Raw genomic sequence first — 54201 nt, 5'->3', positions numbered from 1 at the left:
CGAGCGCATCGCCGGCCAGATCGGGACGCCCGCCGCGGGAGACGATTGCGTCCACACGCTGCGGGCGCTCGGCCGCGGTGATCAGGGCCGCCGCCGCCCCGGTACTGGCGCCGAACAGGCCGATGTGCAGCGCGCGGGTCGCCGCCTCCTGGCCCAGCCAGTCGACCGTATCGGTCAGGCGCCGCGCAAGCAGCGCAATGTCGAAGCGATGCTCGGCCGTCATCCTGTCGCGCGCGTTTTCCTCGGCGCTGAGCAGATCGAACAACAGGGTGGCCAGACCTGCCGCCTGGAGCGCCTCGGCGACATCCCGGTTGCGCCGGCTGAACCGGCTGCTGCCGCTGCCGTGGGCGAAGACGACGATGCCGCGTGCTCCGCCGACAAGCGTGAGGATGCCATCCAGCACGACGTCGTGCGTGGGGATCTGGACATCGATCGTGGCGGGTCGCTGCATGATGTTGGCTCTGCATGCGGCCTAGACGCCCGGCAGCACGGCCTCGGGCCGGTGCCAGTGATGCGGCGCATCCAGCGGTTCGAGCGCGGCGGTTTCGTCCAGATGGAACACGGCGTCGAACTGCCGCGCCAGCGCGGCATCGAAATAATGGCTCGCGCGTTCCGTCTGCGGCACGTAGATCACGCCGATGGCGCGCTCCAGCATGGGCTCACGCAGGGGTTCGGCCGCAGCGTCGGTCAAGGGCAGGAAGAACCGATCCAGCCCCGTGCTGTGGAACAGGTGCTCGTAGCTGCCGCGCAGCGCCGGCCTCACCCACTTGTGCTCGACATCGCCGTCCCACTGCGAAGCCGCGGAGACGTGGCCTGTATAGGTTGTGAAACCCACCAGCAGGGCCTGGTCGCCCACATCCTGCCGGATCAACTGGCCGAGGTTCCATTCGCCCCGCGCATGCGACTCGGTGGCGCGCGCGTCGCCGAGGTGCGAGTTGTGAGCCCAGACCACCACCCGTCCCGTGCCGCCCCGCCGGACCCGGTAATCGGCCAGTGCGAGCAGGGTGTCGCGCATATGGGCGTCGCGCAGGTTCCAGGTGTTGACGCGCCGGCCGAACATGGCGCGGTAGTAGGCCTCGGCATGCACCACCACCGTGGCGTTGCGCTCGGCAAAGAAATGCGCATCCAACGCCGCGAGACCATTGCGCTCGATATGAGCCTGCGCATCGGCACGCAACTGCAGCAATTGCGCAATGACGCCTTCGCGGGCGTCGGGGCGCTGGCCGAAGGCGGCCTGGTAGCCGTAGACCTGGGGCTCGCGCACATGGTCGAGCGCCGCATAGCGCTTGCGGCCGAGTTCCGCCTGCTCCGGGTCGATCCGGTCGAGATAGCGGATCACCGCATCGGCCGAACGGTAGAGGCTGTAGAGGTCGAGGCCATAAAATCCCACGCGCTCCGCCTGGGGTTTGGCGGCGTTGTGCGCGCGCAGCCAGCCGACGAAATCGAGGACTTCCCGGTTGCGCCACATCCAGGCGGGAAAACGTTCGAAATCGTCCAGCGCGGCGGTGGCGTCGTCGTGGCCTTCGCCATGCACGTAATGGTTGACGCGCCAGGCATCCGGCCAATCGCCTTCAATGGCCACGGCATCGAACCCTTGTTCCGCAATGAGCCTGCGGGTGATGTCGGCGCGCATGCGGTAAAAATCCTGCGTCCCGTGGGTGGCCTCGCCGAGCAGCACGAAGCGCCGACCCGCGGCCATCGCCAGCAGCGCGTCGTCATCGGTGGCGTTGCCGGCGAGCCGCTGGGCAAGATGCCGCACGGCGAGAAAGGGGGTCAGCGCCGGGTGCGTCATGCTGCTTCCCCGCGCGACCGTGCCAGCAGTCTGCGCACTTCCGCGTCGCTGGTCTGGTCGAAGGTCTCGTAGAACTGGCCGACGGCATAGAACGGATGCGGGCTGAGCACGCAGACGAAATCGTCGGTGATGTCCTCCAGGCGCTGCTTTGCGCCGGGCGGAGCGACCGGCACGGCGACCACGATGCGGGCCGGATGCCGGGAACGCAGCGCCATGACGGCCGCGCGCATGGAGGCGCCCGTGGCGATGCCATCGTCGACGACGATGACGGTGCGGCCTTCGACGCTGGCTGTCGGGCGCGTCCCACGGTAGAGCGTTTCGCGGCGTTGCAGTTCGCGGCGCTCATCGGCGAGCACGGCTTCGATGTCATGCCGGGAGACCGCGGCCATGTCGACGACCTCGGGATTGAGGTACAAGGCTCCGCCCGATGCGATGGCCCCCATGGCGAGTTCCGGATGCCCCGGCAAGCCGAGCTTGCGCGCGATGAGCACATCAAGCTCGGCGCCGAGGGATTTGGCCACCTCGTATCCCACCGGAACGCCGCCGCGCGGCACCGCCAGGACAAGCACATCATGACGGCCTGCATAGACTTGCAGGGACCGGGCCAGCCTGCGCCCTGCGGCGAAACGGTCCTGGAAGCGATCATCCATGACGCGACCTCACACTGACAAGTGCTGTCAGGTTAGGCGGGTTCGCGTGGCGCGCGGTTGATCGGGATCAAGCTGCCGAATGGTGGAGCCGGGAAGTCCCGCGCCGAAGTCCTCGGGCGCCGTCGTGCTCAGACACCCTGCCAGCGACGCACCCGGCCGATATCGACATGGACGAAATCCGAGCGGGGATACAAGCCGACGCCGCCGGACTGCAACGAGAGCGCGACCCTGTGCAACTGCGTCAGGTCATGCCCAGGCGCACGGATGTCCGCGGCCATGCCGTCCATGTGCAGGCTGTGCTTGGCCACACCCGAACTGCGAGCGTGCAGCATGGCGTTCGTGCTCGGCGAACGGTATCCGGAAACGAGCTGGATGGGTTGGGCCGCGCCGAGCCGTTCCGCGATGGCGTGCAGCAGGTCGAGCAGAGACGGAGCGATGGCCTTGGTCTCGTTGTTGCGGAAGTCACGCAGCAGGTGGTCGACCTCGGCGAGCGATTCGGGAAGGTACACACCTTGCGCCCAATAGACGGTACGCAGGGTTTCGCCGGTGTGCAGGTTGTAGACGGAGAGTGAGCGCTCCGCGCTGGAGGCGCTTGTCTGGGCGAAGGCCGGTCGGGCGGCGAGGCCGGTTCCCGCAGCCAGAATGCCCGCTGCGGCCGAGAGGAAACGGCGGCGCTCGCGGCTGGCCACTGCGTGTGGGCGAGAGGACGTGTGCAGGCGTGAACGCGACATGATGGCTTCCTTGCTTACGGTGCCGGGGCCTGGACTTCGGCCTGGCGGTCGATCCGCCTCGCCAGCCCCTCCTGCTGCTTGGCGACTTGCCGGGCTTTCTGCCAGTCGATGCGGTCGGTCAGGCCGTTTTGCGCCGCCAGCCTGACCAGTGCGTCCCAGGGGGCGGGCTGCTTGTGGTAGATGTCCGGGTTGGCCTCGAGTTCGATATGCCCATCGGGCAGTTCGGCCAGCAGCAGCGGCGTGTAGATGATCTTGCCTGGGGTGCCGATCTGCATGTTGGCGAACAGTGTATCCACGTCGTCGGGGTGAAGCCGGATGCAGCCATGGCTCTGGAAATGATAGACACTGGGCGGCGCGCTGGTGCCGTGGATGCCGTAGCCGGTCATGCTCAGCCCGATCCAGTACTTGCCCAAAGGATTGTCCGGCCCCGGCGCCACACGGGTCAGTACGGCCTTGCCTTCGCGCCGCATTTCCTCCTGGATCGAAAGCGGGACATCCCAGGTCGGATCCTTGCGCAACGCCACGACCTTGAAATTCCCGGCGGGTGTCGGCCAGCTCGGTTTGCCCAGACCCACGGGGTAGGCACCGGAGAGTTTGCCGTCACGGAAGAAGAACAGCATGCGCTGCGGCAGGTTGATCAGCACGCCGTCGTCCAGTGTTTCGGGGACGATGTGGCGATTGTCGATCTGGATGCGCTGCCCAGGTTGGAGGGCATGCCGGGGTTCGAGCCCATTGAGCCGCGCGATATCGGCGACCGACTCGCCGAAGCGCGCCCCGATCGCGGTCAGCGAGTCGCCCTTGCGGACGACATATTCCGAGCTTCCGCCGACCACCTCGTGCGCCAGGCCGGGCTCGGCATGCGCGGGGGAATGGCTCGCGGCAGCCCATGCCAGAAACGGAGCGAGCAGCAAGCGGGCGGCCTTGCTCGCTGCCCATGCCGGCATGGGCAGGCGGCGGCTCCTTGTGCGGAGGCGGTGGCAAACGGGCTGGCTGCTGGGCACTGCGGGCTCCAAGGGGCGGATCGGCACGTCACGCTTGGCCGAGCCGACCTTGGTCATCAGGTTGGGGAAACCGGCACCGCCAGCATACCGCTGCGTCCGGGCACGGTACCCATGCCCACGCCCTTCAGCGGCAATGCGTCCAGATTCAGCGTCGCGGCGTAGCCGGTCATGCTGCCGAGACGCAGACCCGCATGGCTCCAGTCGGCCAGCAGCGCCTCGAACACCGGTGCGAGCTGGCCGCCTTCGAGTTCGGCATGCAGGGTATAGACATGGTCGCGACCATCGAGCGACAGCTTGAGCAGATGCTCGGCCACGTTCTCGGGCGTGATGCCGTCCACGCCGATGAGCTCGTCCAGCGTCGGCAGGGTGGTCGGCAGCTGCGGCACGCCGAGCGCGCGGCCGCCCACCACCGGGCGGAACGGCGCATCGCCGCGGACGTCCGAGGCAAGGGTGAATCCGAGTTCTTCTTCCAGCGCGTAGGCGGCGTCGTTCATCTGCCAGCCCGCGGCGCCATGCACCTTGGGGGCGCGGCCGAAGATCTCGCCAAAGCGGTCCACGGCCAGCCGCATCTGGCGCCTCGTCCACGTGGGGTCCTTGCCCGCGACATGGTCTTGCCAGAGGATGTGGTCCCAGGTGTGGACGCCGATCTCATGCCCGGCGCGATCGACACTGCGCATGGTTTCGGCCGCCAGGCGGCCGATGTCCGGCCCGGGCAGCAGGGTGCCATAGAGCAGGGTCCTGATGCCGTAGTGGCTGGTGACGGACGTGCGCCGCACCTTGGCCAGGAAGCCGGGCCGGAACACGCGCTTGAGGGCGCGGCCGGTGTGGTCGGGCCCGAGGCTGAAGAGAAAGGTGGCGGATACTTGGCGGCGATCGAGCAGGCGCAGCAAGGTGGGTATGCCTTCGCGCGTGCCGCGCAGGGTATCGACATCGATCTTGAGGGCGAGAAAAGGCATGGCGCGGGCGTCGTGCGGGCTGCGGCGGCGATCAGTTCCCGGCCTCGTCCATCAGCGCGCGGGCCTGGGCGATGTGGCCGCGGTAGGCGTCGAAAATCTTGCGCAGCGCGGTATCCATATCGGCCTTTGGCGCCCAGTTCAGGTCGTGCATGGTGTTGGTGATCTTGGGCACGCGGTTCTGCACGTCCTGGTAGCCCTTGCCGTAATACGCGCCCGAGCTGGTTTCCACCAGCTTCACCTGCTTGGCCGCTTCGGCGTACTCCGGCGTTTCGGCGGCGATACGCAGCATGTGGTCGGCCAACTCGCGGATGGAGTGGTTGTTGGCCGGATTGCCGATGTTGTAGATCTCGCCGCTGGCCACGCCGTCCTTGTTGTCGATGATCTTCATCAGCGCGTCGATGCCGTCGTCGATGTCGGTGAAGGCGCGTTTTTGCTGGCCGCCGTCGACCAGGCTGATGTTCTCGCCGCGCACGATGTGGCCGAGGAATTGCGTCACCACGCGCGAGCTGCCTTCCTTGGCGGAGAAGATGGTGTCCAGCCCCGCGCCAATCCAGTTGAACGGACGGAACAGGGTGTAGTTCAGCCCTTCCTGCTGGCCGTAGCCGGCAATCACCCGGTCCATCAGCTGCTTGGAGCAGGCGTAGATCCAGCGCGGCTTGTTGATCGGGCCGTAGGTGAGGGGCGAGTTCTCGGGGTCGAACTCGGCATCGGCGCTCATGCCGTAGACCTCGGAGGTGGAGGGGAACACCAGATGTTTTTTGTGCTTGACCGCGGCGCGCACGATGGGCAGGTTGGCTTCGAAGTCGAGCTCGAACACGCGCAGCGGCGCTTTCACATAGGTGGCGGGCGTGGCGATGGCCACCAACGGCAGGATGACGTCGCACTTGCGCACGTGGTACTCGATCCACTCCTTGTTGATGGTGATGTCGCCCTCGAAGAACTTGAATCGCGGACTCCCCAGCAGGTCGTCGATGCGGTCGGTGTTCATGTCCATGCCGTACACCTGCCAGTCGGTGGTGGCCAGGATGCGCTTGGACAGGTGGTGGCCGATGAAGCCATTGACGCCGAGAATGAGGATTTTTTTCATGGTTGATGCCCTGCGAGTTCCGAAAGGTGTCGTGCGCTCAAGGGCTGGCCGGGGTGATCTGCCGCCCACAATTCGAGGATGTGAATCACCCCGCCGTCGCTGCCTTTGGCAAGGATCTGCTCCCGTGCGAGATGCAATCCGGCGCTGGCCGAAGCCGGGAGCAGCGCCGCCACTTCAGGGCGTGCCAAGCGCGCGCGGGCGACGATGAGGCGCCGACCGTTCAGGTCAAAAAAAGCACCGGGGTAGGGTGGAGCGACGGCGCGAATGAGGTTGTAGATGGCCTGCGCGGGTTGCCGCCAGTCGATGCGGCCATCTTCCGGCTTGCGCCCGCCGAAGTAGCTGCCTTGCGCCAGATCATTGGCGCGGCGCGGCACTTCGCCCCGCTGCAATCGCGGCAGCACGCCCCATAAAGCGATTTCGGCGGCCACGGTGACTTTGTCGAACACGTCTTTGGCCGTATCGTCCGGCAGGATGGGCACGGCCTGCTGGGCGACGATGTCGCCCGCATCGGGCTTGGCTTCCATGACGTGCAGGGTTGCGCCTGTTTCAGATTCGCCGTGAAGCACCGCCCAGTTCACCGGCACGCGGCCCCGGTATTTGGGCAGCAGCGAGCCGTGCATATTCAGCGCGGCGATGCGCGCCGCAGCCAGCAGTGACGCAGGCAGCATGCGGCGAAAGTAGAAGGAGAAGATGTAGTCCGGCGCCAGTCTCGCGATGCGTTCCAGCAAGGCATCGTCCACGGCCTGATCGACCAGCGCCACCGGGATGCCATGCTCGGCCGCAACCGCAGCCACGCTGTCGAACCAGATGGTCTCGCCGGGGTCGTCCGGGTGCGTGACCACGAGTTCCACCCGCATGCCGCCAGCCAGCAGCGTGCGCAGGCCGCGCGCGCCAACGTTGTGATAAGCGAAAACAACGGCGCGCATGCGGTGTTTAGCGGCTGGAGGCGGCCAGGCTGGGGGCCTTGGCTTCAGCCCCCGCTTCATGCAGGCCATGAGCTGGTTGGACGTCCGCAGTATCGTCCAGCACGGCCTGCACCACATAGCGCGGCCGGCCGCGCACCTGTTCGTAGATGCGGCCGATGTACTCGCCCAGCAGGCCCATGCTGAACAGCAGCACGCCGAGCAGGCAGAAGGTGATGGCGAACAGCGTGAACACGCCCTGCACCTGCGAGCCGAACAGCAGGCGCTGCAGCATCAGGTAGACGAACAGCGCCCCCGAGGCCAGCGCCAGGGCGATGCCGAGGAAGGACATGATCTGCAGCGGCATGAGCGAGAAGCCGGTGACCAGATCGAAATTCAGCCGGACGAGTTTGAACAGCGAGTACTTCGACTCGCCCGCGGCGCGCTCCTCGTGCGCCACTTCGATTTCGGTCGGGCGCAGCGAGAAGGTGTAGGCCAGCGCGGGCACGAAGGTGTTGACCTCGCTGCAGCGGTTGATGGTGTCGACGACGTCGCGGCCATAGGCGCGCAGCATGCAGCCCTGGTCGGTCATGCGGACATGGGTGATTTTTTCCCGCAGATTGTTCATCGCCAGGCTGGCGTTGCGGCGGAACCAGCTGTCTTGCCGCTGGCGGCGTATGGTGCCGACGTAATCGAAGCCCTCGCGCATCTTGACCACCAGCTTGCCGATTTCCTCGGGCGGGTTCTGCAGGTCGGCGTCCAGCGTCACCACGATATCGCCGCGGCTGTGCTCGAAACCCGCAAGGATGGCCATGTGCTGGCCGTAATTGCCGTTGAACAAAATGGCGCGGGTGACGTCGGGGCGCAGGCGCTGCTGCGCTGCCAGCAGGGCTGCCGAGCGGTCCTTGCTGCCATCGTTGACGAAGATGATTTCATAGCGCTCGCCCAGGGCGTCGAGCGCGGGGTAAAGCCGGGCGAACAGCGCGGCCAGACCGGCTTCCTCGTTGTAGACGGGAACGACGACCGAGACGGCGGGTGGAAGAACGAAGGTGCTCATACGCCGAATTCTCGCAGCACCGCGTCGAGCGCGCCGCAGACGCGACCGATGTCGCCGTCGCGCATGGCGGGAAACAGCGGCAGGGTGAGAATGCCCGCACCCACGCGCTCGGCATGGGGAAAGTCGCCAGGCTTGAAGCCCAGCTTGCGGTAGAGCGTGAACAAGTGGATGGGCGGGTGATGCACGCCGGTGCCGATGCCGCGGTCTTTCAACGCCTGCATCACGGCGGCACGCGAGACACCCGATGGCAGCACGATCTGGAACATATGCCAGTTGCTGTCGGTGAAGTCGCGCACCGGCAGTTGCACGCCACGCTCGGCCAGTTTCATGGCGTCGAGCACCGCGAAATACGCCTTCGCCAACTCGGTGCGGCGGCGATTGAAACCGTCCAGCCGCTGCATCTGCCCCCAGCCCACGCGCGCGGCCACGTCGGTGAGGTTGGCCTTGCCACCCACCACGTCGACGTCCATGCCATCCAGCCCGGTGCGGCGCACGCCTTGCAGGCGCAGGCGCTCGGCCAGTTGCGGGTCGGCATCGGCGGGAAGGACCAGGCAGCCTCCTTCAAGGCTGGTGACGTTCTTGTTGGGGTGGAAGCTGAAAGAGGCGAAGTCGCCGAAGCTGCCGACGCGCCGGCCCCGCCAGGTGCTGCCGATGGCCTGGGCCGCATCTTCCAGCACCCGCAGTTTGTAGCGTGTGGCCAGGGCGCCAATGGCGTCCAGATCGCAGGGCAGGCCGGCCAGATGCACCGGCAGGATGACCTTCGTGCGGGGGGTGATGGCGGCCTCGATGGCGCTGGTGTCGAAGTTGCGCGTGACCGGGTCGATGTCGACGAACACCGGCCGCGCGCCCACCGCCAGCACCACATTGGCCGTGGCCACCCAGGACAGCGGCGTGGTGATGACTTCGTCGCCCGGGCCCACGCCCAGCATGCGCAGCGCCACTTCCATGGTGACCGTGCCGGAGTTGAAGGCGCGCACCGTGCGGCCGCCGAAAAATTCCGACAGCACCTGCTCGAACTTCGCATTCCACGGCCCGGTGGTGAGCCAGCCCGAGCGCAGCACCTCGACCACACCGGCGATGGTGGCCTCGTCGAGGTCGGGGCGGGTGAAAGGCAGGACATCAGCTTCGGTCATGACGGGCTCCCTCAGGAACGTGCAACCACAATCACACCGACGATGATGATGGCGATGCCGATGAGTTTCTGCGCCGTCAGCGCCTCGCCGAACAGCCACCAGGCGGCGAAGGCCGTGACCACATAGGCCAACGAGAGCATGGGGTAGGCGATGGACACCTGTACCCGGGTCATCGCCAAAGTCCACACGCCGACCGACAGCGCGTAGAACATTAGCGCCAGCAGGATTTGCCATTGCAGTGCGAAATGCAAGCCTGCCCGCCAGATGTTGTCCAGGCTGAAGGAAAAGCGGCCGACGGTCTCAGCTCCGGCCTTGAGCAGCAACTGTGCGGCGGCATTCAGCAGCACGCCGGTGAGAACCAGGGCGAACGTGACGGCGCTCATGGCTTGGCTCCGGTGGGTGGGGTCGTGGGTGGGGCATTCCAGGCGGCGGGCAAGCGTGGGATAGCAGCTTGCGCGGCTGTCCCATAGTCCTGCCCCGGCTTGGCGATGACCACGTAGCGCGGCGTCTGCTCGATCACTTGCAGCGGCAGGTGCATGGCCCGCAGCGCGCCGAGCTGCCCGGCTGGCATGAAGGCCAGCGGCAGGCGGTCCTGCTGCCATCGCTGGGCGAAGTCGGCCAGGGTGGGGACCCACAATTGCGGTTGCTGCGTGATGCCGAAGTGCAGCTCGCCCTGGTACTCCACCACCGTCACGGTACGGCGCAAGTAGAACGGCAGCGTCTGGTCATAAGTACCCACGACGTAGAACGGCTGGCCGGCATGAAGCCACGGCCGGATGGCGGCGACCACGTCCTTGGTCGATGCCGTGCGCCCAAGAATCTGAAACCCCTGCGACGCCACCGTGAAGCCGAGAAACATGCTGATGGCCAGAGCCAGCACGGCAGCGCTGCGGCGCCCGTCCGTCTCCCAGCGCCAGGCCAGTGCGCTGCCGACGATGCCCAGTAGCGCTGTGATTTCCAGCCACCAGCCAAATTGTTGATACAGCGTGCCTGGCGTCACCGCGTTGCCCGCGCGCCAAAGCTGGGTCAAGCCCGCGGCGGCGGCCAGCGAGATGAAACCGTAGAGCGCGAACTGCCAGCGCAAGACTCCGCGCTGGGCATGGGCGAAATGGTTGCCGATCATCAGCGCCAGCGCCGGAAACACGGGCAGGATGTAGGACGGCAGCTTGGAATGCGAAGCGCTGAAAAAAGCGAAGATGAACACCGTCCAGATCAGCAGCGCCCAGTTGGGTTTGAAGCCGGGCCTGCCGGCAACGACCGCGCTCGATGCTTCCATGCCGCTCGGCTGCTTCCACGCATGCCGCAGCCCGCCGAACAAGCCACCAACCCAGGGCAGCACGGCGAGCAACAGTATGGGGAAGAAATACCACCACGGCCCCGGCCGCGCCAACTCAGGCGTGAGAAAGCGGGTGAACTGCTGGTAGATGAAGTAGTAGTCGAAAAACTCGGGGTTGCGCAGTTGCACCAGCACATGCCAGGGCAGGCCGATGGCCAGAAAAATCAGCAGGCCGGTGACGATGTGCAGCCGCTTCCACAGGCCCCAGTCGCGCGTGAGCAGGGTGTAGAGCACCAGCGTCATGCCAGGAAAGGCAGGGCCGATGAGCCCTTTGGACAGCAGCGCCAGCGCCATGAAGGCCCAGCAGGCCCACATCCAGTTGCGGCTCTGCGCAGGCGTTGCGCCGTCACGCTGCGCCAGCAAAAAACTCAGCAGGCTGCCGGCCAACATCGCCGACACGCCCATGTCCAGGGTGTTGATATGGCCCATCGCCACCCAGTACAGGCTGCTGGCCAGAATGGCCGCCGCGTACAGCCCGGTGCGCGCACCGAATACGCGCCAACCGGCATAGCCGGTGAGCAGGATGGTGAAGAAGCCCGTGAGCCCGGTCCACAGCCGTGCTTGCCATTGGCCGAGGCCGAACACCTCGTAAGCCACGGCCGTGGCCCAATATTGCAGCGGTGGTTTCTCGAAATATTTCAGGCCGTCCAGGCGCGGCGTGACCCAGTTGCCGCTGGCCACCATCTCACGTGGAATTTCGGCGTAGCGGCCCTCGTCCGTGGGCACCAGATCGCGGTAGCCCAACACCCCGAACCACAGGGCAGCCAGCACGATGGCCAGCACCCACAGCATGCTGCGTGAGGGGAGACGGTCTTGGGGCGGGGATGGAGTCACGGAACAGGTGCTAGAGATACAAGTGCCCCCAGCAGTCCGCGAGCGGACTCCCCCCGGAGGGGGCAAGGAAACTCGGGAGCGGCCCTTCGTTTCCAGCAGAGCCGTTTGTGGTGCCGGTGAAAGGAATCGAACCCTCGACCTTCTCATTACGAAAGCTGAAATTGATGGCTTATTCTCGTTTGTTATCAAGCACTTACGCGAAATTGCCTGATTTTTTGCTGCACCGATGCTGCAATTTCCTGCCACCCGTACTACTCGGACAAAAGGGGAAATTCTATGGCAACGATCACGAAGCGCGGCGAGTTCAGCCATCAGGTCATCATCAGGCGGCGTGGCCAGCCGACGATCACCAAGACATTTTCGACGAGGACAAATGCTAGCGCCTGGGCGCGCAAAGTCGAATCAGAGCTTGAGCGCGGGCTTTGGCGCGACACCAGCGCAGCGGACGCGCTGTTGCTCAAGGATGCCCTGGCCCGATACCTGATCGAGGTCGTGCCAAGGTTGAGCGGGAGCGGTAATAAATCGATCATCAAGGCTTTCACAGATTCGCCCCTGGCCCGGCTGTCACTCTCGGCCATCGACAGCACGCAGATCGAGGCGCTGCAAGCAGCCTGGCTCCGTGCGGGCCTTGCCGCCAGCACGGTTGTCCGACGGCTGGCCGTGCTTTCGCACCTCTACACGACGGCCAGGAAGTCCTGGAAGATCGGCGGCATTGCCAACCCGGTCGCCGATGTCAACAAGCCGAAAATCCGCGATGCCCGCAAGCGTCGCGCGAGTGATGATGAACTCGCACGCATTTGTGCCGTGAGCGAGTCTGCGGAGTTGCCCGCAATCGTGCAACTGCTCAAGCTCACCGCGATGCGCCGCGGCGAGGTGGTTGCGCTGCGCTGGGAATTCGTCGACCTCGATGCGCAGTTTGTGCATCTGCCCCACACAAAAAACGGCACCGCACGCGATGTGCCGCTGTCCACTGCCGCAGTGGCGTTGCTCCGGTCGCTGCCGCGCGAGGGTGAGCGCGTCTTCAACGTGCGTGCCGACGCAGTCACGAAAGCCTGGGCACGTGCCCGCGAGCGGGCGGGGATCAAGGATTTGCGACTGCATGACATTCGCCATGAAGCTACGACCCGGCTTTCAAAAAAGCTTTCAAACGTGCTCGAACTCGCTGCAGTCACTGGGCACAAAGACTTGAAGATGCTGCAGCGGTATTTCAACCCAAGCGCCAGCGAGCTTGCCGCGAAGCTGGGTTAACCCGTCTTGCGGGGCCGTCCCCGGCGCCGGGGCTGGGGCGCCGCCTCGATCTGCAGCGCCAGGGCTGGCGTTGGCACGATGGCCCTGGCCTTGGCCCACTCGAGGATTTGCTCCGGGCTGTACAGGGCCCTCCCGCCAATTCTTATGCAGGGCACGCCGCCTGCGCACCCGGTGGCGCGGTCGCGGTCCAGGGTGGCCTTGCTGACGCCCAGGATTTGTGCCGCTTCCTTGGTGTTCACCAGGCGTGGGATTTCGTTGTTGGTGCTCATGGGTTTCTCCTGTCCATGAGCAACTACGCGCCAGCGGAAAAGTGATGACCCCTGATAATCCGATCATGCAAAACGCAATCCAATCCATCCTCGCGGCCGAAGCCGCGGCCATTCAAAGCATCCCTCTGGACAATCCTTTCGAGCCTGCTGTTCAGCGCTTCTTGGAGTCCGCCCGCGCCGGCGGCAAGGTGGTCGTCTCCGGCGTCGGCAAAGCGGGCGGCATCGGGGCGAAGATCGCGACCACGCTGTGCTCGGTCGGCGTGCCATCGATCTTCCTACACCCGCTTGAGGCCCAGCACGGCGACCTTGGCGTGTTGGGTGTCCATGATTGCCTGTTGCTCATCTCGAATTCGGGCAAGACACGGGAAGTCGTCGAGCTGGTGCATCTGGCCAGGAGTTTGCACCCAGATGTGCGGATCATCACGATCACGGGCAAGCGCGATTCAGCCCTTGCCACGTCTTCCGACCTGGTGCTGTGGACGGGAGATCCCGCCGAGGTCTGCCCGCTGGGCCTGGCTCCCACGACATCGGCCACGGTCATGGCTGTGATTGGCGATGTGCTCGCGGTGCTGGCCGTCCAACTCAGTGGCTTCACGCGCCAGGACTACGCGCTGCGGCACCATGCTGGGTACTTGGGCGCGGTGGCGAAGCTGGGATAATCGCGCATGGCGACTTCTGAGCAATCCATCCAGGCCGCGCTTGAACGCGGCCGCGCGCTTGACCTGGTGCAGCCCAGGGCGGTTGCGGTCCACGTGGACACGCGCAGGCAGCGCCTCGTTCTCGATTTTGACAACGGGGCGGAATTCGCCATCCCCTTTGCCCTGCTGCCCGCCGTCATCGCCCAGGCCGGAACGACGAAACTCGCCCGGGTGAACGTCGAGGGGGCCGGGCATGATCTTTACTGGCCCGATCTCGACGAAGGCCTGTACATCCCCGATCTGTGCGCCAAGGCTACTTTCGGGGAGTTGGCAGCGGCGGCCTGACCACACAGTGCAGCATCGTGAGGCTGCGAGGCTAGGCGGGCCAAGAAAAGAATTGCGGTGGATTCCAATATATAAATTTCTTTATTGGAATCCACCGCAATTCTTTTGGGCTGAAGTGGGTGGGCCCAAAGGCCCACTTGGCCCGAGTCTTTTTTCAAGGATCTCCGGAAAACCTTGTGGGAACGCGGCGCAGTGACAGATCGCTCCTGTGGCAAAGCTGGGCTAGTTCTTCAAGCCGCCTTGCTGTGCCGCTCGCCGCGCGGCGCAGGCTTGGCTGGCGCCACCTCCCGCAGCATCGCCTCGCGCAGGATGGCGTTGATCTTGGTCTGGTAACCGCGCCCCTTGGACTTGAGCCACAGCAGCACGTCCGAGTCCACGCGCACCGTGGTCGGCGTCTTGGTGGGCTTGTAGAACGGGTTGCGCACCGCGTTCTTCCAGAACGCATCCCCCAGCGCCGGGATGTCGCTGACATCGATACCGCTGTCAGGCTTCGCCGCCAGGGCCTCCAGTTCCTTGCGCTGCCTGGCGGTCAGGGGCGGCAGCTTGGCCAGGTCCACGGCATGTTTAACCATTTTGCTCATAGTCTTTCCTTTCCTTCGGGTCGGCGCGCCGGGCCGAGATGATGCGGATGATCTCGGTGCCATCGTCCTCGTTGCGCACGGTGTGCGCCACCACGAGCAACACATAGCCCTCCACCACGCCGATGGTGATCCACCTTGGTTCACCGCCTTCGATGCGGTCCTGGTTGGACGATGCGAGCGGGTCGGCAAACACGCGCATGGCCGTCTCGAAGCGCACCCCATGCTTGCGCAGGTTGGCCAGCGCCTTGGCGGGGTCCCATTCGAATTTGGTGAGCATGCGAATATGTTAGTACAAATTTGCCTGCTTTCAATCTTCGCTCGGCAGCATGATCGTGATGACCGGCTCGCCTGCGTCGCCAGGTCCGACCTGCAGCTTGAGCGTGGCCAGGCGGGGACGAACGCCCCGGCCATCGCGCGGGATGCGCAAGACTTGAAACAAGATCGGGTCGCGGCCATCGTGCCCACGGCGCAGGCCTGCGCGGATCGCACGCGATGCCATCCACACGACATCCCAAAGCCTGCCGCTCTCGCTCTGCCAGCACGCCCCGCCACCCTTGCGCTTGTCGTCGGCGTCGGTCCAAGCGCAGGCGTCGGCCCACGCGGCGGATGTGAGGGCCACGGGCCACACGATGCCGGCCTCGCGTGCGGTGGTGCTGACATCGATCAGCATGCCGTCCTCGATGGACTGCGCGCGGGTGTAGGTGTGGATCGGCTCGCCGAACAGGTCGGCGGCGATGGTGTGGGTGGGGGTGGTCATGGCATTGCTCCTGATAGTGGGTGCGTGGATCAGTAGATGCGGACAAAGAGAGCCTTGCGCATCGGCTTGCTGTCGTCGTATCCGAAATAGGCTTTCAGGCCGTGCCCGATGTCGCGCGTGTCGCCGACGGTCACCGGCTCATGCGGGCCGTTGAACCAGCGCAGCACCTCGTCGATGTCGTGCGCCTGGGCTGCCTCTGCCGTGATGAAGAACTCACCGCTCAGGTAGTGCTTGTGCAGGGTTGCCTCCGGGATTTGCACAACTGCTGCTTGGTGAGCCTCGCTGTTGACTTGTAGGGGTTCGTTCATCGTCTTTCTCCTGCCGTGGTTGATCTGCTGTTCGGAGCCGCCTCACAGATCGAGCCTGCAAGCCGGTGCCGCAGGCATGGCGCGTGCAGCGGGCATGACAGACCGCAGGGCTGGCGTGGCAGATGCTTGAGCGCCAAGGCGCCGCAGGTCGGGGCGGCTTCGAACAACAGATTGGCAGGGGATGGAACGAAACCCGGCATGCGCGAGCAGCGCGCATGAAAAAGCCCGCACGCGGCGGGCTGGGAAGTGGCTGTAGTGGCCGGGTCATCAAGCTTTCTTGCCTTCGCGCCGGACAGGGGTTTGCAGTTCGCGCACGATCATCCGTGCACCGTCCTTCGCCAGAAAAAAGGCCTCAGTCTCGCCCGTCGCCGGGTCGGGCTCAACAGCCGCCCGCTCCCCGGTGGCCGGGTCCAGCCCGCAGTTTTCGGCCCAGAAACCGAGCCTTTGCTCGGCATCTGGATACTGGTGCGCCGCTGTCGGCACGCCGTCTGCGTGGTCGGCGAGCATCGCGCCGAGTTCCCACAATTCGTGCGCGGACAGGCAAACCCAAAGGTCTGCAAGATGCCAGCCGCTCAGCGCCTGCAGGCAGGCATCGACGTTGACTTTCTGGCTCATGATTTCGCTCCTTTGGGTTTGTAGTTCGGGCCAAACAGCGCCCAAATCAGCGGGTCGCGCCGGGGTGCCAGCTCCGGCACCGGGCGTGACTTCGGCTTGGTCTTGAGCAACACGGCGTTGCGATAAAGTTTGTTTTGGGCGTTCATGCTGTTTCCTGTTTGCAGGGCCGCGGTTGCCGCCCTTGACCTGTTACGTCGCGCCGGAAATTAGTAAAGAACCTCGTGTGTGCGCGGTGTGTAGATGATCGCCACGCCTTCGGCATAAATGACCTGGGCGGATTGCTGCGAGGTGATGTGGCGCGCCCACACCGTGGGCACGCCCGCCAGCGTGTTGTACCGCTCGGTCTGTCGCACCAGCGGCCCGGTGACCGCCAGGTAATCGAGGCGCAAAACGACAATCACGGCCGCTGCTCTGTGGCTGGCATCGGCAGAACGCGAGCGAGCTGGCCGTAGCCGCCGACGACCTCCACGCGCTCGCCGACTGTGAGCGGCACGTCGGCGGCCTGAGTAACGGCGAAATCCCCGCCGCCGGCCATCTTTACCGTAACCTGCACACCAGACTGTTTGTAGGCCGCATTGGTGGCCGCCTCGCCGCCCAGTCCGCCAGCGATGGCGCCAATGACAGCCGCAACTTTGGAGCCATTGCCGTTGCCGACCCGGCTGCCTAAAAACCCGCCAGCCAGCGCGCCCAGCAGGCCGCCTGGCGTGGTGGCACCGCCTGGGGCAGAGATGGTCACAGGCTGCACAGCGACTACAGTGCCGAGCTGCACGCTCTGGGCCTGCTGGGCCTGGCCCGGGGCGTAGGCCAGGGCGCTGGACGAAGGCGAGCCGCCGAACATGGGCGGCACGCCGGCGCAGCCGGTGAGCAGCATGGCTAGGGCAGCAGGGATGATGAGTTTGTTCATGGTGGGATACTCCAGTTGACCGGGCCTCATGGCCCGTGCACTGATACGGGGGCTCGGAAAATCAGCGGCAATGCATGCCCGGTGGGCAAGAAAAAACCCGCCGAAGCGGGCTTTTTGGGTTTAGAACTAAACGATCTGGCAACCGTGCCGCTTGGCGTAACGCTCCAAAAATTCATTGGCTTCGGCGGGCTTGGTGGTGCTGCAGACAACCCGGCCGGCCCCCCAGGAACCGGAGTGCCCGCCGCGCGGGCCGAGCGGGTCCTCGCCGATAACGACTTTGAAGGTGTGCCAACGGCGGCACCAGAAACCAGACCTGGTCATGGTCGGGCAGACATGCAGCGCGACCTTCTGGCCGGTGGCTTCTGGGGTGGGGGTGATTTGAGTTTCCATGATGTCCTTTCGATGCGAAGGTTGGGCGGGACGGCGATTGCCGCCCCTGCATGGGTACGCGGCCCTGGAAATATCGCCGTCTATAGACCAAGGTCGAATTCGCGCCCAGCCTCAGCCTGTGTAGCCTCGCGCTCCTGCAGCATTTCGCGCTCTTTGCCGATGACGTAATCAACGGCCCTGGCCGCCTCCGCGGCGGCCTCGAGAAACTCGCTCTTGTCATCAGTCGCCACAGCAACCCAGTTTTTGAGGTAGGTGGCATGGCGTTCATCGCGCTCTCTTTCAATACCCGTCTCCATCGCGATAAAAACGCTGAAAAATTCGGCGCGCAATTCCTCTTTGGCGTAGCCTTCGCTGCCGAGGGCATGGTCGCCTGTGATGCCGTCGCGGCTCAGCCTGTGCGCTGCGCCGGTCGCGTGCCCAATTTCGTGCAAAACGGTCGCCTGGTAGCCCCCCACATCTTTGAAGGCGTTTGCAGGTGGCGTGACCACGCTGTCGGTGTCGCGCAGGTAAAACGCCGCGCTCCCGGTCTCAAATTTCAGGCCGTCGCGCGCCATCGCGTCCTTGATAGACAGAAACCTCTGGTCCTGGCATTCATGCCCTGAAACCGCGTTTTGTGGGCCGGCGTCCCCCGTCCATAGTTGGTCCCATGGGACCGGCCGGCCGCACTCGATGGCATCGATGACTTGGTCCAGGAACTCCTGCCGGGGGTCCGGTTTTGCTTCATTCATGGGTTCGCTCCGTCGCTCAGGTTTTTTGAGCGAGCGCGAGCTGGTTGCAGGCCTTCTCCAGCCCGGCGATCAGACGCAGCCGCGCCTCCAGAACTTCGGGGTTCTCGCCATCGGCGATCCCGGCCAGCCCCTCGATCACCATCTTTTTGACCCTGGCCTCGCGCGCCGCAGCCACCCCCAAAAAATCGCGAATGCCGTCGGGCTCGGCGCCAAGCCCGAGCATCGTCACCCCCCGGCGGCCGAAGGCATCCGGCATCAGTTCTGTGAACGGCAGCACGCCGCGCAGTCCCTCATGACGCGCCACTTTTGCGAGCTGGATGATGGTTTGAATCATCTGGTCTTCTTTCATAATGTTCTCCTGGGTTTGGTTTGGGTGGTCGGTGATTCAGGCTGCGCGCTGCGATGGCTGGTGCAGCAGCCAGTCATCCAGCTCGGCCTGCTCACGCTGGCGCTGCGTTGCGAACGCTGTGGCGCGGCGCTTGGATACCAATTGCTCCAGCGCCTTCACGCGCTGGCGTGTGGCGGTCCATGCCTTGGTCTGTTCGTCGAGCATGGATTGCAGGCGGTTGACTTCGACGCGCTGAGCGGCCACGGCAGTCCTCAGCGTGTCAATGAAATCGCGCATGGCTTGCGCCTCACCCCATGCCACGCTGCAGCCCATGGCGTGCTGGCGCTGTTGATAGTGGATGATGTGAGCCTGCAGATCGTTCAGCAGCCTCAGCGCATGCCTGTACTGCTCCTGTTTTTGGGCCAGCAGGGCGGCTTGCCGTTGCTCAGCTTCGTGCGCTTGTGAAAGCAACTTTTGAATCACACTCACGTTGGTCTTCATGATTTCTCCTTGGCGAGGCGGCGGGCTTCGTCGATCTTTCCAGCCCTGGTTGCCGCAGACTTTTTGTCCTGGTTGTTTTTGTTCGTCACTTCGCCGACGCCGCCGATGCGGCGGGCAGTGGGGTGGGCAGCTTGGGCATCGTGGCCAGAAACTTCGTCTGGATGGCCGTGGCCTGGGCGGATGTTTGCAGCGTCGCGTAGGCCGCGGCGCCGATGCCGGCGAAGGCGGCGATGCTGAGCATGGCTGCGACGATGCGTGCGGTGATGGAATCCATTTGCTGCTCCTGAAGATTGAGGGTTGGTGCGGGTCTTGTGGCCCGTGCATCGGTACGTCGGAGAGGAAAATCAGGCGGCGAGGGCGTTGATGAACTCATCGAAACGATCCATCGGCCTTTCCTCCTGCCTAGGACCGTACACGGCCGCCAGGATTTGGTCTTGAGTGCAGCCGCACATGCAGTGCATGTGCAGCCGCCCCGCCACGAGCGTGACCTCAAGACTGGCCGTGAGCCCCCCGCGGTGCGCTGGGCACTTCATGGAAATGTGCGCCGCGTTGATCGCATTGATGTTGTCGAGAAGCGAGGCCAGCGCCTCGCGGGCTTCTTCGCGTTGCATGGTGTTCTCCGGTTGGCGTGGGGCGCCGCTGGCTCAGCGGGCGCTGATGGGGGCCAGCACGACGCCGCTGGTGACGGGGTTGCTGGCGTCCATCATTTGGTTGAGTTCGTGGATCGCGAGAGAGATGCCAGCGATGATGAGAAGGCCGCCGATGGTTTTGATGAGGGTTGCAATCATTTGAAAATCTCCGTGGGTTGCGGGCCGCTGTTGCTGCCCTTGATCTGCTACAAGCCGCTGGAAATATCTGGCGCGGCTCAGTGTTGGCGGGGCTGAAACTCCGGCGGCAATCGCTCCCATGTCCTGGGGCCAGTCTGCTGGATGAGGACCGGGCGTGCCGCGCCTATCGCGGCGAACCGCTCGGCGGCGAGCATCGCCGCTTCGAGGCTTCCATGTCTCACCCTGGGGCGCGGGAACTGGCGCGTGGTGTTGATCCAGGCGCGGTCGGCCGGGACCGTTGCGCGTCCTGGCCACCACAGGGCGAAAACCTTGGCCATGGCTGTTCACCAGCCCATGGACAGGCCGGCGTGAAACAAGGCCGGGGCACCGCCATCATTGGCCGCGAGACCTACGCTGATGAAGGCAGGCCGCGCTGCGTCGGTGGTCAGGATGTGGCTGTACTCGATTCCTACGGCTGAATAGCCTGCATAGCTCCCCATCGCGGCCGTCAGGGCGTTGCCGCTCGGCCCGAAGACGGGCGTTTGTGCGAGGGCGGATGCCTGCGCCACGGCTGCGCTGGTGTAAGCATCAGCCTGTGTGAGCACCCCGCTGCCCATGCCTTGCAACAGCCCTTCCACCTGGCCAAGGTCCACCGCGTCGGTCGGCGCGGTGCCCGGGGCAACATTCGTGATTTGGCGTTGCTGCGAGCTGCTGCCCACGCTCACCGAGTTGTCGCGGTTGGCGACGCTGCCAGCCCCCAGTGCAACCGAGTTATTGCCATTGGCGGTGGCCTGGTAGCCCAGCGCCACCGAGTTTGCACCCGCGGCGTTGGCTTGGAAGCCAATGGCCGTTGCCGGGTCGGCGTTGGCCTTGGCGCCTGTACCGATGGCGACAGCGCCCACAGTGTTGCTGTCTTGACCGCTGCTCTGGGTGATGGTCGCGCCAGTGCCCAGCGCGAGGCTTCCTGCATACCCAGCATCCGCCCCAGCCCCGGCAGCCAAAGCCCCTTCGCCTTTGGCTTGAGATTGCGCGCAAGTCAGCGTGTTGCCGGTCTGTTTGCAGATGCCTGCCACGCCATTGAGGACCATCCCAATGACTTGACCTTGCGCGGTTTGCACGGTCCGCAGGGTGATGATCTGCTGGCTGTTGGTCTGCGCGGTGGCCAGGGCCGTGTTGGCGGTGGTGGCCACGGGCGCGATGGTCGCGGTGGTGTAAGCGTTGGCCTGGTTCACGGCTGCCGACTGCGCGGCCAGGACCTGGCCCACGTTGGCGGCATCCGTTGACGCGATGCCCGGGGCGACGTTTTGCACCAAAGTCCCCGCGCCGTTGTTGCTGTTGAGCGTGAGGCTCTTGCCAGCGTTGGTGTACTGGGCACTGTTCTGCCCCAGCACCAAGGCCTGGCTTGCCGTGGTCTGTGCGGCCTGGGTGGCAAGCTGGTTTTGCTGGATCGCTACGCCTTGGATTTGAAGGTTCGTGGTGTTCGCCGACACCTCGCTATTCACCACGCCGATGCTGGTGTTCGCCGCCGCCACGCCATTCAAAGCGTTGTTGGCCAAGACCTGGGCGTAGTTGGCTGTGCCCTGCGCGGTGGTCGCTGCGCTCTGCGCAAAGTTGGCGCTGGATTGCGCGTTCGCCGCTGCCTGAGCGTTGCTGATGGTGGTGTTGTTGAGGGCGTTCAGCGCGCTGCCCACTGTGTTGTAAACGCTCGGGCCGACGACGTAACTTGGGCTGGTGATCGCGCCATTGCTCACACTGGAGTCGCCGCCCAGCACGGTCGCCGCCTGCTGTGCAAGCGCGCCGACGGATGCCTGCGCTGTGGTCGCCAGGTTCGCTGCGTTAGCCGCTGTGGTCAGCGCGCCGCCCGCCTCTTGCTGCGCAACCGTGGCGGTGCTCTGGGCTGTCGCGGCGTTGGTGATGGCTTGCGATGCCAGTTCCTGAACAGAAAAAAGCTGCGCTCCATTAACGGCGTTGGTGCTGGTCGATGACACCAGCCCGGCCATGACGTTGGTGATGGTGCGGGTGTTGCCGACGGCACCGACGCTGAACACGTTGAACGCGCCGCCGTCGCTGCTGCCTGCGCCGATGGCCACGCTGTTTGTGCCCGTGCTGGATGCCCCATACCCCAGCGCCAGGCCGAACCCGCCATTGGCCGCTGCGCCGTAGCCAAGGCTGGCGTTGTCCTGGGTGCCGTTGGTGCCGCTGGCCGCGTACGCGCCGATGGCAACATTGTTGGGCGAACCCAGGCCGGTACCAGCGGCGGACAAGGTTCCAACTGCAATGTTGTTCGACGCGCCTGCCCACGAGCCACCGCTGTTGGAGGCCAGGCCGATGGAAATGTTGCCCGATTGCCCGGTGCCTGCCTGGCCAGCGGTCGAGTTAGTGCCCTCGGAGATGTTGTTGTAGGCGTCTTGCTGCGTGACGTTGGCGCTGGGCACGCTGGCACCCGTGGCCGTGCCGCCACTGGCGGCCCACGCCGGGGCAATGAATGCCGCCAGCAGGGCGGCGATGACAATGGTTTTGAACGATTGCATGATGTGTTCCTTGTGTGTTGGCACCGCCCGGACCGCTGGCTGAAGCGGTCAATAGCTCGGACCCTTGATCCAGCCTTGTGAGACAAGCTGCTGGACAGTTGTGGCATCGCCCCGTATGAACTGCACCCCAAAGCTTTGGGCGGCCATGGCCACGCTGGGCAGGTCCTCCAGGAGGACTTGGCAATTCGGATCACAAACGGCAGCGATGGAGATTGCATAGCCATGCCTGGCGGCGTAGTCATGCGCATCGCGCGCCCGCAAAGCCAGCCTCATCAGGCCTTCATGGCTGGTCACGACCGTCACAAAATTCGCACCTGACTTGGCGCTCACCGGCTCGGCCTTCAATACAACAGGCGGTGGCATGAAAAAAGATTGGGGCTGCTGAACTTGTGCAGCGTGGCTGTCAAACGCCGCGCAGAACAGCACGGCGGCGATGATGGATTTCTTGGTGTGGTGCATGACGTGCTCCTGGTTGGATCGGCCAGGTGCATGGCCCTGGCCTGGGTCTGAATCACGACACCTTGCTGTCGGACGGCTCGCCGCCATTTGGAGTTGGCTGCACCGTCTGCGGGGGTTTTGCGCATGCAGGATTCAAAATGCGCCGCAACCGCCACCACCCGCTGGGCTTGCTGCTTGTTTGAATACAGACGCCTGGAAATTGGCTAGCGCTGGCGCGCTCCTTTGCGGCCCGCCTGGCGGTTGAAAAAGAAGATGAGCAACGGCAACGCCCCGGCAAGCAGGGCCGCTGTGGCGAGGGTGTAGGCGATGGCTTCAAAAGTGGTTTGCATGGCTGGCTCCTTGCGAGATTTGCAACAGTGGGGCTGGGAAGTTGGCAAGCCAGACCGTGCTAAGGCACGCGGCGACAGCAACGATGGCGACGGTTTCTGCGATGGCTTTGCGGGGGTCGATGCCCTCGTCGATCCAGATCCCCAGGGGGACTAGCACCGCGCTTGCGGCCCACAGGCCCAGGCCGGGCTGGTAGACAAAAAGGGCGATTGCGAGGGCGACGCCAGCGGCGGCCCAGACCGACAGACGCTGGGTGGTGGAGTGGGGGCGCGCGTTCACAGCGGCGCTACCAGTTGCAAACCGATAAACCCAGCGCTCTGCCCGGCGTTGGGGATGCCCAGCAGGTTGAAGCCCCAGCCATGCTGGTTGCGCACTTGGAGAAGGGCTGCCAGGGCCAGCGGGCGCGCTGGCGCCTCGGCGCTGGTGTAGCCAGACACCAGGCCCGCAGCGAGGCCGGCGCTCACGCTCCAGCGGGCTGGCAGGGCAAGGTGCAGGGGCGTGTAGGACGCCAGCAGGTAAGCCGATGTGCGGCTGTAGCTGTTTTTGTAGAAACCGCCCGCTAGTCCCCAGGTGGGCGTGGCCTGATACTCGAGGCCCAGCCCTGGGTTGTCCTGATTGAGGCTGTCCCGTGCCCATTGGCGCAGGTGATAGCTGACTGTGCTGATGTCGAGGGACCAGCGGCTCGCGGCAGGGGCGGCGCGAGGGGTTGCCAGTTCCGCAGCCCCCGCAGTGCTGGGGAATGTCCACCAACCGAGTGAGATGATGGCGAGCCCGGCCAGGATGAGAAGCAGGCGCGTGGCGATGGTTTTGATGATCGCCAGCATCCGCGCCTTGCGGCGCCGGCGCTGGTAGGCGTGAGCCTCTTCGATGAATTGATCAATGGGGATGTAGCGCGACGCCATGGCAAGCTCCTTTTGTTTGCTTGCTGGGGTACGCGGCCATGGAAATATCTCGCGCGCAAAAAAGCCCGCACGCGGCGGGCTTGGGTGGGTGGGGCGTTTGTTGGTCAGTAAAGCGTCTCTTCGGTCCAGCCTTCGGCGACCAACTTTTTTAGCGTTGCGCGGTTGCCAGGCACGAATTGCACGCCAAAACTTTGTGCTGTCATTGCCAGGCTTGGCAAGGCTTGCAGCTTTTTTTGGCATTTCGCGTCGCACACGGCAGCGACGGCGACTTTGAAGTTGTGGGCCGCAGCGAGGCTCTCCACGTTGCGCGTGTCCAGGGCCAGGCGCAAAAGGCTGTCAGGCCCCGGAGTCACCATCACGGCAAAGTTACCGCCGGGCTTGACGGGCACGGGATCGGGCCGGAGCGCGACAGAGGAGGGCTGCAGTTCTGCATGCACTTGCGCGGCCTGGTGTTGCTGGCCCATGGCCGCGCCGATGGCGAGACCAAAAATTGCCGCAGCCACAGCGGCGATGGTGAAGGTTTTGGCGTTCAGTTTCATGACGGTTCCTTTTGGGTTTGCATCTTCTCCGCACGGCGCAGCGCCTTGCGGGACTTGGTGTGAGACTTGGTGCCGCCGCCGCGCTTGAGCAGCGCGAGGGCGACGTGATTGCGAGGTTGCATGGCGCTAATCTGCGTTCGGGTCGGGCAGATCGTCGCCGTCGGGTGCGTCCAGGGCGGCCACGATCTTGGCGAGGGCTGCTGACTGTTTCTCGGACAAAAAGACCTTGTCCTTCCACTTGGCGTAACGCTCGCCGGTTTTTTTGAGAAAGTCCTTTTCCCAGTCCGTGGCCGCGGCCTTCTCGGCCTTGGTCATCTTGGCGACGCGCGCCAGGTTGTGCTTGTCGGCCGCGGTCAACTCGCGTTTGTCTTCGGTTTCGGTGCTCATCGTTTTCTCCTGAGGTTTGATGTCTTGGTACACAAGCCTGGAAATTCAGGGGCGCGACAGCCGCCGGATGGTTAGCCATGCGTTCAGCAGCTTGAAGCTGGCCCAAAGCGATAGCCAGGGCAGGGCGTAGAGCCACAGATCAGCCAGGATCACGGGCGAAAAATAGACTTCGCGCTGCGTCCAAAAATCAAACTCGGACGTCTTCTTGGCGTCGGCCAGATACGCATCGATCTTTGCGGGGGTGGCGGCCTGTGGCTTGCCTTGGACGGTCCAGTGGAAGTGCGCAGGTTGTGCCCAGCTTGGGGCCATCTTGTGGATGACCAGGACACGGGCCAGGCCGCGCACGCCGGGCTGGAATTGCTCAGCGGTGAAGACGGCGGCCAGGCCGTAAATCAGGACTGCCAGGACGGCGAGGGTGGAAAAATATTTGCGCATGGCTTCACTCCACCCCATGGGCGCGGTGGTAATCGCGGGTGGATAAGCGCATGGCCTCCCATGCATCCAAGCGGTGGAGGCAGTCGCGGATGAAACTGGTCCAGATCGGACCGATTTTGTGCGGCTCGCCCAGGTGTGCCAGGACCAGTTTTTTCGCAATCTGGATCTGGTGATAGTCCAGCGCGGGGGCGTGGGGGTTTTCAAGCAGCGCTTCTGCCAACTCGGCCAGCAGTTGCTGGCCCTCGTCGGCGTCCGGGTTGTAATCGTTGGCGAAGGCTTCGAGGTAATCGAGTTGGGCGGCGAATTTTTCAAAATCGACGGGTTTCATCAGCTTCTCCAGGGGTGGTTTTGGGATATTGCGGCTCTGATGAACAGATACTGAACTCTGGAAATATCTCGCGCGAGATTGAAATGCTGAAGCGGTGGGGTGGCGTTTCACCGCCCCACCGCGGCGGGTTCCGCCAGTCAACTGCGTTGGTGCGACGTGGCTAAGGCTCAACGGGGTCGCGTTTCACGATCCCCTCGCCAGATTTCGGCACGTATCTACGTTGGTTTGACTCGGCTAGGCCAAAGGATGCGGCGTTTCACCGCCCCGTTTGCTGATTTCGGCCTGAAAGTGCGTTGGTTTGACTTGGGTTACTCGCCCATGTCGGTGCCATCCTTGCTCATGTCGCGCTCGGGTTCGTGGTCGGCGCTCTTGTCCGCAGTTTTGGATGCATCTAGATAATCCAGCGTGCTTTCTTTTTGCTGGCTGCGGCTCATGGACTCGATGGTCTGCTTGAGGTCGGCCAGACGCGGGTCCATCGGGCCGCCTGGGGTATCACCCTGCAAAAAATACGCATTGGCGTTCAGCCACTCGCGGCACGCTGTGAAGCTCGCGCGGTGGTCTTCAGTCAAACTGGGCTGAAGCCCAGCTTCTAGCCGCTTTTGCTCCAAATTCTCGGCAAAATCACGCATCTTCCCGGTTGGCGGGGTGTCGTTTTCAATGCTCTGCGCCAGTTTCTCAACCTTCGCGGCGCTGAAAACCCACTGGGTTTCATCCCTAGCGCGGCTTGCCTGCACGTAGGCCGCCTCTCTCGAGGTGTGTTCACTGCCCAAAATAATCGCCTTGTCAACGGTCGCGCCTTGCGCTTTGTGCGTGGTAATGGCGAAACCATGGTTTAGCTCAAGGCTAGATAAATCCGCAGTGAATTCCTGGCTGCCACGGTCCACATGAACCCATGCATGGCCGGTTTCATCGATACCCTTCACTGTGAGAATATCGCCGTTTCTCAGCCCGGTTTCGCTGTCGTTTTTTGTGACCAAAAGGCGGTCACCGATTCCGACATCCAGTTGTTTGGATGCGGTTTCAATTCTCCGCACGTCGGTAATCTCTCCTGCCTCAATCAGCCGCTCCCGGACTGCTTTGTTGATGTCGTTCACAGCAGCATTTGTGCTGGCCAGGCCGATGACTTGATCCGCCCCGACATCCTTGCGTGCTTCGATCAGCTTTTCTGCCACAGCCGCCACCGCGGCCTTGTGCGTGTTTTCAATGGAAACCAAACCACGGTCCATATATCCAGACATAGCTGCCGCTGCATCACCCTTGGACATATTGGACACAGCGCCTTTGTGCCATTCGTCGCGCTGGCGAAAAATCTCTTGCAACCTGGCTGGATCACCATGGGCCTCTGCCAGGGCTGCGAATGTCGCGCCGCTACCCACTGGCTGCAACTGCTTCCAATCTCCAACCGCGATAATCTTGGCATCTGCCGATTCCGCTGCGGTCATCATCGCGGCCATTTTGCGGGAATCGACCATTCCCGCTTCGTCGATCACGATCAGCGATTTTGCGTGCAGGGCGGTTTCGCCGCGCTGAATATCCAGTAACAGGCGGTCCAGCGTTTTAGCTTTAATGCCTGCCGATTCCGATAATCCAGCAGCGGCCTTGCCACTGGGCGCACAGCCGATGACCTGATACCCGGCCCGCTCATAATCCTGGCGGACTTCTGCAAGCAAGGTCGATTTGCCCGTGCCAGCATCACCGACCAAAACCTTAATGCCACCAGCACCCGCGAGATTTTCACGCGCGGCTTGCTGCTCAGGGGATAACTGGAAGCCGCCCTCAGTTGCAGGACGCAATGGAATGGCTTGGTGGGGCTCAGCGACGGCGAGCTTCGCGGCGTTATCGATAATCGAACGCTCGGCGGCGATAATCTCTTGTGTGGAATAACGCGTCTTGCCGTCTTTGCCTGCACCAATATTCACAGCTTCGTCGAATGATTCGCGGGCTAGGTTGTGGGCCTGTTCTGCATCACCCACGCCTTGCGCGGCCTGAAATGCTGCGGTGTAAATATCCTGCTCTCGCGAAACCGATTTATTCGTGTGCGCTTCGCGGAGAATATCGGCCAAGGCTGGTTTATCGAGCGGCGTGATTCTGTCGTGCATTGGCACGTTATCCAAACAGAACTCCTTGCCTGCATCCTGCCATTGCTGGCGTAGTGCTTCAATATCGATATCGCCCTTGGCCTGGCGGGTGGATAATGCGGCGACTGAGCTTGCCGCTGCGCCAGTCATTCCAGCCTCTTTTAATGCCTCCTCGATTTGTACGCGGCGCTTGCTGAACTCGCGCTCGGCATCGGTTGAAACATCGGTCAAGCGGAAACTGGAACCATCGCGTTCCACGGCATAACCAAGTTTCTGCATTTCACTGGCAAGCTCAGCCCGGTATAAAGCGCCAGCGGCCATTTTCCAATCGAAAAAATGCCGACCTTGCAGCGTTCCGACCGTACCATCTTCGCGCACTGCGGCATTAACGACAAACGCATGGGAATGCAATTGCGGATCACGCTCGCGCGAGGTTCCATGCTGGAATACCGCGACGGCAATATCAGCCTCTTCCTCTGCATGGCCTTCTTTGCCACGGCGGGAATACGAGGCTTTGTCCTGGATAAATTCAAGTCCTTTTTCAACGGACTGTGCGTGGGCCTTTTCAATCGCCTCGCGCGTATCCTTATCGGCATTGGCCCAAACCAGAGAAACGGATTTAGGCGCTGAAAATGTGCAATCCCAGCCAGCACGACGGTCTGAATCACCGGCATTTTGGACAAGAGGTTGGCCGTTTGCATCGAAGCCATTACAGAGCGCGCTGAATTGCTCGGGCGTGACCTGGCATGAAACCCCGAGTTGTTCGCACGCGGCGCCAGCCCAGTAACCGACGCCCTCAGCGGCATAATAATCCTCCGTGCTGGCCTCTTTATTCGAAGCCTCGCCCTGCATGTGAATATAGTACGACACCGCTCCTGCGGCGGTTTTGACGGCGATTGAGAGCATTTCAATATTCTCCGGTACGGATTTGTTGGCCAAACTGATACGCGGTTTGCCGGTAGTTTTCGCTGGTGATTTTCTGCGGGCTTTGAATGCCGTCCATCACAGCGCTAATGAGGTTTGCGATTTTCCAGAGCGCGGCGCGAAACTCGGCCTCTGAAACGCCGCCGCCTTGGCCTTCCTTGGCCGTGGCGAGATTATCAAGGGTTTTGCTCATCTGTTGAGATTGCGCCAGCAATGCGGCAATCATCGCGGATTGACGCTGGGTATTATTGATAAGGCCGCGCAGTTTCTCGCTGGCGGTCGCACCAGGCTGGGCAGCGAAAGCGGCTGCTTCGACGTCTGTCAGTCGTGCATGAACGATTTGAGATTTAGTCATGGTCGGGCTTCTCCTATGCTGGAGATACGTTGGCCTGGAAATATCTGCGCGGAATGTCAGCGCGCGCAAAACTGTATACGGGCAAAAAGTCGTTACGGATCAACGAGATAGGCTCGCTGCAAGATAATGTTTGTAGACGGCGTGTATACGGCACCGGGCCTTTGTTTCTGCGGGTCTTGAGCCTTTCTGTGTCACCTTAGGTGGGTCAGGTGTGAGGGGATGGGACTGCGCAGCAGGCACAGCCACGACCCGCCTCAGGGGTTGGGGTCGAGATTATGTCTGTTGCGTGGGGTGGTGCTAGGTTGCGCCGGTGGATAACGTCTCTCCTGTTATCCACGGGGTAATGTCACGAAGCAACCCCACGGTTAGCACGTTCGTGGCATGAAAAGGCCCGCGCTTTGCGGGCCTGGCTTCGATTAGTGAGCCGTGGGTTTAATCGATGTCGATGTCATAACCACCGCCATCGTCCAATTCCGGCTCGGTTTGGTTAGCGCCTTCGCGGTTAAAATCTTCGTGGTCGGTTGGGCCATAATCGCGCACGAATTCGTCGTCACTGAGAAATAATGGCTGCGAGGGGAGCGGCTCCATAGCCTCTCCGTCATTCAGCCATTCAGCCTCGGCATCCCGCGCATGATCGGCTTCCAGCGGGGCATTTTCGGCAGCCATTTCATGCGGCACCTCCAGTGGGATAAACTCCATTGGCTGTTTATCCACGCTTGGCAGATATTCAGGCGGCGTGATTTCCGGGCCGGAATAGGTGGCGTGATAATGGTAGGATTCTGCGACTTCGCGGGCCTTTTCTGGATCACTGGTGATGCCGTCGGTCAGCAAATCAATTTTGTGGTCGGCGGTTTCAAAGCCTGGGATATACTGCCCATTGACTTCCAAAACGACGGCACGAGATCCCCAAGTGCCGTCTGCTTTGAGATGATCGCCTTGCCAGATCGACGCACCATATTCTGCCAGATCGGCAGTTGTCTGGCTCAGGCCCTTGGTTTGATAATCGATGGAACCTTTCAGAATCTCGGCATCGTTTTTATCACGAATGGCGCGCATTGATTCCACTTCCTGCTGGAATTTGTTTTTTTGCGGCCGATCGTTTTCTTCTGGGGTTTGTGCTTGAGTGTTCATTGTAAATCTCCTTTGGTTTGGTTCAAATCAGGGGCGGCATTTGCATGCCGTTCACTGTTACCCAGCGCTGGAAATATCGCCGCGCATGAACGGTTCACAGATTTTTGGCATTTGGATGATCGGCACGGAAATGTGTTTGATCGTGGGTTCTCCTGAAATGCGCAAAAATGCTTGACGCGTGGGCAGGCCAGTTAACTGACTTGGGAGAATGACCGGCTGAGTGGTGTATTGATACGATGTGCTCACGCCACTGTCATTTTGAGAATGCTGCGGCCTGATAATCTCTTGCTGACCCAGTGCGTCAGAAAAGTATTTTGAACTGTCCGGGTCGGACTGATTCAGGATGACCCAATTGCGGATCACAGACATCAGTGATTGAGTTTCTTCCCGGCCATAAATGCTCCGGATTTGAGAAATGCTTTGCAAGCCGATGACGCCGCATAGTCCGAACTTGCGGCCTTCGGCCAACGCGGATTGAATACCCTCGATCCGGCCCAGGCTCGGCATTTCATCGAGAAAAACCCAGACACGGCGGTCCAATTTCGGGGGCAGAGATAATAGCGACGTTACGAAACTGCCGACCATCGCTGAAAACATCGGGGCCAAAAGGCTCCGGTGATCGGCGCGGGCTGGCAGCCAGATAATGCCCTGTGGGCTTTCCAGCCATTTCTGGAACGTGAATTTCTCCCGGTCCGACGGCATATATTGCCAGGGGGCTAAAACTGACCCCAGGATGCCGCGCACAGACGCGAGCATTTTATCCGCGCCTTTTGCGCATAGTGCCGCGGCCGGTTTGCCAGCGACAAAATTGCCCAACTCCGCAGCATCGGCGGTTGTTGCGAGGCGCACAAGCTCTTTGATGCTCTCATTTTGCCCGTGAAGACGTGCAATGATCGCGCTCAAAAGTCCCTGCGCATAACCACGCCATTCCTCTGAGGACGACGCCGCAGCACCGCTTGGACACAAAACCTTGGCCATGCGGTCATGATCCCACGGCCCGTCGATTTCGCCGAAAATGTCCCACTGCTTCGCTCGCTTGTCCAGTGGATTAAGAATGACATCTCCTGGCCGGGCCAGAGAGGACATCACCTCACCGCCCGGGTCGATAATCACGGCGGGTTGATTCCGCGCACGAACCGCCTTGATGCTCCTGTTGATAATCAAGCTTTTCCCGCTGCCAATTGAGCCGCAAACCAGAAAATGCGTCGGCTCCGCGATGGCTGGAATAAGCGCCTTGCCGATCATAATGTCGGTTTCTTCTTTCGCTTCAACCGCCTGAGCAACGGGCGTTTGCTTGAACTTTTTGTTGAAGAACATGGTTTCTCCTTTTTGACACTAATCGCGCAAATCTTCGATTTTCGCGCCGCGCTGATGCGTGGCTTGTGGCGCGCTTTCTTTCTGAGACTTAACACGCCCGGTGCCAAAAATCTTGAGAAGCCGTCCCATGGCACTCACCGCGAGCACCGCGGCCTCACCGCCGATTCCAGCGGCCACGACCTTGGCGGCGCTGCCCATTGTTTTGGCGACGGGGGATGTTTCCGTTTTGTGTTTCGAGAACATGATTTTCTCCTTTGGTTCTTGCTGGATTACTCGCGCAGGTCTTCAATCTGCGCGCCACGTTGATGCTGAGTTCCGGCTGGTTGGGCGCGGGCTTCCTCTTCAGGGTCGTGGCCAAGCCGGTGGAAAATATGGTGCAGGATGCCCATGATGAAGCCGGACACGATAAATACACCCCAAATCGATACCAAAAATATCGCGACCCCAAAGACCATCCGCAAACCAGCCCATACCCCGACCGCAGCGAATTCATTGAAAATGGCGAGAAGGAACATTCCTGCAATCATGAGCAAAAACAGCAAAACCAGAAAATTCTGACCACCTCGATTTAGGCGCTTTTGCAGTTCCGCATTTCGGCGTGATTCTTCAAGCTTTTGATGCTCCATTATTTTCTCCAGTCTTCGATTTTTGCGCCGCGCACGTGCTTTTCATTTGCACGCTGCCTGGTGCGCCACTTGTGCCAGGCCCACAGAATCGCGCCTGACAAGCTAATACTCATGACTGGAAATATGAAAATCCAGAGTTCGAGGATTCGCGCGGGCATAAAGCTGCGGTCTGTCCAGATCGTGGCCAGTGGGGTGGTTTTGATTTGGGCCAGCGCTGCGCTCACCTGGGCTTGGCTTGCCTGGGCAGTGACGCCGCCCGCGGTGGCCTGATAGAGGCCGCCTTGGCCCCACTGGGCCGGGAACAGGGAGTAGGCCTTGGCCTGGGCCAGAATGGCCGCCACGGCCCTGTCTTTGGCTGGGAAGAGTGGGTTTGTGGCGAGTGTGAGCGTGGCGTAGATCGCTACCGAGCCCAAAATCAGAAAACTGAACGCCTGGCGGCGGTTGCTGTGGCGTTGCGCGTACCCCATGACCTGTTCCCCAGCCCCGCGGGGGCGGGGTGTGGGTGGGTTACGACGCTAGGGAAATTGTGGGCCGCCAGCGCGTGACGATGGGCGGTTTCACCGCCCATCCTGGGCAACGTCTTTTTTGGGGCTGGAGCCATCAAGGCTCCAAGCCCTTTCTTTAAGGCTTGAAGCTTAAGGAGACCCCGGCCACGGGGTTGGGCGGACACGCCACGGGGTTAGGCGGACGCGCCACGGGGTTTAGCGGACATTGGGGGTACGGGCCACGGGGTTTTGCGGACGCGCCCCTCCTTAATCTCTATCCCAATTTTTGAGAGCCCAATCCTATCCTCCTCCAGAGACGCCAGGGCTTTGTCCTCCCTCCTCTCATTCCCAATCTTTTGCAGAACGGAACTCAATTCCTCATCAACTTTTTGATGCGAGCTACAAAATCTCGCGAGCGCCTGGCTTATTCCATTTTTGAGCAATAACCTGAATCCGTGACTTCCGATAATCCATCGACTTGAAAGCTGATTGTGACGGCCCGATTTTCCCGATTTCCCGCAGGTTCACGGTTCGAGCGCCGTGTCGAAGGGGGCTGTGGGGCTGTGCGCGAACGATCGGCCCCCTTGATCGGTCATTTCGGGTGGGTTGCGCGCAGCCGTTCCCCCGCTGAGCCCTTGTGGCCAGCGTCTTGGGGTGCTGGGAAAGCTTGGACTGCGTCTTCAGCCGCTGGCGGCGAACTGCGCATGCAGATCGCAAAAGGCACGGGCTGCCTTGTCGTTGGCGCCCAGTCCCAACCACAGCCGCCCGCCATGGTTGATCACGCGTGCTGCGCGGATGACAAGTTCCTGGATCACAGTCTTCAGACGCCGTCGCCTGGCCGCATGGCGCACCGGTGCATGCGGCCCCAGCAGCCCTTGCTGCCCCATGAGGCGCAGCACGTTCATCGTCAGGGCCGCAAGCTGGCAGACAAGATCGTTCGTGTCGAACTTCCCCGAGGGCAGTCGCTCCAGATCCATGTCGGTTTTGAATTCCGCATGGAACTGCTCGTGCGTAGCGTGCCCGGCGTACAGGTCGATGATCGCCTCGGCGCTGATGGCCTTGGGCAAGCTTGTCGTCCAGCCCTCCAAGATGATCTCGGGGACCAAAAACTGCTGGCCACGGGCATCGACGGTGCGCTCCGTGATGCGCACAATGCGGCGCAGGCGATGGGCGATGCCTTCGACCTGCACGGCCACCTCCCAAACCGCCACGCGCTTGCCTGCGCGCGGATGCTGCCACAACAAACCCCCTTCCAGTTCCTGCCGTCGCAAGACCTCCAGAGGATCGGTCTTGCGGGGATTCCACTTGATCAGAACATCGACCCGGGGCAGTCCTGGCCTGTTGCAGCGCTGCATGTCGGCCATCAAGGCGGCCGAGCAAAACCCCGCATCCATGCGCACGAGAATCGGCGCCTTGGGGCCTGCGGTCGACAGGCGCTGCGCCATGGGCACGGCCGTCTCGAGGTTGTAGGTCGTCTCCGAAGCCGAGTGCTGCGCGCCCGGACGTAGGGCGAACTCCAGGCAAAACCCATGCGTGCCCAGGTAGGCCGCCAGCGGGCAGTAGCCATCGACCCCCGCGTAGGTGCGGCTCACCCCATCCTTGGCTGTGCCCGAGTTGTCCATCGCGAAGGTGTCGATGTCCAGCGGCACATGACCGCAAGGCAAAAGACCATAGTCCGGTTGGCTCTTGCGCAGCAGCGCTTCAATCGCCTGGGAGGTGAAGTCAAACCACAGGGCGGCCTGCGCATCCAGGCGCTGGCGCAGGGTGGGCGAGGACGGCACACCCACCAGACCCAGCGCCTCCTGGAAGAAACGATCGCCTCGAAAGCCTTCGATGGCATCGAAGTCGCTCTTGCTCTGCGCGAGCAAGCCAACATAGCTGCGCATCAGTGTGCTGGGCGGCAGTCCGCCGCGGCAAGGCCACTGGGCATCCAGGCGTTTGAACAGAGGATCGAGGCGCTTGAGGTGATGACCGACAAGGGCCAGACCGGCCACCGGCGTCAGGTCATAGTCGAGTTGCTTGACGCGAAATCCAAACCCCATGCCATACCCCGGAACGTTCACCCGCTGGGTGAGAAGACAAAGGGGTCATTTTATCGAATAAACCATTATGCATCAACAACTTATGAAAATTCCGCATGCCCGAGCTCACGGATTCAGGAATAAGACTTCAGCCAACGGATACCAATACTGCAAATCATTTAGTAGCATGCCAGTCCAAGCGGCTGAAAAAACAATCTTCCAGTAACCAGCATGCAAACTTAGCCCACGGCCAAAATCATCAGAGCCTTTCAAATGACTGGTCTTGGATGATTGCGTTTTATTTTTGTCCGCCATGAGATATTCGCTCACGATGCCTCCTACAGCCCGAATGTCCATGCCAGAGCGCCGAACAAAAACCTCCACTTTTGCCTTGCGTAAATCCTCGATTTGCTGCTCAATCTGACCATATGTTATTTTGTTCCAACCCAGCGCGGCCCTCAGCTTTGAACTGTCAATCAGCAAATTGAGCTGACCAGATCCATCCACAATTTTCATTTCAGCAATATGCCCCATGTAATCAAGCAAATCAATGTGTTGCTGCCCAATTTTGCCGGTGACCTTGGAGTACCCCCAGGTGTTAGCACAGTGTCTCTCTAATTCGCGCGGTCGGCGCGTGGCCTCCGCGATTCCGAGCCTCGCCGTGTGAACCGGAGCGAAAACTAACCCACTTTTAGAAAGGGACGTCGCCATATTCCACTCCATTTACTGTTTTTTTGTTTTCAGAACGCGTGTTTTTCTTGTAACCAGTTTCTGGCGCGCTTTTGATAATCCCGGGCGGCCACTTTTGCACCAGCACTCCATCCTTTTCATGCTTTAGCCAAACCTTTTTATCAATGGATTTGTGACTGGCTTTGGCATTGACCAATACTTTCCACTCAGCTAACTGCTGTTCAGGAATATTGGCTGCCTTCACCTCCTTGTCGTTCAGTCCACGAATGACCCAGCCACCCCGAGTGGCCGCCGCCAGCGCGGTGCCACCGCGCCCGGCGTGATTATCATCGCGCTTGTTTAAGATCGCGTCCTGGCTGGCGTGCTGCGCCATTAAAAAGCCAAGCTTGTTCCTGATTGCGACCGCTGCCAATGCCCTGGCAAACACATCAAGCTCATTATTCTTGCCCTCATCTGCATCTGAGAACATGATTACTGGATCAATGCCAACTAGCTTGCAGCCCCGTGTCATTTTCTCAAGCACCTCCAAGCAGCCTGACTCCACAACCCCACCCCCAGATCTGACGACGAGAGGGAAACGCCGCCCTTCCAAAACTTCAATTTTCAAATCCATATCCAGCCATGGATAGCTTTGGCCAAACGGGGATTCCATCATGGCCTGCATGCGCCAGGCATAATCCTCAGCCTGGTCCTCCCCTAGAATTAACATGACCTTCTGGCGCTGTTTTGGCGTGGGGAAAATGTTGCCAAAACTGACCCCACTTGCTACGGTCGCGCCAGCAGCCAGCAGCCAGCAGCCAGCATAAGCCATGTTTTCCCCCCTCCATCGGCCCCTGCAAGTGCAACAACCTTGCCTGGCATAATCGGGCCAAGGATATATTCTCTTTCTGGCAACAGCGAGGCGGCCACGTCGGCGAATGAAAACTGTTTGGTGCCATTCATCAGGACACCAGGCTGGGTGCGCAGTCCAACGTGCATTTTTTGTTCCATGCTATTAACTCCGCTGCCTGAGTTATTGCCGTCGTCTTGAAATTCAGCGCGAATTTTCATCATTCGCCCCTCAAATCAAACTGCCCTGAACTGCACTATCAGGCCCGCGCTTTTGATATTTGCGCTTGCCCCTCCACATAACCTTTCTCAGCGTTTCATCATCGATTTCAGGGTAATCGTCAAGATTAAAAAGTTCCGGGTTTTTACGGAGCCATTCGGCCGTTTCAAGCGCCCGCTTAAAATGATTTTGGGCCGTTTTCATGCAGCATCCAAGGCGCGCTTGAATGGCCTCGGGCGTGTGCCTGCGCGCCCAATCTTCTTCATAATCTGAAAATTCTGCCGCGCGCCATGCGGCGATTTCGCCGACACAGTTTGAATTCAAATCGCCATCATTTAATTCCTCGCTCGATTCCTCGCCATCGCCATCGTCATCTCCTTCCTGGTTCAAATCGCCGTTCAAATCACCTGAAAGATTATCAACCAGGCATTCTCCACCCTCTTTATCCTCCTTGCTAATTGGAGTATCCAGGCTGTCTGCAAACCAATCTGCGCGCCGTTTTGTCTGTGTCGTGACAAAATATCGACCCCAGGCATTGAAAATATGCAGGTCTGATTGCCCCATACGGCGGGCACGTGAAATTACACGTGATTTGAATGAACAGTAAATCCAGAATTCATTCTGGATTTCGTCCGTTTCAAACTGGACTTTGAGTTTGAAAAGCTCGGCCCCGATGATTTTGAATTTCCGCGACATGAAATCAGCGGGCAGGTTAAGGCCGCCGCTGATGGCAGCGGCAAAGGGGGTTTGTTTGAATTGGCTATTCATGACATTTTCCAAGAGGAATTTGTCACCTGCCCATAATCCAGAACAAAGCTGGATATAATGTTTGCGTTGCGCAAACACTTCTAAAGCATAATCAGGGCTTGATTATGCTTTTGGCGTTTTCAGCCCCATTTTGCTGGTGGTGAGCAAAAATCCAGCAAAAAGAAAACGGCGGCCAGCCGCGGGCAAAAGTTTTTTGGGGGGGGGGGGGGGTGAGCCAGGCGCGAAACGCGCGGGGTCATCAGGTCAGTGCCGGTGCGCGCGAGGCGCATGGTCAAGTTCAAAGTGTGTTTTGAACGCCCAGCCGAGGGCCGGGGTCAAGCTTTTTTAATTGCCAGGGTGAGTCCCTGGCAGGGCTGATGTGTGCTGATCAAGTCAGGCTTACCACACCCATATATTACCCATATTTTTCTGTCGGGTGCAACCACTTTCTTTCTATTCTATATAGCCGTTGCTAACCTGCAACATCACCTGTGCGCGCCGACCGCAAACATTCTTTTTTGTGGAAGCTCATACCCGAATTGATGGGGTTCATCTGCAAGTCGAAGGCTGTTGTCTTGACAAGCTTCTGTTCCCCGCCAGTCAGGCGTCAGGCGCCCCAATCTGTCGGTGAAGGTGTCGGCGATGCGAAAGTTCATGCGCCGAACAACAGCGGCACACCCGCCGCAGATGCAAGTTGCAACGCCTTTTCTTTCTGCTGCGCCTTCTGGAACTGCGGATCAGAGTCGACCCATGGCCATCCCTTCACTAACGCATGCCGCTCGGGGGGCTCATCAGCGTTCACTTCAAGGCCAGCAAGGCGGGCATCCGACGCCTTAAAAATTGCAGCGCCATGCAAGGCGCGGCCGTTTGCCGCGGCAACCCCGAGAGTCTTCAGTCTTTCAAGTGGCTCCCCCCCGTGCCGTGAAACCGAGGTCGCACGGTCCTTGGTACTTGGCAAAAACGCGCTTGGCAAGACCTTCTGCTGCTTGTAATGACCGCTTTGCGTGAGGAACCGGGCGAGATCCTCGCCGTCGTCCACCGATTCAGGCAGCCCTGAGGGAAGCGGCGGCATCGCCAGCGATCTCCATTAGCTGCAACAACATGGGCCCAGGTAACTGTCCAGCCACAAGACGCACTACGCCGTGGCCACGCTCCGTGCCATTCAACCAAGCGTATGCCAAACGATCGGAATCCGACACGCTGATCGAAAACATGCGCGAGCGTGTCGGCATCCAGTCCAGCGAGATTGCGCCATCAGGGTCAATACCGATTTCCGGAAGCGGCAGCGCAGTGGGCAAGGCCCGCAAGGTGCTTCGGGCATTTTGTATTGCGCCCAGCGGCACTGCGGCCTGTTCGTCATCGACCTCCGACTCATTCACAGCCGCATACAGGGCAGACGTGGCCTCAGCAAGACGGCCAGACAGCATCTGCGAACCCTGTTGCGCATAGTCGATCATGCGCAACGACTCAATCACTTGAGTGGCCTCGTTGGACACAGCGCTGTAGTGGGTGACATCCGGCACGAAGGCGTAGCCGCCGGTAGACATCACTGGAATAAGTCCAAGCATGGTTGTTTCACAGTTCCAAAGAAGACGCGGTTCTTGAGATCCCTCAACGTGGCCAGGGCTCGTAACAATCCTTGCCAGTCCATCGGCTCCAACTCGACATTTGCTGTTGCCGCATTGTCAAAGATGATCGGCAGTTTGTCACCCTCCGGATTCTGCGCGGTCAGAACAACCGCAACTTGACTCCCGGTTGCACGCTCGACTGCGGAATACTGGCTCAAAAATCCCGTCAGCGTCATATTTTTATCATCAACGAGCATGTTGTGCATCTTGAAGTATTTATCAAGATCGACTGGCCCAACTTGAAATGGAATCTCGATGCGGTTGATGTAGCGAAGCCGCAGGCTACGCACGAGCACGGGTCGCGCAATCTCACGATACAAACTCCAGACCCTCTCGATTTCAGGAAGATAGGTTTCCAGACCTTCATAGGGTGCAAGTCGATTGAACGAAAACCCCGTCTTGCGCACCTGCACCAGTTGTTTTTGATCAGCCTGTTTGAACATAAATGCCTCAAGGCCCTGGTTCAGTGACGAGTTGACAGTGCCATCGGCTTCTGCTTTGACTTGAACATGTTGCATCAGCCGCGGCTGGGCCAATGGATAGAGATCGGCGAATTTCTCACGCGCGGCTTTTTTAAGCGCAGCGAGTTCCAACCCCGGCGGCAAATCGCAATCAAAGTCCACGACCGCTTCGACGATGGGCGGGCGGTTCAATATTGGGTAAGCACGACTCATGATGTTTTCCCTTCAACCTTGAACACCTTCATCACCTCATCCCCCAGGTGATTAATGACCTTCACCGCAATGCGCCCTGACTTCGGCTTGTCGAATGGCCTTGAGGTGTCGCTGTTGAGCGTGGCCCAGGCTTCGGGGTTGATTTCGGCTTTCAGGGTGGTTTTCAGCGATTTGTAAGGGTCGTTCTGGCCAAGGAAGTAGGCCTGGCGGACGAAGAAGCTTTCTTCGTTGTAATCGGTGTCGATGAACCAGCAGGCGATTTCGTCGGTGTTGCTGGATTCCACCGTGCCGGTGTTGGGTTTGAACACGTCCACACCGTTGACCTTCACGCGCACCTGCCCGTCCTCGGCGTCGAGGATGTCGATGTCCGGCTCGCCGAAGATCACGAACAGATTGCCCTTGCCGGTGTTTTTCAGATCGTCAGCCATGTGCAGGTCGGCGTTCATGCGGGCCTTGAGCACCGGGATGCGGCCGAGTTTGTCGAACTCGGCGGAATGGGCGTCGTAGTTGAAGGCGCAGGCGATGAGAACGTCGAAATCCGCGTCGCCGGCTTCGCGGGCGGCGGCCACCAGGTCGGGGCGGGAGACGGTGCCGAACTCCGGACCGATGAAAATGGCAGCGCGTTTTTCCGTGCCGGATTCGCCACCGCCCTCGAAGTAGCGGCCCTCTGCGCACACCAGTTCACCCGGCCAGGGGGTGAGCGCGGTGAAGTTGATCTTGTCGTCTTTGTGCGCCTGCTGCACGCCAGCGGCTTTGAGGTTTTCCAGAATGATCTGGACGAAGTTGCGCTCGTCGCCGTAGCCCGCCTTGGGCTCGGCTGCACCGTCAATCAGTTCGTCGTTTTCATCCACGCCCAGCACGCGGTGGGGTGAGAGGCTTTCCACTGTGAACGGCCCGGCCACGCGCACCTTGCGCTTGTCCTCATACGGCTTGTCATACAGAAACTCGAATTCGGCCTTGGCGGCAATCGAACCGTCGATTTCCTTCTGGCGGGCGATGCGGGCATCCCACCACCGCTCGTGGATCCTGCGAATCTCACTTGGAGCAAGATCAAAGACTGTCTTCTGGAAGGCGCCTTCTTTGCCGATGATGTCGGAAATGTCTCTGGGAATCTCCCAGTCCTGCCACTGCTTGCGCAAAGCACGGTTGAGTTGTTCGCGCAGAGGTTCCAGCTTTTTCTGCCACTTGTCCCAGATGACATCGATCTCGGCGTTGTTGGCGATGGATTTCAGGGTGATGTGCGGCACGCGCTCGTACACAAAACCGTGGCGGAGATTGCCTCGCGTGGTCTGGCTGGAAGGCGCAGTACGGGTCACTTCGGCGTCCTTAAGCTGGCCCTCTCGGCTATCGGCGAGCAGATAGTAGGGGTAGCGGGCGCCCATGATGCGCGCGCGGGCCAAGGCCAGTGCGACACGTGAGGTGTCAAGCGTGATCCAGCGCCGCCCCCATTGTTCGGCAACGTAGGCGGTGGTGCCAGAGCCGCAGGTGGGATCGAGCACGAGGTCACCGGGGTCAGTGACCATCAATAGGCATCGCTCAATGACCTTCTGGCCCGTCTGAACAATATAGGTTTTATCTTCGGAGAAACCTGTCATCTTCACGTCGTTCCAGTAATTGGCAATTGGAACGACTGGAAAGTCAGACAAGAAACGTCGGTACATCAACGATTTCCCAATCGGTCTAAGGCGCCCAGCTTTGGCCAACTGTGTCAGACCCCGAGCATCGGTTTTGAATGTCCCCTTTCCTGGAGTGAACGTTGATCCGTTGTATGCGAACGAGGTAACGTCAGTACCCTGCGCAGGGCGCTGACTCGTCAAGTTATCGCAGGCAAATATACGGTTGCGATCTATCTCACTAGCGTCAGACTCTATTTCGCTAGCACCCAAACGGCGGTCAAACCCTCCCCCCTCGTCAAACCAAGTGTACTGAGTCGTTCCGGCCTCACCTAAGACCTTAAGGCGATAGCTAGGTCTAAATTTAAGGGTGTCACGTCTTTTCGCAAACCATAGGATGTGGTCACTAATCGACGCCAATCCGTCAGTAGAGGTGCTACTTGTTTTTTCAAATATGATTTGGGATACAAAATTCTCATCGCCAAACACCTCATCCATCACTGTCCGAACCCGATGCACGTTTTCGTCGCCGATCTGCACAAAGATCGACCCTGATTCGGTGAGCAGATCGCGCGCCACCGTCAGCCGATCTCGCAGGTAGGTGAGGTAGGAGTGGATGCCGTCGCGCCAGGTGTCGCGAAAGGCTTTGACCTGCTCGGGCTCGCGCGTGATATGCCCGGAGCTGCCGTCCTTCACGTCGCGGCTGGTGGTGCTCCACTGGAAGTTGCTGTTGAATTTGATACCGTAAGGCGGATCGAAATAGATGCACTGCACTTGGCCGCGCAGGCCTTCGCGCTCGGCGAGGCTGGCCATCACCTGCAGGCTGTCGCTGAGGATCATGCGGTTGGCCCAGTGGGCGTCATGCTGATAGAACTCGGTTTTCGCGTTGTCGTCAGGCAGGCCGTTGAAGTCGGCGAACAGGTCGGTAGTAAAGCCGGCCTGGGTGGCCGCCTTGCCGGCCTCGGCGCGCTCGGATTGACGCTTGAGGTCGTCGATCAGCACCTTGGGGTGCACTTTTTCCTGGATGTAGAGCGGCGAAGCGTGGACGACAAGGTCGCTCCAGTCCTGCTCGTCTTTGCCGCGCCAGACCAGTTGCGGGTCGAGGTCGCGGTTGCGGCGCGCGTAGGCCACGCGCACGGGCGACTGCTCGTCTTTTTGCATCACCGACTGATATTCGGCGGTCGGGATGTTCTTGCGCGTGGCCTCAAGGTGCGTGAGGGTTTCGACGCCAAGCGGAGCTTTGGGTTTATTGGCCATGATGATGGAGTTCGTCAGCCTGCATGGCGTCGCCAGTGAGGATTTGGTAGAGCCGGGTGTTGATGTAGAAGTTGGAGCGGCCGATTTTCTGCTTGTGCAGAAAACCGCCGTCCACCAGCGTATCGAGGTATTTGCTGGCGGTGAGGCGCGACACCTTGAGGTCGTGCTGAATGAACTCGATCTTGGTGTAGGGGTGGGTGAACAGGTTGTTGATCAAGTCCTGGCTGTAGAACTTGTATTGGGCGCGGATGCTGTGCTTCACCTCGAGCAGCAGGTCTTTGATGGCTTGCACGGTGACCAGGCCTTCGCGCGCGGTTTGTTCCACGGCGGTGAGCATGTACAGCACCCAGTCTTCCCAGGCGTCGGCGTCACGCACGGCTTGCAGCAGGCGGTAGTAGTCGGACTTGGTGCGCACGATGTGGCGGCTGAGGTAGAGCACGGGGGTGTCGAGCAGGCCTTGCTGGACCAGGTAGAGCACGTTGACAATGCGCCCGGTGCGGCCGTTGCCGTCGTAGAAGGGGTGGATGCTCTCGAACTGGTGATGGATGAGCGCCATCTTGATCAGCGGATCGGCGTCGAACAGGGCGTCGTCGTTGATGAAGCGTTCGAGGTCGCGCATCAGGGCGACGATGACGTCTGGCTCTTGCGGTGGGGTGTAGACGGTCTGCCCGGTGCTGCTCTTGAGGGCGGTGCCGAGCAGTTTGCGATAGCCGGCGGCGTTTTGCTCCAGCTCGGCCTGCATCTGCAGAATGTGGTTGTTGGTCAGCAGCCCGGTGGCTTTGACCGCCTCGAAGCCGATGCGCAGCGCTTGCCGGTACTGCGCCACTTCCTTGGCCGCGGGGGTGTTGGCCGCGTCGGGGTAGGCCGCCTGGCGGAACAGCTCGTCATGGGTGGTGACGATGTTCTCGATGGCGGAACTGTCTTTGGCTTCCTGCAGGCCCAAGGTGTTGATCAGGATGCCCTGATGCGGAATGGAAGCCGCCATGCCCTTGAGTTCTGCCAGCGCACGGCTGGCCGCCGCCAGTTTTTTGAGGATGGCGGGCGTCTCGAACCGACTGGGTTGCAGGGCTTCTAGCGGCGTGATGGTGGTCATGCGCGTTCCTGGCAGGGCGAAAGCTGCATAGAGAACTTTGGTTCTCGATGCATGTCAGTCCGAACGTGTATAGAAAAACCAGATTTTCCATGCATATACCTCCCCGTGTGCTCACGACGCGGGGAAAAACGATGCCAATCGTGGCATGGATGGGACACGCTCATGCGGTGTAGGCCTGGAGCATGGCGTCGAAGGCTTGCTCGACCTGCTGCGCAAAGTCGGCCTGCATCTGGAACACGTCGGTGAACTCGGAAAAGGCCCAGCGCCCGTAAGTGCCGAGGTTGTTGACGCCGGGCACCCAGTAGGTGTCCATGGTGGATTTTTTCTCTTTGGCATCTTCGCGCCGGTAGCCCTTGATCTCGACGACCAGGTGCAGGGGGTTGTCATCTCCATGACCATCATCCACCAACACAATGAAGTCGGGTCGGTACTGGCGCACTTCGGAGCCATAGCGGTAGGGCACGTCAAAGCCGAGGTTGTGGTTCTTGACGTAAGCCCTGACACGGGGATGCGCCTCGGCCACGCGGCAGAACTCCGCCTCCCAATCGCTGTCCAGGATGACCCAGTTGAGCTGGCATTTCGGCGGCGGCCCGCTGGTGTCCCAGCGCTCGGTCTTGGATGTGTTGAAGTTGACATGCGCGGTGCTGCCCGTGGGGTTGTAGGGGTCGAGCACGGCATGGATGGGGCGGCTGCCGATCAGGGCGCGGGTGATACCTGCGGTGATGCGCTCACACGCGATGTCGGCCAGCATCTTGTACTTGAGCTGCGCCGGGTAGGTGCCGCCCTTGCAGACCAGATAGCCGTCGAGCCACTGCCGGGCAATGCGCTTGAGCTGACCGAACAGGTGCAACTGCGGCTCGCCATTGGCATCGCGCCATTTGCTGAGCAGCAGATGCGAGGTGAGTTCGTACACCACCTGGGAGGGGCGCACATCGCCGGTGTGCACCAGGTTCAAGTCGACGGTGGCGCCGATGATGCCGGAATTGCGGGTTTCAGTGGCGCCCACCAGGTCGGGCGTCAGTTCGAGAACAGAGTCGGCATTGAATTCAGCAGTCAGCCGCTCTTCGGGCAACTCGGCACGGTAGCCCTGCACACGCGGAAATTCGATCTCCAGCGCTTCGCGATCCGGGCGCACGGCTTTGACTTGCACTGTCTCGCGCGGTTTTTGCGGCGGGGCAATCACAGGCTTGGCGGTGAAGTCGAAGGGAATGCCGAGGACGTCGGCATACTCGACGTTGAACAGGCCTTCTTCGTTGAGTTCGTAGGACTGTCTGCGCAGCGCACGACCGATAACCTGCTCGCACAGCAACTGGGTTCCAAAGGCGCGCACACCGAGCACATGGGTGACGGTGTTGGCGTCCCAGCCCTCGGTGAGCATAGACACGGACACGACGCAACGGATGGAATCGCCCAGCCGCCCGGCTTTGCCGACGGTGTTCATCACTTCGCGCAGCAAGTTCTGGTCGGTGATGATCTGACCGGCCTGGACGTCTCCGGTGCGCTCGACGATTTCGCGGCGGAAGCGCTCGATCTCATCGCTGGCCATGGTGCGGAAGTTGTCGTCCAAGGCATCGCCGGATTCCAGTTGCTCGCTGTCGATCAGCAGTGTTTTCGGGCGGCCAAGCGGGTTGCCGTGTTCATCAAAATTTCGGAACAGCGGCAGGCGCCCTTCCACCAGTGTGCTGGTTCCATCCTGGCGCCGCTGCTGAAAACCGGAGATGTAGTCATAGACCAGCTTCGATGCCGATGTGTTGTTACAGACGATGATGAAGCAAGGCGGCACGGAAATTTTTTCCTTGGCCCAAAGCTCGAAGGTTTTTTCGTAGTGGCCGTACAGCGCTTGCAGCGCCGTCTGCAGTTGCGTGGGCAGGTCGAGCGGATTCAGACCCTCGGCCTTGCCGCGGCCCTTTTTCGGCATCTTGGTGCGGATGTGCTCCCACAGATTGCGGAACATGGGCATCTCGGCGCCGGGGATGTTGTCGGCCACCGGCACGCGCGGCAGCTTGACGATGCCGCACTCGATGGCGTCCATCAGCGAGAAGTCGCTCATCGTCCACGGAAACAGGGTGCCTTCGGCATAGCCGGAGCCCCGCAGAAAAAAGGGGGTGGCAGAGAGGTCGAAAACCCGTGCAACGCCGAGCTGACGGTTGACGGATTCAAGGCCGGAGATCCACACGCGCGCGGCCTCGTTGTTTTGTTCGGCCTCTTTCCTGTCGTCACCTTTCAGGCCATCGTCGTCTGTCGCAGCATCCGGTTTTTCCCGGTAGCAATGGTGGGCTTCGTCGTTGATGACGAGGATGTTGCCCATGCCCATCAGGTCGGGCATGACGCGCTGAAGCATCTGACCTTCGGTTTCCAAGGTGTTGAGTTCGTCACCCCCTCGGCCTTGCAGCAGCAGACGACCGCCCTTGGACAACTCCATACGCTCTCGCAATTTGAAGCTGTGGTAGTTGGTGATGACGATTTTGGCACGCTCCATGTCACCCAGCATGTCGCCAGGAACCAGCTCGCGGCTCTTGAAGTAGCTGTCGGGATCGTTTGGCTGGAGCACACGCAACCGGTCGCGAATGGTCAGACCCGGCGTCACGACCAGGAAGCCGCGGGTGAACTTCTTGCTGGTCGGCCGGCGCACCGCATTGATCGTCTGCCAAGCGATGAGCATGGCCATGACGGTGGTCTTTCCCGCCCCGGTCGCCAGCTTGAGGGCCAGCCTCATTAGCTCCGGGTTGGCGTCGTGATTGGCGCGTGCCAAGTGATCAATGAAGGTCTGGCCGGTCTTACCAATCTGCGGTGCCACCTCGGTCAGCCAGATGGCTGTTTCCACGGCCTCCACTTGGCAGAAGAACGGACGCACGCTGCTGAAATTGTGATGGCGCCAGTGTTGGAGAAGGCGTGCGGTTTCAGGCGTGACACGCCAATCATTCGGGTTAGGTAGGGCACGCCACTTGTCCACTTCCTGCCGCACCGCGTTAATGACAGCAGTGTGGTCGTACTGCTGCTCTTGGGTCGAAAGGCCTTTGCCTTCGTCGAATAGCAAGGATTCTTGCTTGACAGCGCCGTTTTGCTTCTTGGGCTTGGGGATCGGTGTGATGAACTCGGCGCGCCTGCGCGACTCGACGATTTTCTGAGTTGGTTGCCCTGATGAATCGAGTTCCCAATGGCGAATTGGATAGGCGTAGGGGAAATTGAGAATCGGCTTCTCGAAAAACAGATCGCTCATCTTGTCTTGCCCATCGGCCAGGGGCGCCGTTTCTTGAATTTGTTGTGTAGTCCTCAGTCCCTTATGCTATCTGGTCTCCTGGACGTCGCGCGCGCCGCTGTAAGGAGAAAGCGAGGTGCTACATCGATGCCGGGATTTGCTTGATGTAGCCGAGTGGCCGACTCGGCGCGGATGCCGTAGCACTTATAGAACCGCAGCCAGAACGTCTTCGCATCGGCGGCCTCGCTATGGGCGTCTTGCCACTCCTTGGCGAAGGCGGACAAGCGGCTGCGGATTTCGATGCGGGAGAGGCTGGGCATGAGGCTGTCGGTGACGGCTGGTCGTACCTCGATTGTCGCCTGCCAACGCAAACAGCGGCCCTGCAACGCATGCCAATCCACATTGGCAAACATTCTTTTTTATTGTTTTGAGTGCCTGCGCAAGGTGGTTTGCGCTGCGCGGATGCTGCATCAGTGCTGCAATCCTGCTGCAATTTTTGCAGCAATCGGGGATAATCGCTGCATATCAGTGACAACGAATGATTCTGTAAGTCACTGATTTAGCTTGGAAATTCTGGTGCCGGTGAAAGGAATCGAACCCTCGACCTTCTCATTACGAATGAGCTGCTCTACCAACTGAGCTACACCGGCGGCAAAACGCGAAATCTTAACCGATCCAGCGCGCGAAACGGACGATCTGACCCAGCCGGGTTCGCGTCTGGTCGTCGGCATTTACTGTGCTTCTTGGTGATACTTCTGCAGCAGGGCAACCTCTTCGCTGCTGCCCAGCATGACCGCGGCGCGTTGGTGCAGGCTGGTCGGCTGGATGTCGAGGATGCGCTCAGTGCCGGCCATGGCCATGCCGCCGGCTTGTTCCACCAGCAGGGCCATGGGGTTGGCTTCGTACAGCAGGCGCAGCTTGCCGGCGCGGTCGGGTTCGCGCCGGTCCCAGGGGTAGAGAAAGACGCCGCCACGGGCGAGCACGCGGTGCACGTCGGCCACCATGCTGCCGACCCAGCGCATATTGAAGTCCTTGCCGCGCGGGCCGTCCTTGCCTTGCAGGCATTCGTCGATGTAGCGCTGCACGGGCGGTGCCCAGTGGCGCAGGTTCGACATATTGATGGAGAACTCGCGGGTGGACTCGGGGATGCGCAGGCCTTCCTGCGTCAGCACGAAACTGCCCTGGCTGCTGTCGAGGGTGAACACCGTCACGCCGTGGCCGAGCGTGAGCACCAGCGTGGTTTGCGGGCCGTAGGTGCAGTAGCCGGCGGCCACTTGCTGGCGCCCGGGCTGCAGGAAATGCTCGGGCCCGACTTCGCTGACGCCATCGGCCAGGTGCAGCACCGAGAAGATGGTGCCGATGGTGACGTTGACCTCGATATTGCTGGAGCCGTCGAGCGGGTCGAACATCAGCAGGTATTCGCCGCGCGGGTAGCGGTGGGGAATGACGTGGATGCGCTCCAATTCCTCCGAGGCCATGGCGGCCAGGTGGCCGCCCCATTCGTTGGCTTCCAGCAGCACGTCGTTGGCGATGACGTCGAGCTTTTTCTGCACCTCGCCCTGGATGTTCTCGCTGCCGGCGCTGCCCATGATGCCGGCGCTGGCCCCCTTGTTCACGGCGTGGCTGATGCGCTTGCAGGCGCGTGCCACCTGCTCGATGAGCAGGCGCAGCGAGCCGGGAATATGGCCGTGGGTGCGTTCTTGCTCGATGAGCCAGCGCGACAGGCTGATGGTGGTGTCGGACATCGGGGTTTCCTGAGTATTGGGGTGATGTGCAGCTGGGGTGATGTGGAACTGACCAGTGCGGCTGTTCAGGCCAGGGCCTTGCCCAGGATCTCGCGGGTGTCGGCCGATAGTCCTGGATGGGCCGCCAGGTCGCGCATGATGGGCTCGACCACTTGGGCGTACGACGGCGTGAGTTTGCGCCAGCGGTCCAGCGCGCGGGCGAGACGGGCGGCGACTTGCGGGTTGATGGCGTCGAGCGTGCGCACCTGCTCGGCCCAGAAGCCATAGCCAGCGCCGTCGGTGCGGTGGAAGGCGCCGGGGTTGCCCTGGCAGAACGTGGAAATGACGCTGCGCGCGCGATTGGGGTTGCGAATGCTGAAGTCGGGGCGCTGCATCAGGGTGCGGATGGCGCTGACCTCGACCCCCGGCGCGGTGGCCTGCAGCGCGAACCATTTGTCCATCACCAGCGGCTCGTGCGCGAACTGCGCGGCAAAGCGTTCCAGCGCAGCCTGGGCCAACTCGGCGCGGCAGCCCACCAGGGCAGCGAGGGCGTCGAAGCGGTCGGTCATATTGTCCGCATCCTTCACCAACTGGTAGGCGCGCCCTTGCCACACCGCGTCGCCCGTGAGGCTGAGGTAGGACAGGGCGAGGTTGCGCAAACCGCGCCGGCCGGCGCCGGCGAAGTCGGGGGTGTAGCCGCCCGTAGGCGCAAGGGCATGCCAAGTCTGCTCCCAGTCGGCTTGCAGTTGCTGCGCCAGGGCCAGGCGCATGGTCTGACGGGTTTGATGGATGCGGGCGGGATCGATCTGGCCGAGTTGCTCGGCGATATAGCCTTCGCTGGGCAGCGTGAGCACGAGATCCTTGAACGCGGGATCGAGCCCGGTGTCGTGCAACACGCCACGCAGGGCGTCGAGGTAGGTGGCGTCAAGCTTGAGGCCACCGTCCTGCACGGCGGGCAGCAGGCGGGCCAGGGCCAGGCGCTGCGCCGCTTCCCAGCGGTTGAAGGGGTCGGTGTCGTGGGCCAGCAGCACCAGACGGTCAGCGTCGCTCAGGCCGTCGTCCAGCAGCACCGGAGCGGAGAAGCCGCGCAGCAGCGAAGGGATGGGTTCGGCATCCACCTCGTGCAGCACGAAGCTCTGCTGCGGCTGGGTGAGCACGAGCAGGGCATCGGTGCCGCGCGCGCCGGCTTCCACGCTGAAGCTCAGCGCCTCGCCACTGCGGGCCAAGAGGCCCAGGCGCAAGGGAATGATTTGCGCCTGCTTCTCAGGCTGGCCGGGTGTGGCGGGGCAGGCCTGCGTCAAGCTGAGGGTGTAGCTGCGGGCGGCGGCGTCATACTGGCCGGCGGCGCGCAGGCGCGGCGTGCCAGCCTGGGCGTACCACAGGCTGAACTGGGCACGGTGCGTCTCGAGCGCCGAGCCGGGGTTGGCGTCGGCCATGGCGGCGAGGAAGTCGTCGCAGGTCACGGCCTGGCCGTCGTGGCGGGCGAAGTAGAGCTTCATGCCGGCAGCGAAGCCGGCGCGGCCGACGAGCGTTTGCATCATGCGCACGACTTCGGCCCCTTTTTCGTAGACCGTGGGGGTGTAGAAGTTGTCGATGGCGACATAGCTGTCGGGCCGCACCGGGTGGGCCATGGGGCCGGCGTCCTCGGGGAACTGCACCGCGCGCAGGCCACGCACGTCTTCGATGCGCTTGACCGCGCGTGCCGATTCGCCGCCGCTTTGCGCCGCCAGATCCTGGCTGAATTCCTGATCGCGGAACACGGTGAGGCCTTCCTTCAGGCTGAGCTGAAACCAGTCGCGGCAGGTGATGCGGTTGCCGGTCCAGTTGTGGAAATACTCGTGGCCGATCACCGACTCGATGTTCATGTAATCGGCATCGGTGGCGGTGGCGGGGTTGGCCAGCACGTACTTGGTGTTGAAGACGTTGAGGCCCTTGTTCTCCATCGCGCCCATATTGAAGTCGCTCACGGCGACGATCATGAAGCGGTCGAGGTCCAGGCTCAGGCCGAAGCGCTGCTCGTCCCAGGCCACCGAATGCACCAGGGACTGCATGGCGTGCTCGGTCTTGTCCAGGTCGCCCTCGCGCACATACACCTGCAGCAGATGCTCGCGGCCATCGGCAGCCCGGATGCGCTGCTCGCGGCACACCAAGCGCCCGGCCACCAGCGCGAACAGATAGCTGGGCTTGGGGAAGGGGTCTTCCCACACCGCTTCCATGCGGCCATCGTCGAGCGGGCGCTGGCTTTTGAGGTTGCCATTGGACAGCAGCACCGGGTACTTGGCCTTGTCGGCGCGCAGCACCACGGTGAAACGGCTCATCACGTCCGGACGGTCGGGCCAGTAGGTGATGCGGCGAAAGCCCTCGGCCTCGCATTGGGTGAAGAAGGCATCGCCCGACAGGTACAGGCCCGACAAGCGCGTATTGGCGCGCGGGGAGCAGGCGGTGACGATGTCGAGCTGAAAGGCGTCTGGCAGCTTGTCCAGCCGGATGCCGCCGTCGGTTGCGGCGTAGACCCAGGCCTTGCCGTCCACGGTGAGCGATTGCAGCGTCAGGTCCTCGCCGTCGAGCAGCAGCGGCGCGTCGGCCGAGGCGTCGGCCAGGCGGCGCAGCTGCATGCGGTTTTTCACCCGGGTGCGATCGGGGTCGAGGTCGAATTCCAGCGTGACCTGGTCGATGGCATAGGCCGGTTTGGCGTACTGCAGGCGGGAGATCACGGGAGCTTGGTCGGTGCGCATGGCGGTCATCCGGTTGATGCTTTGGGACGCTGGGGCGAGGGCGGCTGAAAACGGCGCGACGGGCTCACAGCCCTTGTTTCAGGCTGGCGGAGATGAAGTCGTCGAGGTCGCCGTCGAGCACCTTCTGGGTGTTGGAGATTTCCACCCCGGTGCGCAGGTCCTTGATGCGGCTCTGGTCTAGCACATAGCTGCGAATCTGGTGGCCCCAGCCGACGTCGCTCTTGCTGTCTTCCAGCTTTTGCTGTTCGGCCTGGCGCTTGCGCAGCTCGTGCTCGAACAGGCGCGAGCGCAGCATGGCCCAGGCCTCGGCACGGTTCTTGTGCTGCGAGCGGTCGTTCTGGCATTGCACGACGATGCCGGTGGGCACATGGGTGATGCGCACCGCCGAATCGGTCTTGTTGATGTGCTGGCCGCCGGCGCCGCTGGCGCGGAAGGTGTCGATGCGGACATCGGCCGGGTTGATGTCGATCTCGATCGAGTCATCCACCTCGGGGTAGATGAACACGCTGGCGAAGCTGGTGTGGCGCCCGCCGGAGGAGTCGAACGGGCTTTTGCGCACCAGCCGGTGCACGCCGGTTTCGGTCCGCAACTTGCCGTAGGCGTAATCGCCTTCCACCTTGATGGAGGCGCTCTTCACCCCGGCAACGTCGCCGGCGGATTCTTCCAGCACCTCGACCCTGAAGCCCTGGCGCTCGCTGTAGCGCAGGTATTGGCGCAGCAGCATGGAAGCCCAGTCGCAGGCTTCGGTGCCGCCGGCGCCGGCCTGAATGTCGATGAAGCAGTTGCCGGGGTCCATCGGGTTGGAGAACATGCGGCGGAATTCCATGTCTTCCACGCGCTTGGCGGTGGCTTGCACATCGGCTTCGATCGACAGCAGGGTTGCGTCGTCGCCCTCGTCGCGCGACAGCTCGAACAGCTCCTGCTCGTCCGCCAGTTCACGCTCGATGCGCTCGATCTCCAGCACCACGGCTTCCAGCCCGCGGTTTTCCTTGCCCAGCTCCTGCGCGCGCTTGGGGTCGTCCCAGACCTTGGGGTCTTCCAGCGCGGCGCTGACCTCCCTCAGACGGGCCGACTTGGCGTCGTAGTCAAAGATACCCCCGGAGCGAGCGCGTGCGCGCGGACAGGTCGCGCAGTTGGGCGGAGAGGGCGTTGAGTTGTTCGGCTTCCATGATGGCTTGTTGGACGTTGGATGGGAAGGCGCGAATTGTCGCACCGGGGCGGCACGAACTTATTTGAAAAAGTCCCGGACCTTGTCGCCCCAGGTCTTGCCCCCGGGAGAGTGGCGGTCGCCGCCGCGCTTGAACGACTCGTCGAGCTGCTCCAGCATGCGGCGCTGTTCCTCGCTCAGTTTCACTGGTGTTTCCACCTGAATATGGCAGTACAGGTCGCCGGGGTGGCCGGCGTGGATGCCCTTGATTCCCTTGCCGCGCAGGCGCAGGGTCTTGCCCGACTGCGTGCCCTCGGGCAGGTCGATCTCGGCCGGGCCGGAGAGGGTGGGTACCTCGATGCGCGAACCCAGCGCGGCAGCGGTCATGCTGACCGGAATCTTGCAGTGCAGATCGTCACCGTCGCGCTCGAAAATGCTGTGCGGCTTGATCTGGATTTCAACGTAGAGGTCGCCCGAAGGCCCGCCGTTCACACCCGGTTCGCCGTTGCCGCTGGAGCGGATGCGCATGCCGGTGTCGATGCCGGCGGGAATTTGCACCTCCAGGGTTTTCTGCCGCTGGACGCGCCCCAGGCCGTGGCAGGTGGTGCAGGGCTCGGGGATGATCTTGCCGGTGCCGCCGCAGGTCGAGCAGGTGTGCTGCATGGCGAATGGGCCCATGCGCTGCGTGGTGGCGCCACTGCCCTTGCAGGTCGGGCAGGCCTTGGGCTTGGTGCCGGGCTTGGCGCCGCTGCCGCCGCAGGTGTCGCAGTTATCCCACGATGGGATGCGCAACGATTTGTTCACCCCGAGCGCGGCTTCTTCCAGTGACAGGCTGAGCGAGTAGCTGAGGTCCGAGCCGCGATACACCTGCTGCCCGCTACTGCGTTGCCGGCTGCCGGCGCCGCCGAAAATCTCCTCGAAAATGCTGCCGAAGTCGCCAAAACCGCCAGCCGCGCCACCGCCCATGCCACCGGCGGAAGGGTCCACCCCGGCATGGCCAAAGCGGTCGTAAGTGGCGCGCTTTTGCGGGTCGGTCAGGGTTTCGTAGGCCTGCTTGGCCTCCTTGAAATGCTCTTCGGCGGCCTTGTCACCCTCGTTGCGGTCCGGGTGGAATTTCATGGCCAGCTTGCGGTAGGCCTTCTTCAGGGCGTCTTCGTCCGCGTCGCGGGGGACGCCCAGAATTTCGTAAAAATCGCGTTTGGCCATGCTTGAAACGATCCCGTATGAAAAACGCAAAAGGGGAGGGTGACGACACCCTCCCCGCAATCAGCATGCAAACGGCATGCCTGTTCTCCAGCGCGGCGGCTCAGGCCTTGCCGTCTTTGACTTCCTTGAACTCGGCGTCCACGACCGTATCGTCGTCGGTGCGGCCCGAGGCGCCACCGGCCGAGGCGCCGCCAGCCGCAGCGGCCGCGGCCGCGGCCGCCGGATCCTGGGCATACATTTTCTCGCCCAATTTCTGGCTGGCGCTCATGAGGGCTTCTGTCTTGGATTCGATCGCAGCCTTGTCGTCACCCTTGATGGCGTCGTCCACGTCTTTCAAGGCGGCTTCGATGGCGGATTTTTCGCCCGCATCCAGCTTGTCGCCATGCTCGGCCAATGACTTGCGCACGCCATGCGCGGCGGCGTCGGCCTGGTTGCGCGCATCCACCAGTTCACGCTTCTTGTGGTCTTCGGCGGCATTGACTTCGGCATCGCGCACCATGCGCTGCACCTCGTCCTCGCTCAGTCCCGAATTGGCCTTGATGGTGATCTTGTTCTCCTTGCCGGTGCCCTTGTCTTTGGCGCTGACGTGCAGGATGCCGTTGGCGTCGATGTCGAACGTCACTTCGATCTGCGGCGTGCCGCGGGCGGCCGGCGGAATGCCTTCGAGGTTGAACTCGCCCAGCAGCTTGTTGCCGCTGGCCAGTTCGCGCTCGCCCTGAAACACCTTGATGGTCACG

At 61.8% G+C, this 54201-nt stretch carries 65 protein-coding genes and 1 tRNA gene (2 of these 66 running past the window's edge); 3 read left to right on the top strand and 63 right to left on the bottom strand.

Annotated elements, in window-relative coordinates; translation table 11 throughout:
- From THIX_RS17190 to THIX_RS17135, 12 genes are all read right to left on the bottom strand, one after another.
- A protein-coding gene (locus THIX_RS17190; protein ID WP_112487163.1) for a dienelactone hydrolase family protein crosses the window boundary here: on the bottom strand, nt 1-451 show its 5' portion. 215 nt of this gene lie to the left of the window's left edge; 451 of the gene's 666 nt are visible here — the first part of the coding sequence; it begins with the start codon at nt 449-451; the stop codon falls past the left edge of the window.
- 21 nt (nt 452-472) lie between these two features.
- On the bottom strand, nt 473-1792 hold the full coding sequence (locus tag THIX_RS17185) for an erythromycin esterase family protein (RefSeq protein WP_112487162.1): 1320 nt from the start codon (nt 1790-1792) through the stop codon (nt 473-475).
- Nucleotides 1789-2442 (bottom strand): phosphoribosyltransferase, encoded by a 654-nt coding sequence (locus THIX_RS17180; protein WP_112487161.1) that lies wholly within the window; start codon nt 2440-2442, stop codon nt 1789-1791. The genes THIX_RS17185 and THIX_RS17180 overlap by 4 nt, the downstream gene beginning before the upstream one ends.
- Before the next feature lie 128 nt (nt 2443-2570).
- The gene (locus THIX_RS17175; protein WP_112487160.1) at nt 2571-3173 is read right to left on the bottom strand and encodes a YcbK family protein; all 603 of its coding nucleotides are present in this window, start codon (nt 3171-3173) and stop codon (nt 2571-2573) included.
- 14 nt (nt 3174-3187) lie between these two features.
- The gene (locus tag THIX_RS17170; protein ID WP_199195325.1) at nt 3188-4231 is read right to left on the bottom strand and encodes a L,D-transpeptidase family protein; all 1044 of its coding nucleotides are present in this window, start codon (nt 4229-4231) and stop codon (nt 3188-3190) included.
- Nucleotides 4231-5130 carry a polysaccharide deacetylase family protein gene (locus THIX_RS17165; RefSeq protein WP_112487159.1) on the bottom strand — a complete coding sequence of 300 codons (900 nt, stop codon included), beginning with the start codon at nt 5128-5130 and terminating at the stop codon, nt 4231-4233. Before THIX_RS17165 ends, THIX_RS17170 begins: the two co-directional genes overlap by 1 nt.
- 31 nt (nt 5131-5161) lie before the next feature.
- Nucleotides 5162-6217, bottom strand: coding sequence for a bifunctional UDP-4-keto-pentose/UDP-xylose synthase (locus THIX_RS17160; protein ID WP_112487158.1), 1056 nt, complete (start codon nt 6215-6217; stop codon nt 5162-5164).
- A complete protein-coding gene (locus THIX_RS17155; RefSeq protein WP_112487157.1) occupies nt 6214-7143 on the bottom strand; it encodes a formyltransferase in 930 nt (309 codons plus the stop codon). The genes THIX_RS17160 and THIX_RS17155 overlap by 4 nt, the downstream gene beginning before the upstream one ends.
- Nucleotides 7144-7150: 7 nt before the next feature.
- A complete protein-coding gene (locus THIX_RS17150) occupies nt 7151-8176 on the bottom strand; it encodes a glycosyltransferase (protein WP_112487156.1) in 1026 nt (341 codons plus the stop codon).
- Nucleotides 8173-9309 (bottom strand): DegT/DnrJ/EryC1/StrS aminotransferase family protein, encoded by a 1137-nt coding sequence (locus tag THIX_RS17145; RefSeq protein WP_112487155.1) that lies wholly within the window; start codon nt 9307-9309, stop codon nt 8173-8175. Before THIX_RS17145 ends, THIX_RS17150 begins: the two co-directional genes overlap by 4 nt.
- 11 nt (nt 9310-9320) lie before the next feature.
- A complete protein-coding gene (locus tag THIX_RS17140) occupies nt 9321-9692 on the bottom strand; it encodes an EamA family transporter (RefSeq protein ID WP_112487154.1) in 372 nt (123 codons plus the stop codon).
- A complete protein-coding gene (locus tag THIX_RS17135; protein WP_233224610.1) occupies nt 9689-11479 on the bottom strand; it encodes a glycosyltransferase family 39 protein in 1791 nt (596 codons plus the stop codon). The genes THIX_RS17140 and THIX_RS17135 overlap by 4 nt, the downstream gene beginning before the upstream one ends.
- Nucleotides 11480-11755: 276 nt before the next feature.
- Here THIX_RS17135 and THIX_RS17130 point away from each other — a divergent pair, with 276 nt between their 5' ends.
- A complete protein-coding gene (locus THIX_RS17130) occupies nt 11756-12727 on the top strand; it encodes a site-specific integrase (RefSeq protein ID WP_112487152.1) in 972 nt (323 codons plus the stop codon).
- On the opposite strand, the gene THIX_RS17125 is transcribed toward THIX_RS17130, so the two are convergent.
- Nucleotides 12724-12996, bottom strand: a complete 273-nt coding sequence (locus THIX_RS17125; protein WP_112487151.1) for an AlpA family transcriptional regulator — start codon at nt 12994-12996, stop codon at nt 12724-12726. The genes THIX_RS17130 and THIX_RS17125 overlap by 4 nt on opposite strands.
- A 65-nt stretch (nt 12997-13061) precedes the next feature.
- Between THIX_RS17125 and THIX_RS17120 the strand changes: the two genes are divergently transcribed.
- Both THIX_RS17120 and THIX_RS17115 read left to right on the top strand, forming a co-directional pair.
- Nucleotides 13062-13655 carry an SIS domain-containing protein gene (locus THIX_RS17120; RefSeq protein WP_112487150.1) on the top strand — a complete coding sequence of 198 codons (594 nt, stop codon included), beginning with the start codon at nt 13062-13064 and terminating at the stop codon, nt 13653-13655.
- A 6-nt stretch (nt 13656-13661) separates the two neighbouring features.
- Nucleotides 13662-13979, top strand: a complete 318-nt coding sequence (locus tag THIX_RS17115) for a DUF2442 domain-containing protein (RefSeq protein WP_112487149.1) — start codon at nt 13662-13664, stop codon at nt 13977-13979.
- 230 nt (nt 13980-14209) lie between these two features.
- Here the strand turns inward: THIX_RS17115 and THIX_RS17110 are convergent, their stop codons facing one another.
- From THIX_RS17110 to dnaK, 50 genes are all read right to left on the bottom strand, one after another.
- Nucleotides 14210-14560, bottom strand: a complete 351-nt coding sequence (locus THIX_RS17110; RefSeq protein WP_112487148.1) for a BrnA antitoxin family protein — start codon at nt 14558-14560, stop codon at nt 14210-14212.
- Nucleotides 14544-14837 carry a BrnT family toxin gene (locus THIX_RS17105; RefSeq protein WP_112487147.1) on the bottom strand — a complete coding sequence of 98 codons (294 nt, stop codon included), beginning with the start codon at nt 14835-14837 and terminating at the stop codon, nt 14544-14546. The genes THIX_RS17110 and THIX_RS17105 overlap by 17 nt, the downstream gene beginning before the upstream one ends.
- Before the next feature lie 30 nt (nt 14838-14867).
- Nucleotides 14868-15317: a DUF6573 family protein gene (locus THIX_RS17100; protein ID WP_112487146.1), complete on the bottom strand. Its 450-nt coding sequence runs from the start codon at nt 15315-15317 to the stop codon at nt 14868-14870.
- Between the two features lie 29 nt (nt 15318-15346).
- Nucleotides 15347-15625 (bottom strand): hypothetical protein, encoded by a 279-nt coding sequence (locus tag THIX_RS17095; protein ID WP_112487145.1) that lies wholly within the window; start codon nt 15623-15625, stop codon nt 15347-15349.
- 267 nt (nt 15626-15892) lie between these two features.
- A complete protein-coding gene (locus THIX_RS17090; protein WP_112487144.1) occupies nt 15893-16240 on the bottom strand; it encodes a hypothetical protein in 348 nt (115 codons plus the stop codon).
- Nucleotides 16237-16386 (bottom strand): hypothetical protein, encoded by a 150-nt coding sequence (locus tag THIX_RS23550; protein ID WP_158540937.1) that lies wholly within the window; start codon nt 16384-16386, stop codon nt 16237-16239. Before THIX_RS23550 ends, THIX_RS17090 begins: the two co-directional genes overlap by 4 nt.
- 60 nt (nt 16387-16446) lie before the next feature.
- Nucleotides 16447-16641, bottom strand: a complete 195-nt coding sequence (locus THIX_RS17085) for a hypothetical protein (RefSeq protein WP_112487143.1) — start codon at nt 16639-16641, stop codon at nt 16447-16449.
- Nucleotides 16638-17144 (bottom strand): glycine zipper 2TM domain-containing protein, encoded by a 507-nt coding sequence (locus tag THIX_RS17080; protein ID WP_112488433.1) that lies wholly within the window; start codon nt 17142-17144, stop codon nt 16638-16640. Before THIX_RS17080 ends, THIX_RS17085 begins: the two co-directional genes overlap by 4 nt.
- 126 nt (nt 17145-17270) lie before the next feature.
- The gene (locus tag THIX_RS17075; RefSeq protein WP_112487142.1) at nt 17271-17534 is read right to left on the bottom strand and encodes a hypothetical protein; all 264 of its coding nucleotides are present in this window, start codon (nt 17532-17534) and stop codon (nt 17271-17273) included.
- Between the two features lie 80 nt (nt 17535-17614).
- Complete coding sequence (locus THIX_RS17070) at nt 17615-18262, bottom strand: zincin-like metallopeptidase domain-containing protein (protein ID WP_112487141.1); 648 nt, start codon at nt 18260-18262, stop codon at nt 17615-17617.
- 16 nt (nt 18263-18278) lie between these two features.
- Nucleotides 18279-18611 carry a hypothetical protein gene (locus THIX_RS17065; RefSeq protein WP_112487140.1) on the bottom strand — a complete coding sequence of 111 codons (333 nt, stop codon included), beginning with the start codon at nt 18609-18611 and terminating at the stop codon, nt 18279-18281.
- Between the two features lie 36 nt (nt 18612-18647).
- The gene (locus THIX_RS23545; RefSeq protein ID WP_158540936.1) at nt 18648-19091 is read right to left on the bottom strand and encodes a flagellar export protein FliJ; all 444 of its coding nucleotides are present in this window, start codon (nt 19089-19091) and stop codon (nt 18648-18650) included.
- A gap of 85 nt (nt 19092-19176) precedes the next feature.
- Nucleotides 19177-19365: a hypothetical protein gene (locus THIX_RS23540; RefSeq protein WP_158540935.1), complete on the bottom strand. Its 189-nt coding sequence runs from the start codon at nt 19363-19365 to the stop codon at nt 19177-19179.
- Nucleotides 19366-19435: 70 nt separating this feature from the next.
- Nucleotides 19436-19702 carry a hypothetical protein gene (locus tag THIX_RS17055; protein WP_112487138.1) on the bottom strand — a complete coding sequence of 89 codons (267 nt, stop codon included), beginning with the start codon at nt 19700-19702 and terminating at the stop codon, nt 19436-19438.
- 33 nt (nt 19703-19735) lie between these two features.
- Nucleotides 19736-19879, bottom strand: a complete 144-nt coding sequence (locus THIX_RS23535) for a hypothetical protein (protein ID WP_158540934.1) — start codon at nt 19877-19879, stop codon at nt 19736-19738.
- A 323-nt stretch (nt 19880-20202) separates the two neighbouring features.
- On the bottom strand, nt 20203-22389 hold the full coding sequence (locus tag THIX_RS17045; RefSeq protein WP_158540933.1) for a hypothetical protein: 2187 nt from the start codon (nt 22387-22389) through the stop codon (nt 20203-20205).
- A 48-nt stretch (nt 22390-22437) separates the two neighbouring features.
- Nucleotides 22438-22848, bottom strand: coding sequence for a hypothetical protein (locus tag THIX_RS17035; RefSeq protein ID WP_112487134.1), 411 nt, complete (start codon nt 22846-22848; stop codon nt 22438-22440).
- Between the two features lie 203 nt (nt 22849-23051).
- Nucleotides 23052-23177: a hypothetical protein gene (locus THIX_RS24640; protein WP_256359988.1), complete on the bottom strand. Its 126-nt coding sequence runs from the start codon at nt 23175-23177 to the stop codon at nt 23052-23054.
- Nucleotides 23161-23454 carry a hypothetical protein gene (locus tag THIX_RS17030; protein ID WP_112487133.1) on the bottom strand — a complete coding sequence of 98 codons (294 nt, stop codon included), beginning with the start codon at nt 23452-23454 and terminating at the stop codon, nt 23161-23163. Before THIX_RS17030 ends, THIX_RS24640 begins: the two co-directional genes overlap by 17 nt.
- Nucleotides 23451-24077, bottom strand: coding sequence for a hypothetical protein (locus THIX_RS17025; RefSeq protein ID WP_112487132.1), 627 nt, complete (start codon nt 24075-24077; stop codon nt 23451-23453). The genes THIX_RS17030 and THIX_RS17025 overlap by 4 nt, the downstream gene beginning before the upstream one ends.
- Nucleotides 24078-24181: 104 nt before the next feature.
- On the bottom strand, nt 24182-24616 hold the full coding sequence (locus tag THIX_RS17020; RefSeq protein ID WP_112487131.1) for a hypothetical protein: 435 nt from the start codon (nt 24614-24616) through the stop codon (nt 24182-24184).
- Nucleotides 24613-24738: a hypothetical protein gene (locus THIX_RS24635; RefSeq protein WP_256359987.1), complete on the bottom strand. Its 126-nt coding sequence runs from the start codon at nt 24736-24738 to the stop codon at nt 24613-24615. Before THIX_RS24635 ends, THIX_RS17020 begins: the two co-directional genes overlap by 4 nt.
- Nucleotides 24739-24742: 4 nt before the next feature.
- Nucleotides 24743-25003, bottom strand: coding sequence for a hypothetical protein (locus THIX_RS17015; protein WP_146748603.1), 261 nt, complete (start codon nt 25001-25003; stop codon nt 24743-24745).
- Nucleotides 25004-25048: 45 nt separating this feature from the next.
- Nucleotides 25049-25438, bottom strand: coding sequence for a hypothetical protein (locus THIX_RS17010; RefSeq protein ID WP_146748602.1), 390 nt, complete (start codon nt 25436-25438; stop codon nt 25049-25051).
- Nucleotides 25439-25442: 4 nt separating this feature from the next.
- Nucleotides 25443-25766 (bottom strand): hypothetical protein, encoded by a 324-nt coding sequence (locus tag THIX_RS17005; protein WP_112487128.1) that lies wholly within the window; start codon nt 25764-25766, stop codon nt 25443-25445.
- A gap of 308 nt (nt 25767-26074) precedes the next feature.
- Nucleotides 26075-28783 carry a MobF family relaxase gene (gene mobF / locus THIX_RS17000; protein WP_233224609.1) on the bottom strand — a complete coding sequence of 903 codons (2709 nt, stop codon included), beginning with the start codon at nt 28781-28783 and terminating at the stop codon, nt 26075-26077.
- Nucleotides 28752-29123 carry a hypothetical protein gene (locus THIX_RS16995; RefSeq protein WP_146748572.1) on the bottom strand — a complete coding sequence of 124 codons (372 nt, stop codon included), beginning with the start codon at nt 29121-29123 and terminating at the stop codon, nt 28752-28754. The genes mobF and THIX_RS16995 overlap by 32 nt, the downstream gene beginning before the upstream one ends.
- Nucleotides 29124-29555: 432 nt before the next feature.
- A complete protein-coding gene (locus THIX_RS16990; protein ID WP_112487126.1) occupies nt 29556-30254 on the bottom strand; it encodes a hypothetical protein in 699 nt (232 codons plus the stop codon).
- Nucleotides 30255-30311: 57 nt separating this feature from the next.
- Complete coding sequence (locus tag THIX_RS16985) at nt 30312-31571, bottom strand: type IV secretion system DNA-binding domain-containing protein (RefSeq protein WP_112487125.1); 1260 nt, start codon at nt 31569-31571, stop codon at nt 30312-30314.
- Nucleotides 31572-31589: 18 nt separating this feature from the next.
- Nucleotides 31590-31814, bottom strand: a complete 225-nt coding sequence (locus THIX_RS16980) for a hypothetical protein (protein WP_112487124.1) — start codon at nt 31812-31814, stop codon at nt 31590-31592.
- Between the two features lie 26 nt (nt 31815-31840).
- Nucleotides 31841-32197, bottom strand: coding sequence for a magnesium transporter (locus THIX_RS23165; protein WP_146748601.1), 357 nt, complete (start codon nt 32195-32197; stop codon nt 31841-31843).
- On the bottom strand, nt 32197-32664 hold the full coding sequence (locus THIX_RS16970) for a hypothetical protein (RefSeq protein ID WP_112487122.1): 468 nt from the start codon (nt 32662-32664) through the stop codon (nt 32197-32199). The genes THIX_RS23165 and THIX_RS16970 overlap by 1 nt, the downstream gene beginning before the upstream one ends.
- Before the next feature lie 698 nt (nt 32665-33362).
- The gene (locus THIX_RS16965) at nt 33363-34724 is read right to left on the bottom strand and encodes an IS1380-like element ISCARN34 family transposase (protein ID WP_086558171.1); all 1362 of its coding nucleotides are present in this window, start codon (nt 34722-34724) and stop codon (nt 33363-33365) included.
- Between the two features lie 105 nt (nt 34725-34829).
- The gene (locus THIX_RS16960; RefSeq protein WP_112487121.1) at nt 34830-35414 is read right to left on the bottom strand and encodes a hypothetical protein; all 585 of its coding nucleotides are present in this window, start codon (nt 35412-35414) and stop codon (nt 34830-34832) included.
- Nucleotides 35395-36204 carry an AAA family ATPase gene (locus THIX_RS16955; RefSeq protein WP_112487120.1) on the bottom strand — a complete coding sequence of 270 codons (810 nt, stop codon included), beginning with the start codon at nt 36202-36204 and terminating at the stop codon, nt 35395-35397. Before THIX_RS16955 ends, THIX_RS16960 begins: the two co-directional genes overlap by 20 nt.
- Nucleotides 36159-36446: a hypothetical protein gene (locus THIX_RS23160; RefSeq protein WP_146748600.1), complete on the bottom strand. Its 288-nt coding sequence runs from the start codon at nt 36444-36446 to the stop codon at nt 36159-36161. Before THIX_RS23160 ends, THIX_RS16955 begins: the two co-directional genes overlap by 46 nt.
- Before the next feature lie 7 nt (nt 36447-36453).
- The gene (locus THIX_RS16950; protein WP_112487119.1) at nt 36454-37209 is read right to left on the bottom strand and encodes a hypothetical protein; all 756 of its coding nucleotides are present in this window, start codon (nt 37207-37209) and stop codon (nt 36454-36456) included.
- 464 nt (nt 37210-37673) lie between these two features.
- Entirely contained in the window at nt 37674-37844 is a 171-nt protein-coding gene (locus tag THIX_RS23700) for a hypothetical protein (protein WP_162497977.1), read from the bottom strand.
- Nucleotides 37841-38227, bottom strand: coding sequence for a hypothetical protein (locus THIX_RS16945; protein ID WP_146748599.1), 387 nt, complete (start codon nt 38225-38227; stop codon nt 37841-37843). The genes THIX_RS23700 and THIX_RS16945 overlap by 4 nt, the downstream gene beginning before the upstream one ends.
- A 4-nt stretch (nt 38228-38231) precedes the next feature.
- Complete coding sequence (locus THIX_RS16940) at nt 38232-38756, bottom strand: hypothetical protein (protein ID WP_158540932.1); 525 nt, start codon at nt 38754-38756, stop codon at nt 38232-38234.
- Complete coding sequence (locus THIX_RS16935; protein WP_112487116.1) at nt 38735-39490, bottom strand: TIGR04255 family protein; 756 nt, start codon at nt 39488-39490, stop codon at nt 38735-38737. Before THIX_RS16935 ends, THIX_RS16940 begins: the two co-directional genes overlap by 22 nt.
- Nucleotides 39487-42360 (bottom strand): site-specific DNA-methyltransferase, encoded by a 2874-nt coding sequence (locus tag THIX_RS16930; protein ID WP_112487115.1) that lies wholly within the window; start codon nt 42358-42360, stop codon nt 39487-39489. Before THIX_RS16930 ends, THIX_RS16935 begins: the two co-directional genes overlap by 4 nt.
- Nucleotides 42350-43453: a Fic family protein gene (locus tag THIX_RS16925; RefSeq protein ID WP_112487114.1), complete on the bottom strand. Its 1104-nt coding sequence runs from the start codon at nt 43451-43453 to the stop codon at nt 42350-42352. The genes THIX_RS16930 and THIX_RS16925 overlap by 11 nt, the downstream gene beginning before the upstream one ends.
- Nucleotides 43454-43613: 160 nt before the next feature.
- On the bottom strand, nt 43614-46673 hold the full coding sequence (locus THIX_RS16920) for a BPTD_3080 family restriction endonuclease (RefSeq protein WP_112487113.1): 3060 nt from the start codon (nt 46671-46673) through the stop codon (nt 43614-43616).
- A gap of 53 nt (nt 46674-46726) precedes the next feature.
- The gene (locus tag THIX_RS16915) at nt 46727-47065 is read right to left on the bottom strand and encodes a hypothetical protein (protein WP_112487112.1); all 339 of its coding nucleotides are present in this window, start codon (nt 47063-47065) and stop codon (nt 46727-46729) included.
- A gap of 161 nt (nt 47066-47226) precedes the next feature.
- Nucleotides 47227-47302, bottom strand: a tRNA-Thr gene (locus tag THIX_RS16910).
- An 81-nt stretch (nt 47303-47383) separates the two neighbouring features.
- Nucleotides 47384-48397 (bottom strand): class 1 fructose-bisphosphatase, encoded by a 1014-nt coding sequence (locus THIX_RS16905; RefSeq protein WP_112487111.1) that lies wholly within the window; start codon nt 48395-48397, stop codon nt 47384-47386.
- A gap of 65 nt (nt 48398-48462) precedes the next feature.
- Nucleotides 48463-51111: an aminopeptidase N gene (gene pepN, locus THIX_RS16900; protein WP_112488432.1), complete on the bottom strand. Its 2649-nt coding sequence runs from the start codon at nt 51109-51111 to the stop codon at nt 48463-48465.
- Nucleotides 51112-52339: 1228 nt separating this feature from the next.
- Nucleotides 52340-53464 carry a molecular chaperone DnaJ gene (gene dnaJ / locus THIX_RS16895; protein WP_112487110.1) on the bottom strand — a complete coding sequence of 375 codons (1125 nt, stop codon included), beginning with the start codon at nt 53462-53464 and terminating at the stop codon, nt 52340-52342.
- A 100-nt stretch (nt 53465-53564) separates the two neighbouring features.
- Nucleotides 53565-54201, bottom strand: the end of a protein-coding gene (gene dnaK / locus THIX_RS16890; RefSeq protein WP_112487109.1) for a molecular chaperone DnaK. The gene runs 1307 nt beyond the window's last position; the window shows 637 of its 1944 coding nt (coding positions 1308-1944); its start codon lies off the right edge, out of view; its stop codon occupies nt 53565-53567.

This window comes from Thiomonas sp. X19, from assembly GCF_900089495.1.
Lineage (GTDB): Bacteria > Pseudomonadota > Gammaproteobacteria > Burkholderiales > Burkholderiaceae_C > Thiomonas_A.
The sequence above is the reverse complement of the archived record's forward strand: the minus strand, read 5'-3'. Positions and strand labels throughout refer to the sequence as shown.

Excerpts from the sequence above, each read along its gene's own strand:
- THIX_RS17185 (WP_112487162.1), bottom strand. The coding sequence starts at position 1,792 with ATGACGCACCCGGCGCTGACCCCCTTTCTCGCCGTGCGGCATCTTGCC.
- THIX_RS17180 (WP_112487161.1), bottom strand. The coding sequence starts at position 2,442 with ATGGATGATCGCTTCCAGGACCGTTTCGCCGCAGGGCGCAGGCTGGCC.
- THIX_RS17175 (WP_112487160.1), bottom strand. The coding sequence starts at position 3,173 with ATGTCGCGTTCACGCCTGCACACGTCCTCTCGCCCACACGCAGTGGCC.
- THIX_RS17170 (WP_199195325.1), bottom strand. The coding sequence starts at position 4,231 with ATGACCAAGGTCGGCTCGGCCAAGCGTGACGTGCCGATCCGCCCCTTG.
- THIX_RS17165 (WP_112487159.1), bottom strand. The coding sequence starts at position 5,130 with ATGCCTTTTCTCGCCCTCAAGATCGATGTCGATACCCTGCGCGGCACG.
- THIX_RS17160 (WP_112487158.1), bottom strand. The coding sequence starts at position 6,217 with ATGAAAAAAATCCTCATTCTCGGCGTCAATGGCTTCATCGGCCACCAC.
- THIX_RS17155 (WP_112487157.1), bottom strand. The coding sequence starts at position 7,143 with ATGCGCGCCGTTGTTTTCGCTTATCACAACGTTGGCGCGCGCGGCCTG.
- THIX_RS17150 (WP_112487156.1), bottom strand. The coding sequence starts at position 8,176 with ATGAGCACCTTCGTTCTTCCACCCGCCGTCTCGGTCGTCGTTCCCGTC.
- THIX_RS17145 (WP_112487155.1), bottom strand. The coding sequence starts at position 9,309 with ATGACCGAAGCTGATGTCCTGCCTTTCACCCGCCCCGACCTCGACGAG.
- THIX_RS17140 (WP_112487154.1), bottom strand. The coding sequence starts at position 9,692 with ATGAGCGCCGTCACGTTCGCCCTGGTTCTCACCGGCGTGCTGCTGAAT.
- THIX_RS17130 (WP_112487152.1), top strand. The coding sequence starts at position 11,756 with ATGGCAACGATCACGAAGCGCGGCGAGTTCAGCCATCAGGTCATCATC.
- THIX_RS17125 (WP_112487151.1), bottom strand. The coding sequence starts at position 12,996 with ATGAGCACCAACAACGAAATCCCACGCCTGGTGAACACCAAGGAAGCG.
- THIX_RS17120 (WP_112487150.1), top strand. The coding sequence starts at position 13,062 with ATGCAAAACGCAATCCAATCCATCCTCGCGGCCGAAGCCGCGGCCATT.
- THIX_RS17115 (WP_112487149.1), top strand. The coding sequence starts at position 13,662 with ATGGCGACTTCTGAGCAATCCATCCAGGCCGCGCTTGAACGCGGCCGC.
- THIX_RS17110 (WP_112487148.1), bottom strand. The coding sequence starts at position 14,560 with ATGAGCAAAATGGTTAAACATGCCGTGGACCTGGCCAAGCTGCCGCCC.
- THIX_RS17105 (WP_112487147.1), bottom strand. The coding sequence starts at position 14,837 with ATGCTCACCAAATTCGAATGGGACCCCGCCAAGGCGCTGGCCAACCTG.
- THIX_RS17100 (WP_112487146.1), bottom strand. The coding sequence starts at position 15,317 with ATGACCACCCCCACCCACACCATCGCCGCCGACCTGTTCGGCGAGCCG.
- THIX_RS17095 (WP_112487145.1), bottom strand. The coding sequence starts at position 15,625 with ATGAACGAACCCCTACAAGTCAACAGCGAGGCTCACCAAGCAGCAGTT.
- THIX_RS17090 (WP_112487144.1), bottom strand. The coding sequence starts at position 16,240 with ATGAGCCAGAAAGTCAACGTCGATGCCTGCCTGCAGGCGCTGAGCGGC.
- THIX_RS23550 (WP_158540937.1), bottom strand. The coding sequence starts at position 16,386 with ATGAACGCCCAAAACAAACTTTATCGCAACGCCGTGTTGCTCAAGACC.
- THIX_RS17080 (WP_112488433.1), bottom strand. The coding sequence starts at position 17,144 with ATGAACAAACTCATCATCCCTGCTGCCCTAGCCATGCTGCTCACCGGC.
- THIX_RS17075 (WP_112487142.1), bottom strand. The coding sequence starts at position 17,534 with ATGGAAACTCAAATCACCCCCACCCCAGAAGCCACCGGCCAGAAGGTC.
- THIX_RS17070 (WP_112487141.1), bottom strand. The coding sequence starts at position 18,262 with ATGAATGAAGCAAAACCGGACCCCCGGCAGGAGTTCCTGGACCAAGTC.
- THIX_RS17065 (WP_112487140.1), bottom strand. The coding sequence starts at position 18,611 with ATGAAAGAAGACCAGATGATTCAAACCATCATCCAGCTCGCAAAAGTG.
- THIX_RS23545 (WP_158540936.1), bottom strand. The coding sequence starts at position 19,091 with ATGAAGACCAACGTGAGTGTGATTCAAAAGTTGCTTTCACAAGCGCAC.
- THIX_RS23540 (WP_158540935.1), bottom strand. The coding sequence starts at position 19,365 with ATGGATTCCATCACCGCACGCATCGTCGCAGCCATGCTCAGCATCGCC.
- THIX_RS17055 (WP_112487138.1), bottom strand. The coding sequence starts at position 19,702 with ATGCAACGCGAAGAAGCCCGCGAGGCGCTGGCCTCGCTTCTCGACAAC.
- THIX_RS23535 (WP_158540934.1), bottom strand. The coding sequence starts at position 19,879 with ATGATTGCAACCCTCATCAAAACCATCGGCGGCCTTCTCATCATCGCT.
- THIX_RS17045 (WP_158540933.1), bottom strand. The coding sequence starts at position 22,389 with ATGCAATCGTTCAAAACCATTGTCATCGCCGCCCTGCTGGCGGCATTC.
- THIX_RS17035 (WP_112487134.1), bottom strand. The coding sequence starts at position 22,848 with ATGCACCACACCAAGAAATCCATCATCGCCGCCGTGCTGTTCTGCGCG.
- THIX_RS24640 (WP_256359988.1), bottom strand. The coding sequence starts at position 23,177 with ATGCAAACCACTTTTGAAGCCATCGCCTACACCCTCGCCACAGCGGCC.
- THIX_RS17025 (WP_112487132.1), bottom strand. The coding sequence starts at position 24,077 with ATGGCGTCGCGCTACATCCCCATTGATCAATTCATCGAAGAGGCTCAC.
- THIX_RS17020 (WP_112487131.1), bottom strand. The coding sequence starts at position 24,616 with ATGAAACTGAACGCCAAAACCTTCACCATCGCCGCTGTGGCTGCGGCA.
- THIX_RS24635 (WP_256359987.1), bottom strand. The coding sequence starts at position 24,738 with ATGCAACCTCGCAATCACGTCGCCCTCGCGCTGCTCAAGCGCGGCGGC.
- THIX_RS17015 (WP_146748603.1), bottom strand. The coding sequence starts at position 25,003 with ATGAGCACCGAAACCGAAGACAAACGCGAGTTGACCGCGGCCGACAAG.
- THIX_RS17010 (WP_146748602.1), bottom strand. The coding sequence starts at position 25,438 with ATGCGCAAATATTTTTCCACCCTCGCCGTCCTGGCAGTCCTGATTTAC.
- THIX_RS17005 (WP_112487128.1), bottom strand. The coding sequence starts at position 25,766 with ATGAAACCCGTCGATTTTGAAAAATTCGCCGCCCAACTCGATTACCTC.
- THIX_RS16995 (WP_146748572.1), bottom strand. The coding sequence starts at position 29,123 with ATGACTAAATCTCAAATCGTTCATGCACGACTGACAGACGTCGAAGCA.
- THIX_RS16990 (WP_112487126.1), bottom strand. The coding sequence starts at position 30,254 with ATGAACACTCAAGCACAAACCCCAGAAGAAAACGATCGGCCGCAAAAA.
- THIX_RS16985 (WP_112487125.1), bottom strand. The coding sequence starts at position 31,571 with ATGTTCTTCAACAAAAAGTTCAAGCAAACGCCCGTTGCTCAGGCGGTT.
- THIX_RS16980 (WP_112487124.1), bottom strand. The coding sequence starts at position 31,814 with ATGTTCTCGAAACACAAAACGGAAACATCCCCCGTCGCCAAAACAATG.
- THIX_RS23165 (WP_146748601.1), bottom strand. The coding sequence starts at position 32,197 with ATGGAGCATCAAAAGCTTGAAGAATCACGCCGAAATGCGGAACTGCAA.
- THIX_RS16970 (WP_112487122.1), bottom strand. The coding sequence starts at position 32,664 with ATGGGGTACGCGCAACGCCACAGCAACCGCCGCCAGGCGTTCAGTTTT.
- THIX_RS16965 (WP_086558171.1), bottom strand. The coding sequence starts at position 34,724 with ATGGGGTTTGGATTTCGCGTCAAGCAACTCGACTATGACCTGACGCCG.
- THIX_RS16960 (WP_112487121.1), bottom strand. The coding sequence starts at position 35,414 with ATGGCGACGTCCCTTTCTAAAAGTGGGTTAGTTTTCGCTCCGGTTCAC.
- THIX_RS16955 (WP_112487120.1), bottom strand. The coding sequence starts at position 36,204 with ATGGCTTATGCTGGCTGCTGGCTGCTGGCTGCTGGCGCGACCGTAGCA.
- THIX_RS23160 (WP_146748600.1), bottom strand. The coding sequence starts at position 36,446 with ATGATGAAAATTCGCGCTGAATTTCAAGACGACGGCAATAACTCAGGC.
- THIX_RS16950 (WP_112487119.1), bottom strand. The coding sequence starts at position 37,209 with ATGAATAGCCAATTCAAACAAACCCCCTTTGCCGCTGCCATCAGCGGC.
- THIX_RS23700 (WP_162497977.1), bottom strand. The coding sequence starts at position 37,844 with ATGAACTTTCGCATCGCCGACACCTTCACCGACAGATTGGGGCGCCTG.
- THIX_RS16940 (WP_158540932.1), bottom strand. The coding sequence starts at position 38,756 with ATGCTTGGACTTATTCCAGTGATGTCTACCGGCGGCTACGCCTTCGTG.
- THIX_RS16935 (WP_112487116.1), bottom strand. The coding sequence starts at position 39,490 with ATGAGTCGTGCTTACCCAATATTGAACCGCCCGCCCATCGTCGAAGCG.
- THIX_RS16930 (WP_112487115.1), bottom strand. The coding sequence starts at position 42,360 with ATGGCCAATAAACCCAAAGCTCCGCTTGGCGTCGAAACCCTCACGCAC.
- THIX_RS16925 (WP_112487114.1), bottom strand. The coding sequence starts at position 43,453 with ATGACCACCATCACGCCGCTAGAAGCCCTGCAACCCAGTCGGTTCGAG.
- THIX_RS16920 (WP_112487113.1), bottom strand. The coding sequence starts at position 46,673 with ATGAGCGATCTGTTTTTCGAGAAGCCGATTCTCAATTTCCCCTACGCC.
- THIX_RS16915 (WP_112487112.1), bottom strand. The coding sequence starts at position 47,065 with ATGTTTGCCAATGTGGATTGGCATGCGTTGCAGGGCCGCTGTTTGCGT.
- THIX_RS16905 (WP_112487111.1), bottom strand. The coding sequence starts at position 48,397 with ATGTCCGACACCACCATCAGCCTGTCGCGCTGGCTCATCGAGCAAGAA.
- pepN (WP_112488432.1), bottom strand. The coding sequence starts at position 51,111 with ATGCGCACCGACCAAGCTCCCGTGATCTCCCGCCTGCAGTACGCCAAA.
- dnaJ (WP_112487110.1), bottom strand. The coding sequence starts at position 53,464 with ATGGCCAAACGCGATTTTTACGAAATTCTGGGCGTCCCCCGCGACGCG.